The 56,111-nt window shown below is 64.3% G+C and carries 53 protein-coding genes and 3 pseudogenes (1 of these 56 running past the window's edge); 34 read left to right on the top strand and 22 right to left on the bottom strand.

Annotated features, from left to right (window positions below; genetic code table 11):
• The 6 genes from HV744_RS22100 to argS all read right to left on the bottom strand — a co-directional run.
• Positions 1–1,489, bottom strand: the 5' portion of a protein-coding gene (locus HV744_RS22100; protein ID WP_175151534.1) for an ABC transporter substrate-binding protein. It extends 98 nt beyond the left edge of the window; only the first 1,489 of its 1,587 coding nucleotides appear in the window; the start codon lies at positions 1,487–1,489; its stop codon lies off the left edge, out of view.
• A 230-nt stretch (positions 1,490–1,719) separates the two neighbouring features.
• Positions 1,720–2,538, bottom strand: a complete 819-nt coding sequence (locus HV744_RS22095) for a helical backbone metal receptor (RefSeq protein ID WP_175151533.1) — start codon at positions 2,536–2,538, stop codon at positions 1,720–1,722.
• Positions 2,539–2,541: 3 nt separating this feature from the next.
• Positions 2,542–3,315, bottom strand: a complete 774-nt coding sequence (locus HV744_RS22090; protein WP_175151532.1) for an SDR family oxidoreductase — start codon at positions 3,313–3,315, stop codon at positions 2,542–2,544.
• Positions 3,316–3,330: 15 nt separating this feature from the next.
• The gene (locus HV744_RS22085) at positions 3,331–3,969 is read right to left on the bottom strand and encodes a thiol:disulfide interchange protein DsbA/DsbL (RefSeq protein ID WP_175151531.1); all 639 of its coding nucleotides are present in this window, start codon (positions 3,967–3,969) and stop codon (positions 3,331–3,333) included.
• 161 nt (positions 3,970–4,130) lie between these two features.
• On the bottom strand, positions 4,131–4,958 hold the full coding sequence (locus tag HV744_RS22080) for an SPOR domain-containing protein (protein WP_175151530.1): 828 nt from the start codon (positions 4,956–4,958) through the stop codon (positions 4,131–4,133).
• Between the two features lie 61 nt (positions 4,959–5,019).
• Positions 5,020–6,810, bottom strand: coding sequence for an arginine--tRNA ligase (gene argS, locus HV744_RS22075; RefSeq protein ID WP_175151529.1), 1,791 nt, complete (start codon positions 6,808–6,810; stop codon positions 5,020–5,022).
• Positions 6,811–7,246: 436 nt separating this feature from the next.
• Between argS and HV744_RS22070 the strand changes: the two genes are divergently transcribed.
• On the top strand, positions 7,247–7,579 hold the full coding sequence (locus HV744_RS22070) for a DUF1840 domain-containing protein (RefSeq protein ID WP_175151528.1): 333 nt from the start codon (positions 7,247–7,249) through the stop codon (positions 7,577–7,579).
• Positions 7,580–7,722: 143 nt separating this feature from the next.
• On the opposite strand, the gene HV744_RS22065 is transcribed toward HV744_RS22070, so the two are convergent.
• From HV744_RS22065 to HV744_RS22035, 7 genes and pseudogenes are all read right to left on the bottom strand, one after another.
• The gene (locus HV744_RS22065; RefSeq protein WP_175151527.1) at positions 7,723–7,932 is read right to left on the bottom strand and encodes an acid-shock protein; all 210 of its coding nucleotides are present in this window, start codon (positions 7,930–7,932) and stop codon (positions 7,723–7,725) included.
• A gap of 155 nt (positions 7,933–8,087) precedes the next feature.
• Positions 8,088–10,817 (bottom strand): annotated as a pseudogene (gene metH, locus HV744_RS22060) (methionine synthase); the annotation flags it as partial.
• 95 nt (positions 10,818–10,912) lie between these two features.
• Positions 10,913–11,983, bottom strand: a complete 1,071-nt coding sequence (locus tag HV744_RS22055; protein WP_175151525.1) for a homocysteine S-methyltransferase family protein — start codon at positions 11,981–11,983, stop codon at positions 10,913–10,915.
• A gap of 313 nt (positions 11,984–12,296) precedes the next feature.
• Positions 12,297–12,554, bottom strand: a complete 258-nt coding sequence (locus HV744_RS22050; RefSeq protein ID WP_175151524.1) for a BTH_I0359 family protein — start codon at positions 12,552–12,554, stop codon at positions 12,297–12,299.
• Positions 12,555–12,672: 118 nt separating this feature from the next.
• Positions 12,673–13,461 carry an alpha/beta fold hydrolase gene (locus HV744_RS22045; RefSeq protein ID WP_175151523.1) on the bottom strand — a complete coding sequence of 263 codons (789 nt, stop codon included), beginning with the start codon at positions 13,459–13,461 and terminating at the stop codon, positions 12,673–12,675.
• A gap of 178 nt (positions 13,462–13,639) precedes the next feature.
• Positions 13,640–14,941: a DUF3108 domain-containing protein gene (locus HV744_RS22040; protein WP_175151522.1), complete on the bottom strand. Its 1,302-nt coding sequence runs from the start codon at positions 14,939–14,941 to the stop codon at positions 13,640–13,642.
• 260 nt (positions 14,942–15,201) lie between these two features.
• Complete coding sequence (locus HV744_RS22035; protein WP_175151521.1) at positions 15,202–16,104, bottom strand: IclR family transcriptional regulator; 903 nt, start codon at positions 16,102–16,104, stop codon at positions 15,202–15,204.
• Between the two features lie 248 nt (positions 16,105–16,352).
• Between HV744_RS22035 and HV744_RS22030 the strand changes: the two genes are divergently transcribed.
• The 6 genes from HV744_RS22030 (at position 16,353) to rfaE2 (ending at position 22,881) form a co-directional block, all read left to right on the top strand.
• Entirely contained in the window at positions 16,353–17,336 is a 984-nt protein-coding gene (locus tag HV744_RS22030) for a fumarylacetoacetate hydrolase family protein (RefSeq protein ID WP_175151520.1), read from the top strand.
• 326 nt (positions 17,337–17,662) lie between these two features.
• Positions 17,663–18,925, top strand: a complete 1,263-nt coding sequence (locus HV744_RS22025; RefSeq protein WP_175151519.1) for an ABC transporter substrate-binding protein — start codon at positions 17,663–17,665, stop codon at positions 18,923–18,925.
• Positions 18,926–18,998: 73 nt separating this feature from the next.
• Positions 18,999–19,892 carry an enoyl-CoA hydratase/isomerase family protein gene (locus HV744_RS22020; RefSeq protein ID WP_175151518.1) on the top strand — a complete coding sequence of 298 codons (894 nt, stop codon included), beginning with the start codon at positions 18,999–19,001 and terminating at the stop codon, positions 19,890–19,892.
• An 83-nt stretch (positions 19,893–19,975) separates the two neighbouring features.
• Positions 19,976–20,773 carry a PhaM family polyhydroxyalkanoate granule multifunctional regulatory protein gene (locus HV744_RS22015; protein WP_175151517.1) on the top strand — a complete coding sequence of 266 codons (798 nt, stop codon included), beginning with the start codon at positions 19,976–19,978 and terminating at the stop codon, positions 20,771–20,773.
• A 575-nt stretch (positions 20,774–21,348) separates the two neighbouring features.
• On the top strand, positions 21,349–22,221 hold the full coding sequence (locus HV744_RS22010; RefSeq protein WP_175151516.1) for a ferritin family protein: 873 nt from the start codon (positions 21,349–21,351) through the stop codon (positions 22,219–22,221).
• Positions 22,222–22,398: 177 nt separating this feature from the next.
• The gene (gene rfaE2 / locus HV744_RS22005; RefSeq protein WP_175151515.1) at positions 22,399–22,881 is read left to right on the top strand and encodes a D-glycero-beta-D-manno-heptose 1-phosphate adenylyltransferase; all 483 of its coding nucleotides are present in this window, start codon (positions 22,399–22,401) and stop codon (positions 22,879–22,881) included.
• Positions 22,882–22,962: 81 nt separating this feature from the next.
• Here the strand turns inward: rfaE2 and HV744_RS22000 are convergent, their stop codons facing one another.
• Genes HV744_RS22000 through HV744_RS21990 form a run of 3 tightly spaced genes read right to left on the bottom strand, consistent with a single transcriptional unit; the run spans position 22,963 to position 24,988 of the window.
• Complete coding sequence (locus HV744_RS22000; protein WP_175151514.1) at positions 22,963–23,202, bottom strand: hypothetical protein; 240 nt, start codon at positions 23,200–23,202, stop codon at positions 22,963–22,965.
• Between the two features lie 56 nt (positions 23,203–23,258).
• The gene (locus HV744_RS21995; protein WP_175151513.1) at positions 23,259–24,074 is read right to left on the bottom strand and encodes a type III pantothenate kinase; all 816 of its coding nucleotides are present in this window, start codon (positions 24,072–24,074) and stop codon (positions 23,259–23,261) included.
• The gene (locus HV744_RS21990) at positions 24,071–24,988 is read right to left on the bottom strand and encodes a biotin--[acetyl-CoA-carboxylase] ligase (RefSeq protein WP_175151512.1); all 918 of its coding nucleotides are present in this window, start codon (positions 24,986–24,988) and stop codon (positions 24,071–24,073) included. The genes HV744_RS21995 and HV744_RS21990 overlap by 4 nt, the downstream gene beginning before the upstream one ends.
• Before the next feature lie 106 nt (positions 24,989–25,094).
• Here HV744_RS21990 and HV744_RS21985 point away from each other — a divergent pair, with 106 nt between their 5' ends.
• The 10 genes from HV744_RS21985 (at position 25,095) to HV744_RS21940 (ending at position 33,841) form a co-directional block, all read left to right on the top strand.
• Positions 25,095–26,228 (top strand): MlaE family ABC transporter permease, encoded by a 1,134-nt coding sequence (locus tag HV744_RS21985; protein ID WP_175151511.1) that lies wholly within the window; start codon positions 25,095–25,097, stop codon positions 26,226–26,228.
• Complete coding sequence (locus HV744_RS21980; RefSeq protein WP_175151510.1) at positions 26,225–27,103, top strand: ABC transporter ATP-binding protein; 879 nt, start codon at positions 26,225–26,227, stop codon at positions 27,101–27,103. Before HV744_RS21985 ends, HV744_RS21980 begins: the two co-directional genes overlap by 4 nt.
• A gap of 16 nt (positions 27,104–27,119) precedes the next feature.
• Positions 27,120–28,082 carry an MlaD family protein gene (locus HV744_RS21975; protein ID WP_175151509.1) on the top strand — a complete coding sequence of 321 codons (963 nt, stop codon included), beginning with the start codon at positions 27,120–27,122 and terminating at the stop codon, positions 28,080–28,082.
• 30 nt (positions 28,083–28,112) lie between these two features.
• Complete coding sequence (locus HV744_RS21970) at positions 28,113–28,736, top strand: ABC-type transport auxiliary lipoprotein family protein (RefSeq protein WP_175151508.1); 624 nt, start codon at positions 28,113–28,115, stop codon at positions 28,734–28,736.
• 31 nt (positions 28,737–28,767) lie between these two features.
• Entirely contained in the window at positions 28,768–29,925 is a 1,158-nt protein-coding gene (locus tag HV744_RS21965) for a VanZ family protein (protein ID WP_175151507.1), read from the top strand.
• Positions 29,926–30,098: 173 nt separating this feature from the next.
• Positions 30,099–30,422, top strand: coding sequence for a (2Fe-2S) ferredoxin domain-containing protein (locus HV744_RS21960; protein WP_175151506.1), 324 nt, complete (start codon positions 30,099–30,101; stop codon positions 30,420–30,422).
• A gap of 8 nt (positions 30,423–30,430) precedes the next feature.
• Positions 30,431–31,075 carry an alpha/beta hydrolase gene (locus HV744_RS21955; RefSeq protein WP_175151505.1) on the top strand — a complete coding sequence of 215 codons (645 nt, stop codon included), beginning with the start codon at positions 30,431–30,433 and terminating at the stop codon, positions 31,073–31,075.
• A 316-nt stretch (positions 31,076–31,391) separates the two neighbouring features.
• Entirely contained in the window at positions 31,392–32,621 is a 1,230-nt protein-coding gene (locus HV744_RS21950) for a D-alanyl-D-alanine carboxypeptidase family protein (protein ID WP_175151504.1), read from the top strand.
• Positions 32,622–32,634: 13 nt separating this feature from the next.
• A complete protein-coding gene (locus HV744_RS21945; protein ID WP_175151503.1) occupies positions 32,635–33,600 on the top strand; it encodes a D-amino acid aminotransferase in 966 nt (321 codons plus the stop codon).
• Positions 33,572–33,841 (top strand): DUF493 family protein, encoded by a 270-nt coding sequence (locus tag HV744_RS21940; protein ID WP_175151502.1) that lies wholly within the window; start codon positions 33,572–33,574, stop codon positions 33,839–33,841. The genes HV744_RS21945 and HV744_RS21940 overlap by 29 nt, the downstream gene beginning before the upstream one ends.
• A gap of 21 nt (positions 33,842–33,862) precedes the next feature.
• On the opposite strand, the gene HV744_RS21935 is transcribed toward HV744_RS21940, so the two are convergent.
• On the bottom strand, positions 33,863–34,831 hold the full coding sequence (locus HV744_RS21935; protein WP_175151501.1) for a transcriptional regulator GcvA: 969 nt from the start codon (positions 34,829–34,831) through the stop codon (positions 33,863–33,865).
• Positions 34,832–34,929: 98 nt separating this feature from the next.
• Here HV744_RS21935 and HV744_RS21930 point away from each other — a divergent pair, with 98 nt between their 5' ends.
• The 3 genes from HV744_RS21930 (at position 34,930) to lipA (ending at position 37,213) form a co-directional block, all read left to right on the top strand.
• On the top strand, positions 34,930–35,256 hold the full coding sequence (locus HV744_RS21930; RefSeq protein WP_175151500.1) for a DUF2917 domain-containing protein: 327 nt from the start codon (positions 34,930–34,932) through the stop codon (positions 35,254–35,256).
• 210 nt (positions 35,257–35,466) lie between these two features.
• Entirely contained in the window at positions 35,467–36,192 is a 726-nt protein-coding gene (lipB, locus tag HV744_RS21925) for a lipoyl(octanoyl) transferase LipB (RefSeq protein ID WP_175151499.1), read from the top strand.
• A 13-nt stretch (positions 36,193–36,205) separates the two neighbouring features.
• Positions 36,206–37,213 carry a lipoyl synthase gene (lipA, locus tag HV744_RS21920; protein WP_175151498.1) on the top strand — a complete coding sequence of 336 codons (1,008 nt, stop codon included), beginning with the start codon at positions 36,206–36,208 and terminating at the stop codon, positions 37,211–37,213.
• Between the two features lie 58 nt (positions 37,214–37,271).
• Here the strand turns inward: lipA and HV744_RS21915 are convergent, their stop codons facing one another.
• Positions 37,272–37,772: a MarR family winged helix-turn-helix transcriptional regulator gene (locus HV744_RS21915; protein WP_175151497.1), complete on the bottom strand. Its 501-nt coding sequence runs from the start codon at positions 37,770–37,772 to the stop codon at positions 37,272–37,274.
• Between the two features lie 177 nt (positions 37,773–37,949).
• On the opposite strand from HV744_RS21915, the gene HV744_RS21910 reads away from it, so the two are divergent.
• The 3 genes from HV744_RS21910 to HV744_RS21900 are packed head-to-tail and all read left to right on the top strand — an operon-like array spanning position 37,950 to position 39,699.
• Positions 37,950–38,195: a hypothetical protein gene (locus tag HV744_RS21910; RefSeq protein WP_246279143.1), complete on the top strand. Its 246-nt coding sequence runs from the start codon at positions 37,950–37,952 to the stop codon at positions 38,193–38,195.
• Between the two features lie 36 nt (positions 38,196–38,231).
• Positions 38,232–38,594: a phenol hydroxylase subunit P4 gene (locus HV744_RS21905; RefSeq protein ID WP_175151496.1), complete on the top strand. Its 363-nt coding sequence runs from the start codon at positions 38,232–38,234 to the stop codon at positions 38,592–38,594.
• Positions 38,595–38,634: 40 nt separating this feature from the next.
• Positions 38,635–39,699: an NADH:ubiquinone reductase (Na(+)-transporting) subunit F gene (locus tag HV744_RS21900; protein WP_175151495.1), complete on the top strand. Its 1,065-nt coding sequence runs from the start codon at positions 38,635–38,637 to the stop codon at positions 39,697–39,699.
• Positions 39,700–40,073: 374 nt separating this feature from the next.
• On the opposite strand, the gene HV744_RS21895 is transcribed toward HV744_RS21900, so the two are convergent.
• Positions 40,074–40,844: a DeoR/GlpR family DNA-binding transcription regulator gene (locus tag HV744_RS21895; protein ID WP_175151494.1), complete on the bottom strand. Its 771-nt coding sequence runs from the start codon at positions 40,842–40,844 to the stop codon at positions 40,074–40,076.
• Positions 40,845–41,240: 396 nt separating this feature from the next.
• On the opposite strand from HV744_RS21895, the gene ugpQ reads away from it, so the two are divergent.
• From ugpQ to HV744_RS21855, 8 genes and pseudogenes are all read left to right on the top strand, one after another.
• Entirely contained in the window at positions 41,241–42,026 is a 786-nt protein-coding gene (gene ugpQ, locus HV744_RS21890) for a glycerophosphodiester phosphodiesterase (RefSeq protein ID WP_175151493.1), read from the top strand.
• Positions 42,027–42,131: 105 nt separating this feature from the next.
• Positions 42,132–43,244, top strand: a pseudogene (locus tag HV744_RS21885) (ABC transporter substrate-binding protein).
• Positions 43,245–43,383: 139 nt separating this feature from the next.
• Positions 43,384–44,322 (top strand): ABC transporter permease, encoded by a 939-nt coding sequence (locus tag HV744_RS21880; protein WP_175151492.1) that lies wholly within the window; start codon positions 43,384–43,386, stop codon positions 44,320–44,322.
• Positions 44,319–45,110 (top strand): ABC transporter permease, encoded by a 792-nt coding sequence (locus HV744_RS21875; protein ID WP_175151491.1) that lies wholly within the window; start codon positions 44,319–44,321, stop codon positions 45,108–45,110. The genes HV744_RS21880 and HV744_RS21875 overlap by 4 nt, the downstream gene beginning before the upstream one ends.
• A gap of 47 nt (positions 45,111–45,157) precedes the next feature.
• Positions 45,158–46,228 carry an ABC transporter ATP-binding protein gene (locus HV744_RS21870; protein ID WP_175151490.1) on the top strand — a complete coding sequence of 357 codons (1,071 nt, stop codon included), beginning with the start codon at positions 45,158–45,160 and terminating at the stop codon, positions 46,226–46,228.
• 411 nt (positions 46,229–46,639) lie between these two features.
• Positions 46,640–47,920, top strand: coding sequence for a dicarboxylate/amino acid:cation symporter (locus HV744_RS21865; RefSeq protein WP_175151489.1), 1,281 nt, complete (start codon positions 46,640–46,642; stop codon positions 47,918–47,920).
• 49 nt (positions 47,921–47,969) lie between these two features.
• Positions 47,970–49,970: a sensor histidine kinase gene (locus tag HV744_RS21860; RefSeq protein WP_175151488.1), complete on the top strand. Its 2,001-nt coding sequence runs from the start codon at positions 47,970–47,972 to the stop codon at positions 49,968–49,970.
• Positions 49,971–49,988: 18 nt separating this feature from the next.
• Positions 49,989–51,341, top strand: a complete 1,353-nt coding sequence (locus HV744_RS21855) for a sigma-54-dependent transcriptional regulator (protein ID WP_175151487.1) — start codon at positions 49,989–49,991, stop codon at positions 51,339–51,341.
• Positions 51,342–51,411: 70 nt separating this feature from the next.
• Here HV744_RS21855 and HV744_RS21850 read toward each other — a convergent pair whose 3' ends face one another.
• Positions 51,412–51,939: a peroxiredoxin family protein gene (locus HV744_RS21850; protein ID WP_175151486.1), complete on the bottom strand. Its 528-nt coding sequence runs from the start codon at positions 51,937–51,939 to the stop codon at positions 51,412–51,414.
• Positions 51,940–52,111: 172 nt separating this feature from the next.
• Between HV744_RS21850 and HV744_RS21845 the strand changes: the two genes are divergently transcribed.
• Positions 52,112–52,801: a hypothetical protein gene (locus tag HV744_RS21845; protein WP_246279142.1), complete on the top strand. Its 690-nt coding sequence runs from the start codon at positions 52,112–52,114 to the stop codon at positions 52,799–52,801.
• A gap of 332 nt (positions 52,802–53,133) precedes the next feature.
• On the opposite strand, the gene HV744_RS21840 is transcribed toward HV744_RS21845, so the two are convergent.
• A complete protein-coding gene (locus HV744_RS21840) occupies positions 53,134–54,741 on the bottom strand; it encodes a YifB family Mg chelatase-like AAA ATPase (protein WP_175151485.1) in 1,608 nt (535 codons plus the stop codon).
• A 121-nt stretch (positions 54,742–54,862) separates the two neighbouring features.
• On the bottom strand, positions 54,863–55,120 hold the full coding sequence (locus HV744_RS21835) for an accessory factor UbiK family protein (RefSeq protein WP_154564624.1): 258 nt from the start codon (positions 55,118–55,120) through the stop codon (positions 54,863–54,865).
• Between the two features lie 398 nt (positions 55,121–55,518).
• Between HV744_RS21835 and HV744_RS21830 the strand changes: the two genes are divergently transcribed.
• Both HV744_RS21830 and HV744_RS21825 read left to right on the top strand, forming a co-directional pair.
• Entirely contained in the window at positions 55,519–55,857 is a 339-nt protein-coding gene (locus HV744_RS21830) for a P-II family nitrogen regulator (protein ID WP_006048089.1), read from the top strand.
• A gap of 44 nt (positions 55,858–55,901) precedes the next feature.
• A pseudogene (locus HV744_RS21825) lies at positions 55,902–56,111 on the top strand (ammonia channel protein); the annotation flags it as partial.

Raw genomic sequence — 56,111 nt, 5'->3', positions numbered from 1 at the left:
CCAGCGGAATCCACAGCGCCTGATCGTGAATGATCTGCTGCGCCTGTTCATACGCTTTTGTACGCTTGGCCTGTTCCGGCGTGGCCTTGCCGTCGGCAATCAGTTTGTCCAGATCCTGGTCGCAGAAACGCGCGAAGTTGATCCCCGACTTCACCGCGTTGCAGCTGAAGAGCGGTGACAGATAGTTGTCCGGATCGCCGTTGTCGCCGGCCCAGCCCATGAACAGGGAGTCGTGCTGACCTTGCTTTGCCTGCTTGATCAGCTCGCCCCATTCGATCACCTTCACGTCCGCTTTCACGCCGATCTTCGCGAGGTCCGCCTGCAGCAGTTCGGCGCCGGCCTTCGGATTCGGATTCAGCACGCTGCCGTTCGGACGCACCCAGATCGTCGTTTCGAAGCCGTTCGGATAGCCCGCGTCGGCGAGCAGTTTCTTCGCTTTCACCGGATCGTACGGCCAGCCCTTGATCGACCGGTTGTAGCTCCACGTGTTCGGCGGATACGGGTTCGTGGCCGGCGTCGCGGTGTTGTCGAACACGGTCTTCAGGTACGTGGTGCGATCGAACGCCATGTTCATTGCGGCGCGCACCTTCTGATTGTCGAGCGGCTTCTTCTGCGTGTTCAACGCGACGAACGCGGTCATGAACGCCGGAGTCTGCACGATGGCCAGCGACTTGTCGTTCTTCGCGTCGGCGAGATCCTGCGGCTTCGGCGACAGCGCGATCTCGCATTCACCCGCTTTCACTTTCTGCGCGCGCACCGTGGCGTCCGGCGTGATCGCGTAGATCAGGCGGTCGATCTTCGGTTTCGGCCCCCAGAAGGTCGGGTTCACGTCGTAGCGGATCACCGCGTCTTTCGTATAGCTCTTCAAGACGAACGGGCCGGTGCCGACCGGCTTCGCGTTCAGATCCACCTCTTTGCCAGCCTTGAGCAACTGGTCGGCGTATTCCGCCGAATAGATCGACGCGAAACCCATCGTCAGGATCGGCACGAAGGTCGCGTCCGGGGTGTTCAGTTCAAACTTGACGGTATTGTCGTCAACCTTGCTGATCGACCTGATCAGCTTCGGCAAGCCCATCGACTGCGCATGCGGGAAGCCGCTCGCCCCCGCCACCTTGTGCCACGGATTGCTGTCGTTGAGCATGCGGTCGAACGTGAAGACGACGTCGTCGGCGTTCAGCGCGCGGGTGGGCTTGAAGTAGTCGGTGGTCTGGAACTGCACGTTCGGGCGCAGATGGAACGTGTACGTGAGGCCGTCGGCGCTCACGTCCCATTTGTCGGCCAGCGCCGGCACCACTTTCTTCGAGGCCTCGTCGTACGAGACCAGTGAATTGAAGATCACATCGGCCGACGCATTGGTCGTGACGAGCGAATTGAACTGCACCACGTCGAAGCCGTCAGGGCTCGACTCGGTACAGACGGTCAGCGGTTTGGCGAGCACGAGCGCGGGCGCCGTGAACAGTACGGCGGCTGCGAGCAGTTTGAAGCGCATAGGTTCTCCCATAACAAGCGCAGTCAGGCAGTGCGTCTGGTTGTGTGGTTATTCCGGTGACGACGGACGGGCTTGGGCGTCGTCCCGATTGTGATACGTTTCCGGCGCTCGCGCATGACGTGGGTAATCCGGCCCATGCGCGTCGCGCGCGTTCGCGAAAGCTTATCGAAGGGTGATTGCGGCGACAACAACATAATCCGCATATCCATATGGAATCCGGCTGCCGGTGCTCATGCCGCCGACGCGCGCTTCAGCAGATAGGCGACGCCTTCGATCGCGCGCACGCCGTACCACGACACCATTTCCCCATCGATCAACTCGATGCGCCTGGTCGCCAGCCGCGAATCGCGCGCGAGCGCATCGCGATGCGCCTGCGTGAAACGATACGGCTCGCTCGACAGCAGGATGCGATCGACCCCGGCAAGCCACGGCGCGTCGTCGAACTCGAACGTCGGATAACGCGCGGCGCCTGCCGCTCCGCCTCGCACATCGGGCAGTGTGTGCCAGTTCACGAGCCGCAGCATCGCGGCGATATACGTGTCGCGCGCCACGGTCATCCACGGTTCGCGCCAGATCAGATACAGCACGTTTTGCGCGGCAAACGCCTGCGTTGCGGCTTCGCGCAGCCGGTCTTCGAGTCTCTCGCTCAGACGCTGCGCTTGCTGCATGCGGTCGAAGATCGCGCCCAGCAGCGCGTAAAGCGACAAATTGTCTTGCGGTGTCTGCGGATGGGTGACGACGATGTGCGGCACGAACGCGCGCAACTGCTCGACAGTATCGCGCTCGTTTTCGTCGATATTGACGATCAGATGAGTGGGGTGCAACGCACGAATCGCGTCGAGATTGACGGCCTTGGTGCCGCCGACCTTGCGCACCTCACGCACCTTGTCGCGAGGATGCACACAAAAACCGGTGCGTCCGACGATCTGCCTGTCGAGGCCGAGTGCGAAGAGTGTTTCGGTGATGCTCGGCACCAGCGAGACGATGCGCGCGTTGGCGCCTGCGGTTTCGTGCGCGACGCCGGCTGCATCGACCGCACGGGGTTCCATGATTTATTCGGTGGCGACGCGCGGCTTGCGCGGCGCGCGTTCGAACGCGCGGTCGTAGAGCCAGCGCGGCAGCACATGCAGCAGCATCGCGACGATGCGCATCTGCCACGGAAACACCGCGAAAGCCGTCCGCCGCTCGACCGCGTGCGCCACCTTCGCGGCGAAACGGTCGGCGTCCATCAGGAACGGCATCATGTACGGGTTGTGCTCGGTCATCGGCGTGCGGATGTAGCCGGGCGCGATCGTAACGACGCCGACGCGGTGCGGCCGCATCTCGACGCGCAACGCTTCGAGATACTTGAGCGCCGCCGACTTCGACGCGCTGTACGCGCCGGAGCCCGGCAAGCCGCGCACACTGGCGACGCTGGCGATGCCGACCAGCGTGCCGCGTTTCGCGGCGACCATCGCGGCGGCGAACGGCTCGAAGGTGGCGACCATGCCGAAGTAGTTGACGTCCATCACTTCGCGGAAGGTGCGCAGATCGCCCTGTCCGGTGACCGCACCGCGGCTGATGCCGGCGTTGGCGATCACGACGTCCGGCAAACCGTGTTGCGCGATGAATTGCGCGGCAGCATCGGCAAGCGCTTCGGCGTCGCGAACGTCGACGGAATAGATGGAGACGGTGTTGTGCGGATGGGACTGCTGGAACGCGGCGAGGATGTCACCGCGGCGGGCAACGAGGCCGAGAATCGCGCCGCGCCGCGCATAGTCGGCGGCGAGCGCGAGGCCGATGCCACTCGAAGCGCCGGTAATGAAAACCTTTAGCGGTGAACTCATTCCGGCGCCTCGTCTTTACATCTTCTTGGCGCGGACTTGCTGCACCAGATAATCGAGCACCTGAATCGTGCCCGGCAGGCTGTTGGTCGCTGCCGGCCCGGTTTCATACTTGCCTTGCACGGCCATCGTCGGCACGCCGTCGATTTTGTACGAGTCGAGCAGCTTCTTGTCTTTCTGCAGCGCGCTTTGCGTCGAGAACGAGTTGTACGCGTCCATGTACTTCTTCGGATCGACGCCCTGCTTCGCGAGGTATTTGACCTGATCTTCCGGCGTCATCAGGTAGTTCTTGTTGACGTGGATTTCGTTGAAGACCTTCGGCGTCAGTTCCGTGGCGAGGCCGAGCGCGTCGAGCGCGTGGAACATCTTCGAGTGCGGAACGAAGTCGTCGCGGAAGGCGACCGGCACGCGCTTGAACACCACGTCCGGACCCTGCTTCTTGACCCAAGCTTCGAGGTACGGGTCGAATTCGTTGCAGTGCGGGCAGCCGTACCAGAAGAACTCGGTGACTTCGATCTTGCCGGCCGGCACGTCGGTCGGTTGCGGCGAAGCCAGCACAGTGTAGTCCTTGCCGGACACCGGCGCAGCCGGCGACGCATGAGCCGTGGCGGCAACCAGACCCAGCGAGAGGAACAGAATGCTCAGCAGTTTTTTCATGTGGTGTTGACCCAGATAGGCGGTAAGACGGTGGCGCCACGCAAATGCCCGTCACCGTTTTTCAGATTCGGCATTGGACGTTTCAATTGTCCGACGTGCTTGTGACACGCGCTGCGCACCGATAGTTCGGTGACTGCGCGTGCCGACGATTACCGTTCGTTTTATTGTTTGGTGAAGCGGATCACGGCGGTATCCACGCCCGCATCCGACAGACGCTGGCGGCTCGAATTCATGTCTTCGAACTTCGAGAATGGCCCGATGCGCACGCGATAGTACGTCACGCCGCCCGCATCGCGCTGGGTGACCTTCGATTCGAAGCCCTGGAACGCGAGGCGCGCGCGCTGCTGTTCGGCATCGGCCGAGGTTTTGTACGCGCCCACTTGCAGGAAGTAGCCCGTGTTCGCATCACCCGGCGCCGGGGCCGGCGCCGCGGCTGAACCCGGCTTGGTGTTGGCGGCCATGGTGGCTGTGGTGCTCTTCGGCGCCGAGCCCGCCGCGGTGGCGGCCGGTGCGCTGGAGGCTTGCGGTTTCTTCGCCGGAGCCGGCACAGCGGCCGTGCCGGTGCCGTTGCCGTTATCCTGCGAAGGCTTCGGCGCAACCGCCGTACCGTTCGCATTGCCAGCCGACGGCGGCACTTCGACGATCTGCGGTTCTTCGAGCATGCCCGACTGGGTCTGCGAGTTGGTCTGGCCAGGCGCGGTGTTCGGCGGCGCCGGTTGCGCGGCTTGCGGTACCGGCTGGCCCGGCGTCTTGCCTTGCAGCGGACGGTTCGGATCGTATTGCGCCTGGCTCGCGCCGGCTTCGGACGCCGCGGGCGGCGCCACCTTCGACACGAACGGCGTAGGCGCACGGGTGATATACAGCGCCACCACTACCGCGATCGCCAGGCCGACGATCAGGCCCAGCACGATGCCGAGAAAAGTGCCCCCGGTTTGTTTCGATTGCTTTGTTGTGCGGCGTGGTTTTGCCATCGTACGAATCACCTGCAAAAAGAATCCTGGATCGGGCGTCGATTATAACGACGGCCGGTTGCATGTTGCGCCGGAGGACTTACATCTTGACGGGAGCGGAGACGCCGATCGTCGCGAGACCGTTGGCCAACACCTGACGCGTGGCCGCGAGCAGCGCGACACGTGCATTGCGCTCGGCCGCATCGTCGACCAGCACGCGTTCGGCTCTGTCATTGTAGAACGAGTGGAATTCTCCGGCGAGCTCGCGCAAATAGAACGCGACCGCGTGGGGCGCCAGTTCGTCGGCGGCGTGTTGCAGCATGTCCGGGAATTCGGCGAGCTTGTTCAGCAAGGCCATTGCGCGTTCGCTGGTGAGCGGCGCCACGTCCACGCTGGCCAGTGTGGTCTCGTCCATGCTGTAGCGCGCTTTGCATTCGGCGATGACCGAGCAGATCCGGGCGTGCGCGTACTGCACGTAATGCACCGGATTTTCGTCGTTCTGCTTCAGCGCGAGGTCGATGTCGAACACGAATTCCGTGTCCGCCTTGCGCGAGATCAGGAAGAAGCGCACGGCGTCGCGGCCGCGGCGAATCGTTTCTTCATCGATCAGGTCGATGGCCGCTTCAGACCCCGGCGTCGCGCCGCCCGACCATTCGATCAGATCGCGCACCGTCACATAGCTGCCGGCGCGCTTGGAGATCTTCACCTCTTCGCCGTTGCGCATCACCGTGACCATCTTGTGCAGGATGTAGTCGGGATAGCCCTTCGGAATGCCGATGCCGAGACCCTGCAGGCCGGCGCGCACCCGCGCGATCGTGCCGTGGTGGTCCGAGCCCTGGACGTTGATGACCTTGGTGAAGCCGCGCTGCCACTTGGCGACGTGGTAGGCGACGTCCGGCACGAAGTACGTGTAGGTACCGTCGGTCTTGCGCATCACGCGGTCTTTGTCGTCGCCGTCGTCGGTGGTGCGCAGCCACAGCGCGCCTTCCTGTTCGTAGGTCTTGCCGGCGGCGATCAGCGCGTCGACGGTCTTCTCGACCCGGCCTTCCGTGTACAGCGACGACTCCAGGTAGTACTGGTCGAACTTCACGCCGAACGCCTGCAGGTCCATGTCCTGCTCGCGGCGCAGGTACGCGACGGCGAAGCGGCGGATCGCCTCGAGGTCTTCGACGTCGCCCGCGCCGGTGACCGGCTCGCCGTCGCTCGCGGCCACCGTGGCGCCGCTCAGATAATCTTGCGCGATGTCGGCGATGTACTCGCCGTTGTACGCCGACGCCGGCCAGCCCTCATCGCCGGGGGCGAGGCCGCGGGCGCGCGCCTGGGTCGACTGCGCGAGCGTGTGGATCTGCACGCCGGCGTCGTTGTAGTAGAACTCGCGATGCACGTCCCAGCCTTGCGAGGCCAGCACGTTCGACAGCGCGTCGCCGAGCGCGGCCTGGCGGCCGTGGCCGACGTGCAGCGGGCCGGTCGGGTTGGCCGAGACGAACTCAATCAGCACATGCTTGCCGGCGTCGCGTTGCGAGCGGCCGAACGCAGCCTGTTCGGCGAACACGGCGGCGATCACCGCCTGCTTGGCCGACGCCGTCAGGCGCAGGTTGATGAAGCCGGGGCCGGCCACTTCGGCGGCTTCGATCAGACCTTGGGCCTGCGGCTGCGCGAGCAGCGCGTCGACGATCTGTTGGGCCAGCTGGCGCGGATTGGCGCGCAGCGGCTTGGCGAGCTGCATCGCCACATTGCACGCGACGTCGCCGTGCGCGGCAACCTTGGGGCGTTCGAGCGTGATGGTGGGCGACACGAACGCGGCTTCGGTCGCGCCTTGCGAGGCAAGCGCGACCTGCTTCACCGTGTCGGCGAGCAGTGTTTCGAGGGTAAGTTTATGTGCGGGCAGCATGCTTGTTGCGAGTCCAGTGAGGCAATCCGGTGATGCGGAAGAGGCGCCGGCCGCGCGCCAGGCACAACCGATTCGTTAGAAGCGTGGAGAGCGGCGATGCAGCCGACGCGACGCAGCGGGCACATCGGGAGCGCCTTCGGGCCCATTGCCTGCAACGCGGTAAGCGGGGCATGGCCGCTTGCCGAGGCGTTGGCTGCCGCGGCATGCGGGGTTGCGGCCAGCCGGCCCAGCCACGCTACTCGCGCTTCGCCGCGCGCGGCGCATTGCGGCGCGCTTTTCCGTCCAGACGGATTTTAGCAGGTGCTAATATGTTCAATGAGATGCCCAGCAAGGGCCGTGGCCGCCGCGCCTGGTCGGCGAGCTAACGTAACGCGCGCCGGTAGCCGTCTTCGGGCCGCTCGCGCGCCAATCCGACATAACGAAAAAGGGAACAGTCATGCTGATTACTTTTAAGTGCCACGCCTGCCCAGACGTGATGATGCTGGACAATCTGGCTCAGTACCTGGTTGGCATTGTCGGCAAGCGCCTTGGTCAGCGGGGCGTCATCACTCACGACGAACTGGGCCCCGCGATCACGAAACTCGAAGCGGCCATCAGCTCCGACAAGCAGGAGCGCGCCGAACACGAGGGCCGTTTCCACGAAGGCGAAGACGGCCACGGCCACGATCCTCACGAGATTCCGCCGGGTCTCGCGCAGCGCGCGTATCCGTTCCTCGACATGCTGCGCGCGGCGCAGAAGGAAAACGCGGACATCGTCTGGGGCCTCTGACTGACTTCAGGCATTCCAGGCAGGGCGTGCGCGGCAACGGTTGCACCCGGTGACGCAAACCCTGCCGCACCAATGAAAAGAGCCCGCTCGACGCGGGCTCTTTGTCTTTCAACGGTCTGAACCGACCGGCTGGGCCGTGCTGCTTACTGGCTGGCGGCATCCGCCGGGGCGGCCATCGGAGCCGACGCGCCCTGCTTCATTTTCTGCTTCTTCGGCTTCTTGACGTGTTTCACGACCGGCGGCGAATACGAGCTGACCGCGCTGGAGCCGCCCGGCGCAGCGGGCTGGGCCAGCGCCGCCGAGGCGCCCGCGGCAAGCGAAACAGCAGTCAATAACAGCGTCAGCTTTTTCATACGATTTTCTCCGTTGGCGATTGCAATTAGACAAGCCGACGCGTTTTGGCCGCGTCTGGCGGGATAAAACCGATTCAGTCTACAAAGCCGAAAATTACGTTGCCGCAAATATTCAGCCTTTCAGAACCGATATAGTGAGTTTCCCGCCACAAGGCTTACAGCAACGGCGCCAACGCCCGTTCGGCGTCCTTTTTCGACAGCGACATGCGCTGTGCGTAGTCTTCGAGCTGATCCTGGCCGATCTTGCCGACCGAGAAATAGGTGCTGTCCGGGTGCGCCAGATAGAAGCCCGACACGCTGGCCGCCGGCAGCATTGCCAGTGATTCGGTCACGCTCATGCCGATTTCGGTGGCTTGCAGCACGTCGAACATGTCGCGCTTCACCAGGTGATCCGGGCAGGCCGGGTAGCCGGGCGCCGGGCGAATGCCGCGATATTTCTCGGCGATCAGGTCGTCGTTGGAGAGGGTCTCGGCGTTCGCGTATCCCCACAGGTCACGCCGCACGCGTGTGTGCATCGCTTCGGCGAACGCTTCCGCGAAGCGGTCGGCGAGCGCCTTCAGCATGATCGCGCTGTAGTCGTCGTGATCCTTTTCGAACTGCCGTTCCTTCACGTCCACGCCGAGACCCGCCGTCACCGCGAACATGCCGATGTAGTCGGCCACGCCCGATTCCTTCGGCGCGATGAAGTCGGCCAGCGACCGGTTCGGCCGCATCACGCCGTCCACCACCGGCCGCACGCTTTGCTGGCGCAGGTTGCGCCACGTGAGCGCGACTTCCGAGCGCGATTCGTCCGTGTAGATTTCGATGTCGTCGTCGTTCACCGTGTTGGCCGGCAGCAGCGCGATCACGCCGTTGGCCTGCAGCCAGCGGCCCTGGATCAGGCGCGCGAGCATCGACTTGCCGTCCGAGAACACGCGCCGCGCCGATTCGCCGACAATCTCGTCGTTGAGGATCGCCGGATACGGGCCGGCCAGGTCCCACGTCTGGAAGAACGGGCCCCAATCGATGTAGTTTGCGAGGTCGTTCAGGTCGAAGTTCCTGAACACGCGGCGGCCGATGAACTTCGGCTTGACCGGCTGGTAGTTAGCCCAGTCGATCTTGGTCTTGTTCGCGCGGGCTTCGGCGAGCGTGACCATCGGCTGCGCTTTCCTGTTCGCGTGCTGGTCGCGAATGCGGTCGTAGTCGGCCTTGAGTTCGTCGAGGTACTTCGCCGCGCCTTCGTCGGACAGCAGGCTCGACGCCACCGACACCGAGCGCGACGCGTCCGGCACATACACCACCGGTCCTTCGTAATGCGGCGCGATCTTCACCGCGGTGTGCACCCGCGAGGTGGTCGCCCCGCCGATCAGGAGCGGAATCTTCTTGACGCGGAAGTAGTCGTCGCGCTGCATTTCCGACGCGACGTAGGCCATCTCTTCGAGGCTCGGCGTGATCAGCCCCGACAGCCCGATGATGTCCGCGCCTTCGACCTTCGCCTTGGCGAGGATGTCGTTGCACGAGACCATCACGCCCATGTTGACCACTTCAAAGTTATTGCACTGAAGCACCACCGACACGATGTTCTTGCCGATGTCGTGCACGTCGCCCTTGACGGTCGCGATGACGATCTTGCCCTTCGCGCGCACGTCGCCGCCGCCGGCTGCGAGCTGCTTCTTTTCTTCTTCGATGAACGGGATCAGATGCGCGACTGCCTGCTTCATCACGCGCGCCGACTTCACGACTTGCGGCAGGAACATCTTGCCCTGGCCGAACAGGTCGCCGACGATGTTCATGCCGTCCATCAGCGGGCCTTCGATCACGTTGATCGGACGGCCGCCTTGCGCGGCGATCTTCGCGCGCACTTCCTCGGTGTCTTCGACGATGAAGTTGGTGATGCCGTGCACGAGCGCATGCGACAGACGCTTCTCGACCGGCTGGTTGCGCCATTCGAGGTTCTCTTCCTTCTTCGCGGCGCCGGTCTTGAACTTGTCGGCGATTTCGAGCAGCCGGTCGGTGCCGTCTTCACGACGGTTCAACACCACGTCTTCGACGTGCTCGCGCAACTCCGGGTCGAGGTCGGCATACACGCCGAGCTGCCCCGCGTTGACGATGCCCATGTCCATCCCCGCCTGGATCGCGTGATAGAGGAACACGGTGTGGATCGCCTCGCGCACCGGGTCGTTGCCGCGGAACGAGAACGACACGTTCGACACGCCGCCGCTCACCTTCGCGTACGGCAGGTTTTCCTTGATCCAGCGCGTCGCGTTGATGAAGTCGACCGCGTAGTTGTTGTGCTCTTCGATGCCGGTGGCGATCGCGAAGATGTTCGGATCGAAGATGATGTCTTCCGGCGGGAAGCCCACTTCGTTCACGAGGAAGTCATACGAGCGTTTGCAGATTTGCGTCTTGCGCTCGAAGGTGTCGGCCTGGCCTTGCTCGTCGAACGCCATCACGACGGCGGCCGCGCCGTAGCGGCGAATCAGGTTCGCGTGATGGCGGAACGCTTCTTCGCCTTCCTTCAGCGAGATCGAGTTGACGATCGCCTTGCCTTGCACGCATTTCAGGCCCGCTTCGATCACTTCCCACTTCGACGAGTCGATCATGATCGGCACGCGCGCGATGTCCGGCTCCGATGCGATCAGATTCATGAAGCGCACCATCGCCGCTTTCGAATCGAGCATCGCCTCGTCCATGTTGACATCTATGACCTGCGCGCCGTTTTCGACCTGCTGGCGCGCAACCGCGATCGCATCGTCGAACTGGTCGTTCAGGATCATTCGCGCGAACGCTTTCGAGCCGGTCACGTTGGTGCGTTCACCGACGTTGATGAAGAGCGTCCCGGACGTGACGTTGAACGGCTCGAGGCCGGCAAGGCGCATGGTGTGATCGGTCATGGCGTATGTGCGAGTCGATTGCTTGCGTTGAGGTGCGCTGGGTTGCGTCCTGGTGCGTCTGTTTCGATGGCGCTGGAGCGGGGCGGCCGGCGTTCAGGCCGCCGGGCTCAGGCGGCGTCGCGATACTGGGTCGGCCATTGGCGCGGCTTCACTTCGGCGAGCGCCTGCGCGATCGCCGCGATGTGCTCCGGCGTCGTGCCGCAGCAGCCGCCGGCGATATTCACGAGACCGGCCTGCGCGAACTCCTTGAGCAGCCCCGACGTATCCGCCGGCAATTCGTCGAAGCCCGTGTCGCTCATTGGATTCGGCAAACCGGCGTTCGGATAGCACGACACGTAGGTGTCGCACAGCTTCGCCAGTTCGGCGATGTACGGGCGCATCAGCGCCGCGCCCAACGCGCAGTTCAGACCGAACGTGAGCGGCTTTGCGTGACGCAGCGAGTTCCAGAACGCTTCGACGGTCTGGCCCGACAGAATACGGCCCGACGCGTCGGTGACGGTGCCCGAGATCATGATCGGCAGACGCTCGCCGGTGTCTTCGAACAGTTCGTCGAGCGCGAACAGCGCGGCCTTCGCGTTGAGCGTGTCGAAGATGGTTTCGACCAAAAACAGATCCACGCCGCCGTCGAGCAGCGCCTTGGCCTGCTCGTAGTAGGCCGTGCGCAATTCGTCGAAGGTCACGTTGCGCGCGCCCGGATCGTTCACGTCAGGGGAAATGCTCGCGGTCTTCGGCGTCGGTCCGATCGCGCCGGCGACGAAGCGCGGCTTGTCGGGCGTCGAATATTTGTCGCACGCGGCGCGCGCAAGTTTCGCCGACGCGAGATTCATCTCGGCGGCCAGCGCTTCCATGCCGTAGTCCGCCTGCGCAACCGTGGTCGCGCCGAACGTGTTGGTTTCGATGATGTCGGCGCCCGCCGCCAGATACTGCTCGTGAATCTCGGCGATGATCTGCGGCTGCGTGATCGACAGCAACTCGTTGTTGCCCTTGATGTCGCGCCCATAGTCCTTGAAGCGCTCGCCGCGATAGCGGGCTTCGTCGAGCTTGTAACGCTGGATCATCGTGCCCATTGCGCCGTCCAGGATCAGGATGCGCGACTTGAGCAGCGCAGGGAGCGCCGTGCCGCGCGTGTAGGCGGCGTCGGGACGGACTGGCGTGGCGGTTTGAGCAGGCTGGTTCATGGCGGACGAGGGCTTGCGCCGGCGTTTTCGGGAAACCTGTCATTGTAGCCGCTGCCGGGCGGATGCGCCCGGCGCGGGCGAAGCGGCCACCTCGGCTGTCGGGACAGGGCTGTGCGGGAAGATAGCGCGAAACGCAGCAGAACAACAAAGCAGGTAGCCGGGGGCAAGCAGGCTGCAAAGAAAACGGCCCAGCGAGGCAAAAGCCTGCTGGGCCGCTTCATGACTGCTGACCGCCTTATAAGGGCCGCCGGCGGGGCCGGACGGCGCGGTCAATGTATGTATGTCGCCAAAAACGTTGAAGCGAATCCTGGGGTTAGTGAAGGATCACCGGTTGGTGCATCAGGCTGTCGAACTGGCCGAGAAATTCGTCGACCTCGTCCAGTGACGGCTCCTCTTCGATCAGCTTTTGCACGTGCTCGCGAAAACGCGCCGCCATTGCACCGTCAATGTAGATTTCGCGCTGCATGTTTTTATCGACGATCTCGTAGCCACCCGACTTCATGGCCAACTGACCTTCCTGCGGCGGAAACTCGACGACACAATAGTTGGGGCTGTTGTAGATCATTTGCATGGCGACACTCCTTATTTCCGTTGGCTCCTGGCCGTTTCTGCACCATAAGTGGAGCGTATGTTGTGGAATTCAAGGGGTGGGTCCGGATTGACGCTTGTAAAAGTTCCGAACCTACCGGTTAGACCGGCCTTCCAAGAAACGTTTCAAGCAGTGCAGCAAAACGGTGAGATTGCTCGATGGGCGCGAGATGAGCGGCATCGAGAAGTTCGAACTGTGCGCCTTCGATGGCGTCTGCTATTGCCCGCGTCATAGCAGGCGGCGTGCCCGGGTCGTGGCGGCCCGCCACAGTCAAGGTTGGGCACCGGATGCTTCCCAGCTTACTGCGTACATCGAAATCGCGCAGCGCTTCGCATGCCATCGCGTAGCCTTCTGGCAACGTATGCGCGAGCACGTCGCGAATCTGCTCCACGGCTTCGGGGTGCGCTGCCTGAAAGTCGGGCGTCAACCAACGGCTCAAAGTCGTCGGCACCAGCGCCGCGATGCCGCCGCTGCGGGCCGCGTGGGCGCGTTGGTCCCACACGGCGCGGCCTTCCGGCGGCGTGCCGCTGGTGCTGTCGGCAATTGTCAAATGGTCGATGCGTGAAGGGTGATCGAGCGCGAATTGCTGCGCGATCATGCCGCCCATCGACATGCCGACCAGATGCGTAGTGGGCGCATCGAGCGCGTCGAGCAGCGTGGCGAGATCGTCAGACAGATCGCCGACGCTGAACGGCTTACCTGAGACCGCCGTCTTGCCGTGGCCGCGCACGTCGTAGCGCAGCACGGTGTACTCGTCGCGGAAATAACCGGCAAGCTGGTCCCAGACGGACAGGTCGCCGCCGAGTTGATGGATGAACGTCAGCCACGGGCCGCCGCCCTCGTTGCTCAGCACATAGCGCGTTGCGCTTCCGTTGATGTTCACTAGCATGCGGGCTCCTTGAAGGGAACGCAGTGGAAGGATCCGTTTGCGCGCGCCGCGTCCCGCCTCGATGACAAGGCTGATCTGGATACGCAGCAGACGCCCGAACGGTTGCAGCAGATTGTGCGAGTCGGTGTCGTCGCGGAAGTTCGGCAATCTGCTCGAGGCCCTGTTCGGATTCAGGTTCTCAGGGTTTGATGTTGCCGGAATCGGTCGAGTCGACCGGTGAAGCAGGGGCGGCATCGGGCATAGGTGCCGATGTGCCGGAAGGCGAAGGGGTGGGCGAATTGTCAGGCGAAGGCGAAGCAGCGGCGCCTTCTTCATTGCCGTTGCCGCCGGGCAAACCTGCGCTGTCGAGATTGAGCTTGCCGCGCCACACCAGTTCGAATTGGGTGCCGTTCGGTTCCGTTTGAACGATACGCGCAGGTAGCCAGCCGAGCGACGGCGCGAGCCACACGTCGATGCGGCGCAGGTCGCCGTCATGGCGGGGCAGGCGTTTGAAGTGGCGCGTGTCGAGGTAGCCCTCGGCCGTGCGGATGGTCTCGTCGCCGATTGTCTCGACCGGCCAGTTCTCGCCGCTGTCGTTATCGACCACGAAGAACTGCCGTGTCACGCCAGGCTTGTAGGTGGAGGGGTCGCCGCGTACGAGGCTGGCGAGCTGCATCACCATGCTGAAGCGGTCCTGCGCGCCGTCGGGCAGCGGCAGTGAGGCCGGCGTGCGCGTGAAACCAATCTTTTTATCGGTGCGATTGAAGATCGCGATGTCTTCCGCTCGATGCCCGCGTTTTTCGATGTACTGGTCTGGCGCGAGGCCGAACGCATCGATACGGCCATGGCTCGAGTAGACGAATGGGCCGACGAAAGGCAGCGGCACGGAGACGATCATTTCGTAGCTTTGCGCGTTGCTGGTCCAGTGGATCGTGCCGGGCTGGTTGCGCACGCCGTTGTAGAACGTGTCGTACTGCAATTCGGCGGATGGAGGGACCGAAAATTTCACGCCTGGCGACGCTTGCGGCGCGCTGGCGGCAACGGGTGCACTGGCGGTGCCGGCGGCGTTCGCGTTGTTGTCGGTCGTATTGGGGGCGGCCGTGGTGGCCGGCGCGCTCGCCGCCACGTTCGACGCCGCCACGTCCGACGCCGCCACGTCCGGCGGCGCGGCTTGCTTTGCCGGTTGCAGCGCGGTCAACACATGTTCGCGCGGCGGGCGCGCCGCAGCCCTGCGCGCGGGAGCCGGGGCAGGCGCGGGTTGCGCGGCGGCAGTGGGTTTGCGCTCAATGCGCTCGGGCGTCAGCAGTGCGACCTGCACCGGCACACGCTCGTGGTCAGTTGGATTCAGTGTCGCCCGGTTGCGCTCGAACCATTGAGCGGCGATCCAGTGCAGCACGGCCACCGCCGCCAGCACCGCAAGCCACCGCCACGCGCGCGTACCGCCGCGCGGCCCGTTGGACGGCAGGCGATCGGAGCGGCGTGTGGCGGGAGCTGAGGCCATCGGCGATTGAATGTGTGTGGGCAGAAAGTGTCGGGGTGGGCGAGGGTGTTGCTCAGGGGCCGTGCGTCGGTTACCACGCAAAACATGCTCGATCTGCTACGCGAGCGCGTGGCCATCTGCGAACGGATTCGACCGCATAGTCGCGCACGATGTTCCTCGACGGCGAAACCACGCACGAGCCGAACACGCCAGACGACGCACGCAGCGTCATATTGCTGACTTCAAGCTTCGGCGCCGGCGACCGAATCGCGCCCGGCACATCAGTTTTCGTGACGTGGCGCCGCACTATACCCCAGCTCGTATGAGAGCTTTTGCGCGCATTCGCGCAGCGCCGTATCGATCTCGCCACCCCAGCGGATATCGAACGCGCCTTCATGACCGAGCGCGACGAGGCCGAGGGCGAGTTCGCCGGTCGAGTCGAACACCGGCATGCAGAACGCGTGGATGGTCGGCAGCAACATGCCTTCCACGCGCGCCGCTTCGTGCTGCCGTACGTGGGCCAGAACCTTGTCGACTTCTTCCCGTGTACGCGGGCCGCCCAACTGCGACGAGCGGCGTGAGTCGGCCAGTTCGCACTCGAGCATCGCGGCGGTTTTACTCGCCGGCAGGTACGCGGCGAACAGCAGGCCGGTGGCGGAACTGAGCAGCGGCATCACGTCGCCGAGTTTCAGCGACGCTTTCGCCGGGTGGCTCGATTCCATCCAGTGAACCATGGTCGGCCCCTGATTGCCCCACACCGCGATGCCCACCGTGAGATCGAGCCGGTCGCGCAGTTCGGCGAGCGCGATCCGCGCGAGCTTGACGCCGTCGACGCGCGCAAGCCGCGCGAGTCCGAGTTGCAACGCGAAGCCGCCCAGCTCGTAGCGACCCGACAGCGGATCCTGCGCGACGACGCCGAGGCGCAGAAAACTCACCAGATAACGATGCGCTTTTGCCGGGCTCATGCCGGCGCGTTGCGCGAGATCGCGCAGCATCATCGCGCGCGGTTCGCGGGTCAGCACGTCGAGCAATCTGAAGCCGACTTCGATCGACTGTATGCCCGAGCGCAACTTCTCTTCGCCGGCCTCGACGCTTTCGTCGTCGGCTTCGGGCGCGTCGAGCGGTTCAGCGGCAGGGGTGTCGGCGTCGGTACGGATTGCGCCGGAACGGGCAGTTGGAGGCATGAGCGGTACGCATGGAGCGCGTTCAAATGATGATGGGAAGAAATGGGTGGCGGCGCGTGACAGTGGGGTTGGCTTGCGGAGTTGGGTAATGAGGTTCGCGGCCGGGCGCATCAACAGCGCCTGGCAACCAGCAACCACCGCCTCGCGACCTGCCCCTACCGGGGCAACACCCACGTCCACTTGGGCCACGCCGATTCACCATCGTAGAATAGATTCCCTCCATCGTCACTAACACGGTTCACTCCTCTATGAAACTTGCCACGCTGAAGGACGGCACGCGCGACGGCCAACTGATCGTCGTGTCCCGCGACCTGCACACCGCGGCCATCGCCGACGCGATCGCGCCCACCATGCAGCGCGTGCTCGACGACTGGGCCTTCTATGCGCCGCAACTGCACGACCTGTACGACGCGCTCAATCAGGGCCGCGCGCGCAACACCTTCCCGTTCGACGCGAGGGAGTGCATGGCGCCGCTGCCGCGCGCGTTCCAGTGGGCCGACGGCTCGTCGTACGTGAATCATGTCGAACTGGTGCGGCGCGCGCGCGGCGCGGAAATGCCGCCGGAATTCTGGACCGATCCGCTGATGTACCAGGGCGGCAGCGACGACTTCATCGGCCCGAAAGACGATGTGCTGTGCGCATCGGAAGCATTCGGCATCGACTTCGAAGCGGAAGTCGCCGTGATCACCGCCGACGTGCCGATGGGTGCCACGCCCGACCAGGCGCTCCGCAGCGTGCGTCTGATCACGCTCGTCAACGACGTCTCGCTGCGCAACCTGATCCCCGCCGAACTTGCGAAGGGCTTCGGCTTTTTCCAGAGCAAGCCGGCCACGTCGTTCGCGCCGGTCGCGGTCACGCCCGACGAGCTCGGTGAACACTGGCGCGAAGGCCGCGTGCACCGTCCGATGATCGTCCATTGGAACGGCAAGAAAGTCGGCCAGCCGGACGCCGGCACCGACATGGTGTTTCACTTCGGCCAACTGATCGCGCACGCGGCGAAAACCCGCAACCTGCGCGCCGGGGCGATCGTGGGCTCGGGCACGGTGTCGAACAAGGACGCGAAGCGCGGCTACTGCTGTATCGCCGAGAAGCGCTGCCTCGAAACCATCGAGCACGGCGCGCCGCAAACCGAGTTCATGAACTACGGCGATACCGTGAAGATCGAGATGTTCGACGAAGCGGGCAAGTCGATATTCGGTTCGATCGATCAGGGCATCGCGCCGCTGGATTGAAGCCCGGCTGTCGTGCGGAACGCGGCATGAGACCTATGACCGCGTGCGCGCAAACGCTGCACAGACGAAAGGGTTTCGCCCGATGCCGCCGCCACGACGCGCGGCTACACTGACTGGCGCGGCGGCATGGCCGGGGTGGCTGGCTGCCGATTGACTTGAAACCCCGCGGAACACCCGCGGAACACCCGCGGAACACCCGCGGAACACCCGCGGAACACCCGCGGAACACCCGTGGAAAACCCGCGCAAGACAAGACCCGCGCTCGGCAGCGCGTGAGCAGGGCATCGGCAGCACATCAAAACGAAAAACCGACGTAAGGAGACAGCATGCCGCGAGTGGAATCCCTTGAATCTGGAAGCCGGCGCACTCGCGCGCGGAGTGCGAGTGCGAACGTGCGCGCGAGCCCGAGCATCAGCGCGAGCAAGCCGCGCAACCGGCTCGCGCGCCGCGCCGCCGCGCTGTGCGCCGCGCTCGCTTGCGCGTTGCCCGCGATGGCGTTCGCGCAGGTCAAGATCGGCCTCGTGCTGTCGCTGACCGGACCGGCGGCTTCGCTCGGCATTCCCGCACGCGACACGGTCGCGCTGCTGCCCAAACAGATCGGCGGCCAGAGCGTCGAATACATCGTGCTCGACGATGCGTCCGACACCACCCAGGCCGTGCAGGACACCAAGAAGCTGATCTCCGAGAGTCACGTCGACGCGATCATCGGTTCGTCGATCACGCCGAACTCGCTGGCGATGATCGACGTGGTCGCCGCAGGTGAAACGCCGATGATCTCGCTGGCGTCGTCGGCGAAAATCATCGAGCCTGTCGATGCGAAACGCCACTGGGTATTCAAGACGCCGCAGACCGACGCGATGATGGCGTCGGCCATCGCCGAACACGCCAGCACGCACGGCGTCAAAACCATCGCGTTCATCGGCCAGGCCGACGCGCTCGGCGAGACCTTCTACGCCGAAGTCGCGAAGTTCGCGCAACTGCATCACATCAACATGGTGGCGAGCGAGCGCTTCAATCGCACCGATCCGAGCGTGACCGGCCAGATCCTCAAAATCCTCGCGACCCATCCCGATGCGGTGGTGGTCGGCGCCGCCGGCACGCCCGCCGCATTGCCGCCGAAGACGCTGCGCGAACGCGGCTACAAAGGCCTGATCTATCACAATCACGGCGTCGGCAATAACGACTTCCTGCGCGTGTGCGGCGCCGATTGCAACGGCACCTTCCTGCCCGCGAGCCCGGTGCTGGTCGCGGCGCAACTGCCGGCCGACCATCCGGCCAGGCGCCTCGCGCTCGATTACATCGCGCGCTTCGAGGCGCTGCGCGGACCGGGCAGCGTATCGGCGTTCGGCTCGTACACGTCGGACGCGGGCGCCTTGCTCGACCATGCCGTGCCGATCGCGCTGAAGGCGGGCGCGCCGGGCACGCCGGAATTTCGCCGCGCGCTGCGCGATGCGCTCGAAGCGACGCGCGGGCTTGCGGACACCAATGGCGTGGTCAACATGAGCGCCGCCGATCATCTCGGGCTCGATCAACGGGCGCGCGTGATGGTCGAAATCACGAACGCGAAGTGGGTTTATCAGCCGCGTTGAATGTGTAGCCCACGCGCTTCTTTTTTAATGCGGCCCCGGTTCAACATACACAGCGACACACGGATTGCTCACCATGTCTCACGCACCACACAGTAACGACGCGTATTACGCGCACTACCAGTCGCTCCAGCTGCAGCGCCATCCGCATGGCGTGCTCGAAGTCGTGATGAGCGGCGAGGGCGCGAACAAAAGCGGACTCGCCACCGCCAACGCGCGGATGCACTTCGAGCTCGCCGAGATCTGGCGCGACATCGACCGCGATCCCGACACGCGTGTCGCGCTCATTCGCGGCGCGGGCAAGGGCTTTTCGGCCGGCGGCGACCTGCAACTGGTCGAAGACATGGCGACCGATTTCGACGTGCGCGCGCGGGTCTGGCGCGAGGCGCGCGACCTGGTCTATAACGTGATCAATTGCAGCAAGCCGGTGGTGTCGGCGATGCACGGTGCGGCGGTCGGCGCGGGACTTGTGGCAGGCCTGCTCGCTGATATCTCGATCGCGACGAAGACCGCGCGCATCATCGACGGTCATACGCGTCTGGGTGTCGCCGCCGGCGATCACGCGGCGATCGTCTGGCCGCTCCTGTGCGGGATGGCGAAGGCCAAGTACTACCTGATGCTGTGCGAGCCGGTGAGCGGCGAAGAGGCGGAGCGCATCGGCCTGGTGTCGCTTGCCGTCGACGAAAACGACCTGCTGCCCAAAGCATTCGAAGTCGCGCAGAAACTTGCGAACGGCTCGCAAACGGCGATCCGCTGGACCAAGTATGCGTTGAACAACTGGCTGCGCTCGGCGGGGCCCGCGTTCGATACCTCGCTCGCGCTGGAATTCATGGGCTTTGCCGGGCCGGACGTGCGTGAAGGCGTGAGCTCGCTGCGTGAGCGGCGCGCGCCCGATTTCGGCGGGACCGACCCGTGGCGGGCGCAGCAGCAGCCGTCCGGCGGCGCTACGCCGGGCGACGAGCGGTCCTGACTCGCTGCTCCGCACGGTATGATCGAATCCAACGCGCGCGGGACGGCGCTCATTCCTTCCCCTTATGCAGCGAGGCGACAAGCATGACCGACACCACTCACTCCACGCCGCCGTTTCCCGGCTTCCCTGGTTTTCCGCCCGCTGAAATGCTCGATAGCATGTGGGGCATGCTGCGGCTCTCGCCGTTCGGCTCCGCGCTGACCGGTGCGCAAGCTGGCGGCGGCCTCGGGCAGTCACTGTCGATGATGTCCGACATGATGGCGCCGCTCACCAACGTCGAAGAGCTCGACAAGCGCATCACCGACATGCGCGCGGTCGAACAATGGCTCAAGCTGAATCTGGGCATGCTGCAGTCCGCGATTCAGGCGCTCGAAGTGCAGCGCGCGACGCTCGCGACGCTACGTGCGTTCGGCGCGTTTGCGCAGTCGTCGATGGCGCGGCCGGCTGCGGCGTCGGCCGCGCCGAGTCCCGCGCCGACGAGCGGCTGGCCGCATCCGGCGGCGCCGGCTCGGGCTCAGGAGAGCGCCGCGCCATCGGACGCCGCCGCTTCAGCGGACAGCACCGAAGAAGCGGCGCCCGCAATGCCCCCGTTCGACGCGTCCGCGTGGTGGAATCTGCTGCAATCCCAGTTCAACCAGATCGCCCAGTTCGCAATGACGCAGCCGGCGGCGGCGGCCGAGGCGAGCGGGGCGGCAACGGACGCCGCGCAAGGCACGGCGAAGGCATCGGCATCAGGCAGCGCAGCGGCGGACGCACCGCCTGCGTCGCAGCAGGACACGCCGCCCGCGACAAAACGGCCGGCGGCGAAGCGAACGTCCATATCCGCGAAACGCCCGGGCGCCACCACGACCAGCGGTTCAACCACGAAAAAGTCAATTTAAAGGCAGGAACGAAATGCGGCGGGGACAAGCCATGCGCCGGGCACAAAAGCTCATAGGCCGGCATGAGACAAACAGATGAATTCGTCGCCTGTCATGGTTTTGCCCCCGATTGTCCGCCACACTGCGCAGATCGCACGCTTTATTGAGAGAGGTCAATCAGGCAGCGGAATTGCGCCGGTGATGACTCAGGATCCGTAAAGTCCGCGTGCTATCATTGTGTAAGCTTCATTTGGCTTTTGGGCGTGCGCTGAAAAGAACCAATCCAGCCGCCCTCGATTCATTCGCCGCCGGTACCACCGGTGCAGGGCTGGACGGTGCGGTTTTCATCGCAGACTGGCTCGACCTCAGGCACAGGGTATCCCTCACCCACGGTTGGCCGCACAGCGCGTAACTTATATGGGTTTGCGCTGGCGCACATGCCCGGACTTCTTTGCTGCCCGGTGCATCTGGGCAGCCGATTACCGCGTAAAATTGAACGCTTAGCCGACAAACGGTGCGTTTCGTTCGTCGTGAGAAAAAGTGCTACACGTAGTAGTAACAGACACAGACAGTATGCGCAGAACAGGGGTGGGACTATGAACACCATGCTTTATCCGGAACTTTATAAATCGCTCGAATCCGTTCGATGGGACATGGAGAAAGACATTCCCTGGGACAAGTTCGACGCATCGCTACTGACCGACGAGCAGGCCGCGACGATCAAGATGAACGCGATCACCGAATGGTCAGCGTTGCCCGCCACCGAAATGTTTCTGCGTGACAACCATCACGACAGCGATTTCTCCGCGTTCATGAGCGTGTGGTTCTTCGAAGAACAAAAGCATTCGCTGGTGCTGATGGAATATCTGCGCCGTTTCAAGCCGGAAATGTGCCCGACCGAAGAGGAACTGCACGCGGTGCGCTTCGAATTCGATCCGGCGCCGCCGCTCGAAACGCTGATGCTGCATTTCTGCGGCGAAATCCGCCTGAATCACTGGTATCGCCGTGCAGCCGAATGGCACACGGAGCCGGTCATCAAGGCAATCTACGAAACCATTTCCCGCGACGAAGCGCGTCATGGCGGCGCATATCTGCGCTACATGAAGAAAGCGATGGCGCAAACCGGTGACATCGCACGTGCCGCATTTGCGAAGATCGGCGTCCTGATGGCATCGGCGCGCCGCACGGAAAAGCCGCTGCATCCGACGAATCTGCACGTGAATCAGGCGCTGTTCCCGCGCGACACGATTCAATCGCGCCTGCCGGACCCGGAATGGCTCGAGCGCTGGCTCGACGAGCAAATCCGTTTCGACGACGGCTGGGAAAAGAAAGTGGTCGAGCGCATTCTGCACAACCTGTCGATTCTGTTCGAGCGCACGTTCAATACGGCGCAGGAATTGAACCGCTATCGCAAGGAAGTGGTGGCGCGCTTGCAGGCGGATCAGAAGTCGGCTGAACAACCGGCTTGATGCTGTGAGTGTGTGATCCAGGTTCGGGGATTCAGGCGCGCTTCGGCGCCCTCGCCGCGAACAGGTTGTAAGGTTTCAAGAACGGCCCGGCAGGCGTGAGCTTGTCGGGCCGTTTTGCTTCATGGCGTCCACCGTGTATCGTGACGGCACTTTTCTCTCTTTCTCAGCGACTCTGTCATGGCTGCAATTTTCGAACGCAAGATTCTTACGCGCGATGCACTGGTGAAGCTGCGTCCTTCGTTGAGCGCGCCGGTCGTGTTCACCAACGGCGTGTTCGATATCCTGCATCGCGGGCATGTGACCTATCTTGCCGATGCCAAGGCATTGGGCGCCTGCCTGATCGTCGGCGTGAATAGCGATGCGTCAGTGCGCATGCTCGGCAAGGGCGACGACCGGCCGATCAATAACGAGGCCGACCGGATGGCTTTGCTGGCGGCGCTGGAGAGCGTCGACTATGTGGTGTGCTTTGGCGAGAAGACGCCCGTCGAGTTGATTACGGCGCTGCGGCCGGACGTGCTCGTCAAGGGCGGCGACTACGATATGGATGTGTTGCCCGAGTCGGCTGTCGTGCGGGGCTGGGGCGGCAAGGCGCTGGCGATTCCCTTCGAGCACGATCGCTCGACCACCGCGTTGCTGAAGAAGGTTCGCACGCAAAGCTGATTGCTGCTGCGGACGTCGTGTCGCGTGTCGTGCGAAGCCGTGCGTGTTGCGCCGGCGCCCGCCTAAAGCCTCAAAGTCTTGTTACTGCGGCAATGTCGATGCCGCAATCGGCGCCGCCGGCGCCGGGCCGCCGACAACCGGTTGATCGGCGGCTTCGGCAGCCGCGACCGGCCGCACTTTCAACCAGTCCGGATGAACCTGCCGGTTCAGGTGGTTCGGCTCGCGACCGCCGGCCGTGGGCGACGGGCCGAATACGCCGCGCACCGCGACGAATGCCAGTATGTTGGCAAGAAACAAGATGGCGATCGGCCAGCGAAGCATTGTGGGTTGTCCCCGTCCAGAAAAATTTGAGCCGCCGTGATCGGCAGCGCCGCAATTCAGGCGCCGTGTTCCGTTGCGCACTCGGCGGCAATCAGCGCGAGGCCGGACAGCACGAGCGAATCGTGGCGAGTATGCGGCACTTTGAGCGCGCTCGCCACTTCGTCCACGGCGCCGCCGCTCACCACGAGCCGCACCGGCACCTGCCACTCATCCTGCAAGTCGCGCCACATCCGTTCGATCAAACCGGCTTGCGCCAGCGTGCAACCGGCGGACAGCGAGCGCGGCGTATCCGTCGCGAAGAACGGGCCGCGGCGTGTCGTGGCAGGCGGGCTATCGGCATCGAGCAGGCCACGTGCCGCGGCGGCGTCGAGCGTCGGCAGTTGCGCCGTGTGCTCGCCGAGCGAGCGCATCATCAGGGTCCAGCCAGGCGCAATCAGGCCGCCGACAAAACAGCCGTCCGCGCGCAAGGCCTCGAGCGTGGTCGCCGTGCCGAACGTCGCGAGCAGCAGATGTTCGCCGGGAAACGCCGCGTGCGCGCCGATCATGCCGGCCCAGCGGTCGCTGCCGAGCGCATCCGGCGTGGTGTAGCGATTGGTCACGCCGCATTGCTGCGCGCGGGCGCGGATCGTCGTGAGCGGTAGTTTCGGCCAGCGCGCGTCGAGCAGCGCCGTGACCCGCGCGGCGACACTTTCGCCGGCGACATTGGATAACCATGCGCTGCCGGGCGCCGGCAGATTCGACCAGTCGGGTTGATCGGTGCCGCCATGGGTCAGCGCGCCCGCCGCGAACTGCGTGCCGTCCGCTAGCACCAGCACCCACTTGATCCGGCTATTGCCCGCGTCGATCAACAGATAAGGCGCGCCGCTCGTCATGCGGCACCGTCGGCCAGACGCAGCGAGACATCGCCGGTCGCAACAGTCTGGCGGCCGGTGGCGGTGTCGAGCAGCAACTGGCCGCGCTCGTCGACGCCCGCCGCCACGCCGCGCGCGACTTCCTCGCCTTGCTCCAGCAGCACGACTTCGCGGCCCGCGTATGCGTGCACCGCGTTCCAGCGCGCCTGGAACGGCGCGAAGCCTTCGGCGCCGAAGCGCTGCAACGCCGGTTCGAGCGCGTTCAATTCGGCGGCGAGCGTGTCGGTGAGATTGGCGTTGGGCAGCGCGCGTTGCAGCGCGGTCGGCACCGTGCCGCGCGCTTGCGGAGGCACGTCGGCGTTCAGCGCGCCGACCTTGGCCGCGAGTTCGTCCGCGCCCTTCACATTGGTGCCGATGCCGATCACCACGGCGCTGGCGTCGTCGATGCTCCACGCGGTTTCGATCAGGATGCCGGCCAGCTTGTCGCCTTCGAGCAACACGTCGTTCGGCCACTTCAGCGCGATCTGACCGGGACCGGCGACCGGCAGCGAGCGCAGCCCGTCGACCAGCGCGACGCCCACCGCGAGGCTCAGGCCCGCCAGCCCTTCGAGCGGGCGCGGCAGCACGCACGCGACCGAAAACAGCAGCGCATTGCCCGGCTCCGCATACCACGGACGGCCCCGCCGGCCACGCCCGGCGGTTTGCAGATACGCGACCCGCACGATCGGCCGCGGCAGCGCGCCGGCTTGACGCGGCAGCGCTTTGACGCGGGCCATCAGGTCGGCGTTGGTCGAGCCGGTTTCCTCGACGATTTCGATCGGCCAGTCATGCGCGTGCGCGCCAAACAGCGCGACAGCGCGCTCGCGGTCGATGCGCCAGCCGGGTCCGGTCGGAGTCGCGGCTGCGGCTTGAGGTGGAGTCTTGGAAGCGTTCATGCCGCATATTGTAGCGACAGCGAACTCTATGAGGTTTTGAGCACGGCCCATCGGCCGCGCCTTCGATACAATGGCCCTTAATCCGATAACCAGATTCTCGCGATCCTTGAACTACGACACTCCGCCCGGCCTTGAAGTCGCGGCAGGCAGCCAAGGCAAGATCGTCCGGCTCTCGGGCCAGTGGACGGCGCTCGCGCTCGCGCGCGACCGTGCCACCGGGCACGTGATTCCGCAGTTGCGATCGCTGACCGGCGCTGAAGGCATCGGCCAGTGGGATCTGTCGCGCATCGACCGGATGGACCATGTGGGCGGTCAGGCGCTGTGGCGCGTGTGGGGCCACACGATGCCGCCGGACACCACGCTCACCGACACGCAGCGCGATATTTTCGAGCGCATCGCGCTGCTCGACACGGTACGCGAGAAGGCCGAGCCGGTGGTCAAGTTCGATCCGTTCACGCGCCTCGGTCTGGCGATCTTCTCGTTCTTCGAGCACCTGTACGGCGGCGTGGCGATGCTCGGGCGCGTGGTGCTCGATCTGCTGGCGATCGTGCGCAAACCGAAAATCACGCCGTGGACCGAGATTTCGGCGAACGTCTATAACGCCGGCGCCCGCGCGCTGCCGATCACCGCGCTGGTCGCATTCCTGATCGGCATCGTGCTCAGCTATCTGTCCGCGCAGCAGCTCCGGCTGTTTGGCGCCAATCAGTTCATCGTCAATATTCTCGGGTTGGCGGTGATCCGCGAACTGGGCCCGGTGCTTTCGGCGATCCTGGTGGCGGGCCGCTCGGGTTCGGCGATCACCGCGCAGATCGGCGTGATGCGCGTGACCGAGGAACTCGACGCGATGCGCGTGATGGGCATCCCGCACGGCCTGCGCCTGATCCTGCCGCGCGTGGTCGCACTCGGCGTGGCGATGCCGCTGCTCGTGATGTGGACCAACATCATCGCGCTGACCGGCGGCGCGCTGGCCGCCAAGCTGGTGCTCGGCATCGACATGAGCTTCTTCGCGCGCTCGCTGCCCGGCGTGGTGCCGATCGCAAACCTGTGGATCGGCCTCGGCAAGGGCGTCGCGTTCGGCATGCTGGTCGCGATTGTCGGCTGTCACTTCGGTTTCCGTATCAAGGCCAATTCGCAGAGTCTCGGCGAAGGCACGACGACCTCGGTGGTGACGTCGATCACCATCGTGATTCTCGCGGACGCGGTGTTCGCGATCCTCTTCCAGAACGTGGGGCTAGGATGATCGCACCACTCACCCAGGCCGTGCGCGGCCAGCCCGTGCCGTCGATCGCCGAGCCGGTGATCGAAGTGATCGACATCACCAAGCGCTACGGCCGCAACATCGTGCATCAGCATCTGAACCTGGACGTGCGGCGCGGCGAGATCGTGTCGATCGTCGGCGGCTCGGGCTCCGGCAAGACCACGCTGGTGCGGCAGATTCTCGGCCTGGAGCATCCGTCTTCCGGCACCATCAAGCTGTTCGGCGAGAACCTCGCCACCATCTCGCCGGAAACCGCGCTGCTGATGCGCAGCCGCTCCGGCATGCTGTTTCAGCGTGGCGCGCTGTTCTCGTCGCTGTCGGTGTTCGACAACATCGCGCAGCCGTTGCGCGAACTCGGCAAGGTGCCCAACGAGCTGCTGCGCGACATCGTGATGCTCAAGCTCGAGATGGTCGGCCTGCCGTGCAAACATGCGTCGAAGATGCCATCGGCGCTGTCGGGCGGCATGATCAAGCGGGTCGGCATTGCCCGCGCGATCGCGCTCGAGCCCGAGCTGCTGTTCCTCGACGAACCGACCGCCGGGCTCGATCCGCAGGCGTCCGATGAATTCGTCGAGCTGATCTCCGCGCTGCATCGCGCGCTGGGTTTGACTGTGGTGATGGTCACGCACGACCTCGACACGATGATCGCGTTGTCCACCCGGGTCGCCGTGCTGGCGGACCGCAAGGTGCTGGTCGCCGCGCCGGTCGAAGAGGCGGCGGGCGTCGATCATCCGTTCATCCGCGAATATTTCCTCGGGCTGCGCGGGCGCCGCGCGTTGCAGGCGCTGCCGCCGGAGCGCCGCGCGAAGCTGCCGCGCGCGGCGCTCGCGCCGGCGTCGTCCGAACTGCCGCTGTGAACCTGGGAACCTGACCATGGAAAACAAATCGCACGCCTTCTGGGCCGGGCTCTTCACGATCGTCCTGCTACTGGCTATCGCGGCGGTGGCGTTCCTGTTCAACGTCGACCGTTCCGTGCGGGTGCCCTACGATCTGATCGCGCGCACCAGTGTGTCCGGCCTCACGGCCGACGCGGCAGTGCGTTATCGCGGACTCGACGTCGGCAAGGTGCAGTCGATCAAATTCGATCAGAGCCATCCTGGGCAGATCCTGATCCGCATCCTCGTCGATACGCGCGCGCCGATTACCCATTCGACTTTCGGCAGCCTGGGGTTCCAGGGGGTGACCGGGATTGCCTTCATTCAACTGGATGACACCGGGCGCGATCTGCGGCCGCTGCCGTCGTCGCTGCACCAGGTGGCGCAGTTGCCGATGCACCCCGGCCTGCTCGATCAACTGCAGCAACGCGGCGACGTGCTGCTGCGCAAGCTCGAAAGAGTCGCGGACGACGTGAACAATATCTTGTCGCCGGAAATGGTCGACCAGCTGCATGGCACGGCGGCCAGCCTGCAGAAAGCCGCCGACGGCGTCGCCACGCTGACCCGGCAGATGGGGCCGGCCGCCGGCAAGCTGCCCGCCACGATCGACCAGCTGAATCGCACACTGGCGTCGACCGATAAGATGATCACCAATCTGAACCGCCCGAACGGTCCGTTCGAAACCAACCTGAACAAGGTCGGCACGGCGGCGCAGCAGGCGGGCGACTCGCTGGCGTCGATGAACGGCACGTTGCAGGAGTTGTCGGCACGAGTCGGCTACGACACCCTGCCGCGCGTCAACTCGCTCGCTGACGACGTGCGTTCGGCGGCGCGCTCGGTGGACCGCGCGGCGGACACGTTCAGCACCAGTCCGCGCAGCGTGCTGTTCGGCGCGCCGGCTGCGGCGCCCGGTCCTGGCGAGTCGGGCTTTACTTGGCCCGCTGCCCGCGCTGCACACTGAATCCGCAGGTTTGAAGAAAGGAAGAATCTCATGTCACGCTCGATTCACCGGTTGTTGTCCTCGGGCGCCGCGGCGGCGGTGCTGCTCGCGTTCGGCGTGCTGGCTGTGGGCTGCGCGGGCACGTCCGCGCTCCCGGAGATTCGCTACGACTTCGGGCCGCCGAGTCCGGCGGCATCGGCGGGCTCGCTGCCCGCAGTGAAGGTGCTCGATGTGACCGCGCCCGCGGTGCTCGAGTCCGACCGGCTGATGTACCGGCTCAGCTATGCCGACGCGCAGCAGACGGCGTCGTACGCGAACAGCCACTGGACCATGATGCCTTCGCAGTTGCTGACCCAGCGTCTGCGCGGTGCGCTCAGTTCGCATGGCACCGTGCTGACAGGCTCCGACGGCGTGGCCGCGCCGGTGCTGAAAGTCGATCTGACCGGGTTCGAGCAGGTTTTCGACAGCCAGACGGAAAGCCACGCGGCCATCACCGCGCGCGCCACGCTCACCAAGAGCGGCAAACTGATCGGCCAGCGCACGTTCATTGCGGGTGCGCCTGCCAGTTCGGCGGACGCCGCCGGCGGCGCGCGGGCGCTCGCCACAGCCAGCGACGATCTGGTCGCGCAGATCGCCGCGTGGCTCGGCGCGCAGGCGCTGGTCGCCGCGCAATGACGGGGCCGCAGCGCACGCAACGGAGCGCTGCATGAGCGAAAAACCTTGGCTGCGCCGTCCGTCGGCGCTGGCCCGGCAGGCGCTGGTGCTGTATGCCGCGCTGATCGTCTACGGTTCGTGGTATCCGTTTTCGGGCTGGCGTTCGCTTGGCCTCGCGCCGTTTGCCTATCTGTTCGATCCCATGCCGCAATACCTGACGGCGTTCGACGTCGTCACCAACGTGCTCGGCTATATGCCGTTCGGCGCGCTGGTGGTGCTCGCGGTCTATCCGCGCTGGCGCGGCCCGCTGGCGGTCGCGTTGGCCTTCGTGCTCGGCGGGCTGCTGTCGGGCGTGATGGAAGCGGTGCAAACCTATCTGCCGACGCGCGTCGCGTCCAACCTCGATCTGGCCGCCAACGCGCTCGGCGCTTTGCTCGGCGCGGCGATCATGTCGCCCGCGACCGGCGCGCTGCTCGATCGTGGCTTGTTGAGGCGGTTGCGGCTGCTGTGGTTCGAGCGCGATCGCGCGGCGCTCGCGTGCCTGGTCGCCGCATGGCCGTTTGCGACGATGTACCCGGCGCCGCGCCTGTTCGGCCTGGGCAACTGGCCGCGCGCGCTGTGGCTGCGTTTCGATTCGACGATGCAGGACGCGCTGCTCGCGTGGACGCCGCCGGGCTGGCACGTCGGCGCATGGCCGGCGCTGGCCGCCGCGTGGCTGCCCGATGACATGTGGGAAGCCGTGATCACCACGCTCAACCTGTTTGCCGCGCTCGCGCTGGCGTCGCTGCCGGTGCGTCGACATGCGCCGCGCGTGCGTTTGTTGCTCGTGTTCCTCGTCACGACCTTGTGCGTGAAAGTGGGCGCCACGTTCCTGCAGTCGCAGTCGGGCCTCGCTTTCGACTGGGCGACGCCCGGCGCGCTTGCGGGGCTCGTGTGCGGCACCGCGGCCGCGCTGTTCGCGCTGCCTCTGCGGCGCGGGGCGCGCGCGGCGCTGGCGAGCGTTGCGCTGGTGGTCGCGCTGGTGTTCGTCAATCTGCTGCCGGTGAATCCGTATTTCGATGCGGTGCTGGCCGACTGGCGGCAAGGGCGTTATCTGCACTTCAACGGGCTTGCGCATTGGCTCGCGTGGATCTGGCCGTATGCTGCGCTGGTGTGGCTGGCGTTTGCTGTCGAACAGGCGTGGCTCAAGCGGCGCATGAAGCACGTGTGAAGCGTGCACGAAGAGTGCATGAAGCCTGCTTGAAGCACACGTGACCCAGGCGTGCAGCGCGCCTCGGCCATGACCGGCGTCGGCGGCCACCAGCCCCGCTCGCTATAATCGTCCGCACAACAGGCGCGCTGACAGCGCCATTGCCCTCCCTTACAGTCTCGCCTTCGGACATCATGGACTCCTTCTACAAGTACCACGTCTTCTTCTGCCTCAATCAGCGCGAGCCCGGCGCCGGGCGCCCGAGCTGCGCGAACTGCAATGCGCAGGAGATGCAGGAGTACGCGAAAAAACGCGTGAAGCAACTCGGCCTCGCCGGCCCCGGCCAGGTGCGCATCAACAAGGCCGGCTGCCTCGATCGCTGCGAGCTCGGCCCGACAATCGTCGTGTATCCCGAAGGCGTCTGGTACACGTATGTCGACGAGAGCGACATCGACGAGATCGTCGACTCGCACCTCGTGAACGGCAAGATCGTCGAGCGTCTGAAAATCGATCAATAAGCGTCGCCATGAACATCCACACGAAGAAATATCTGATCGACGGCCCGGTCGGCAAGATCGAGGTCGCGCTGGATCTGCCCGACGAGATGCGCGAGAACGGCGCCGCGCCGCGCGGTATTGCGCTGGTCGCGCATCCGCATCCGCTGTTCGGCGGCACGATGGACAACAAGGTCGCGCAGACGCTCGCCCGCACGCTGGTGCAGTTGAACTACGTGACCTATCGCTCGAATTTTCGCGGCGTCGGCCAGACGCAAGGCGAACATGACGCGGGCATCGGCGAGCGCGACGATCTGCGCGCCGTGCTGGATCACATGCGGGCCGAAGCCGGGCAGGGCGATCTGCCCCTCGTGCTCGCGGGCTTTTCGTTCGGCACTTTCGTGCTGTCGCATGTGGCCGCGAAGCTGCGCGAAGAAGGTCAGGAGATCGAGCGAATGGTGCTGGTCGGCACCGCGGCAAGCCGTTGGGACGTCGCGCCCGTGCCGGACAACACGCTCGTGATTCACGGCGAGACCGACGAGACGGTGCCCATTCAATCCGTTTACGACTGGGCGCGTCCGCAGGAATTGCCGGTCGTCGTGATTCCGGGGGCGGAACACTTTCTGCATCGCAAGCTGCACGTTCTGAAGCGGATCATCGTCGACGCGTGGCGGTGAGTTGCACGCGGCGCGCGTTTTCCGGGGTACAGGTACGCGAAAACGCAAATTAATCGCCGTCTCCTGCGCAAAGTTACCTGGTTAGCGCGCGTATAATGAGCGCTCTTTTTTGGGCGCAGCTCAGCCCATCCGGCAGTTCGCGCGACGCGGAGCTTCAGTTCGCGCGCAGCGGTGCCGGTGCGGGCGTGCTGCGCGAACCGATCGCGTCGCCGGAAGTCCAATGGGCGCCGCGCCGTTTTACGGCCAGACGCCCGCTGACCGGCTCCCCAAACTATGCGCCTTGCGCGCGATGTATTTTTCCGCACGAATCGACCCTATGCGTTTCTCCACCACCGGCCGCACGTCATTCCCGTCAGTTGCTTCCTTCGTTCCCGTCAAGCTTAGCCGCGCCGTCACCCTCGGCATCGTGTTGCCGGCGACCCTCGCCGCCAGCACCGCGTTCGCGCAAGTGCCGCCGCCGGCGGTCAACGCGCGCTCGTGGGTACTCGTGGACGCCACCAGCAACCAGGTGCTCGCGTCCGGTAATCCCGACGAGCGCGTGGAACCGGCGTCGCTGACCAAGCTGATGACCGCGTACCTCGTCTTCGAAGCACTGCAGACGAAGAAGATCACGATGGATCAGACGGTGATGCCGAGCGAAGCAGTGCGCCGCGTGCGCACCGACGAATCGCGCATGTTCATCGAAGCGAACAAGCCGGTGACCGTGCACGATCTGGTGTACGGCATGATCGTCCAGTCGGGTAACGACGCGGCGATCGCGCTGGCCGAACTGGTCGGCGGCAGCGAAGCGCAGTTCGTCAACATGATGAACACCGAAGCGCAGCGCCTCGGCATGAAGAACACGCATTTCGCCGACGTGAACGGCATGCCCGATCCGCAGCACTACACGACCGCGGGCGACCTCGCGGTGCTGTCGGCGCGTCTGATCCGCGACTTCCCGGACTACTACAACATCTTCTCGGTCAAGGACTTCACGTACAACAAGATCAAGCAGCCGAACCGCAATCGTCTGCTTTGGATCGACCCGACGGTGGACGGCCTGAAGACCGGTCACACGCAAGCGGCGGGCTACTGCCTGATCGCGAGCGCGAAGCGTTCGCTGCCGGGCGCGACCGACGCGTCGCGCCGTCTCGTCTCGGTGATGATGGGCGAGACCAAGGAGCACGACCGCGTGCAGGACAGCCTGAAGATGCTGAACTACGGCTACACCGCGTATGACACGGTGCGTCTGTACAAGGCGAACCAGGTGGTCGGCGCGCCGCGCGTCTACAAGGGTGCGCAGGACAGCGTGCAGATCGGCGTGAAGGGCGACCAGTACATCACCGTGCCGAAGGGCCTGGGCGACAAGGTGAAGCCGCAGATCGAGCAGATCGATCCGCTGGTCGCGCCGATCGCGAACGGTCAGCAGGTCGGCACCGCGAAGCTGGTGGCCGACGGCAAGGTGCTCGCGCAATTTCCGGTGGTCGCGTTGCACGCCGTGCCGCAAGCCGGCGTGGTGGGTCGCGTGTGGGATTCGCTGATGCTGATGTTCAACAAGAAGAAGTAAGAGCCCGACCGCAATGACCGCTGTTTCCGATGTTTCGCTCGACCCGATCGTTTATCTGAATGGCGAGCTGGTGCCGTTGTCCGAAGCGCGCGTGCCGGTTCTCGACCGCGGCTTTATTTTCGGCGACGGCATTTACGAAGTCGCGCCGCTGTACGCGCATGCGGGCGGCCGGAGCGCGTTTCGCTTCCCGCAGCATCTGGCGCGCCTCGCGCGTTCGGTCGGCAAGATCGGCATCGCCAATCCGTTCAACGACGCCGGCTGGCGCGAACTGATCGAGCGCGTGGTCGCGGCCAACGAGGCGGACGGCGGTTTGCCTGCCGATCAGGACGCGATTGCCTATATTCAGGTGACGCGAGGTGTCGCGAAGCGTGGCCACGCGTTTCCGGCCGGCATCCAGCCGACCGTGTTCGTGATGGTCACGCCGCTCAATCTGCCGGACGCCGCGCAGCGCGCGCAAGGCGTGCGTTGCGTGAGCGCCGAGGATCGCCGCTGGCTCAATTGCGACATCAAGTCGGTGTCGTTGCTCGGCAACGTGCTGATGGCGCAATACGCGGCTGAGAACGACGCGTTCGAGACGATCCAGTTTCGCGACGGCATGCTGACCGAAGGGTCGTCGTCGAATGTGTGGATGGTGAAGGACGGCGTGTTGTTGGCGCCGCCGCGCAGCCACAAAATTCTCGAAGGGATTCGCTACGGTCTGATCGAAGAGCTGACGGGCGAATGCGGCATCCGCTTCGAAGCGCGCGAGATTGCCGAAGCCGAGTTGCGCGCGGCCGACGAGATCATCGTCAGTTCAGCCACCAAGGAAGTGCTGCCGGTCACGCGGCTCGACGGTCAGCCGGTCGGCGCAGGCAAGCCGGGTGGGGTCTTTGTGGCGCTGTACGCGGCGTATCAGCGAGCCAAGGCCAAGGAAGCGCAAGAGGCGCAACAAGCGCAGCAAGGAGTAGAAAATGAATCCCGCGAACGACTCACTGTTTGATTTTCCCTGCGATTTCCCGATCAAGATCATGGGCAAATCGCACCCGGAGTTCGCCGAGACGATCGTCACGGTGGTCCGCCAGTTCGACCGCGAAGTCGACGCGTCGCGCGTCGAAACGCGGCCGTCCAGCGGCGGCAACTACACGGGCCTGACGGTCACGGTGCGCGCCACGAGCCGCGCGCATCTCGACGATATCTATCGTGCGCTGACCGGCCATCCGATGGTCAAAGTGGTGCTCTAACGGATCGCGCGATGCTTCGTGTCACGGCGCGACGTGCAATGCGTTCGCCGTCCGACCGGCGCCCGCGGCGGGTCGCGCCTCGCAAGCCCGGTCGAACAGCTGCTTGAACCGCCCCACCTCGTCGAACACCCAGTCGTGAAACGCCTTGACCCGGGCGGTTTCGCGCATCTGCGGCGGGCAGATGAAGTAGTACTGCCACGGGCTCGGCCCATCCACATCGAATAACCTCACCAGCCGCCCCGCGGCGATCTCGTGCATCGCCAGCGAGCGGCGCGTGAGCGCGACCCCCTGACCGTCGATGGCCGCCTGCAGCAGATTCGACGAATCCTGGTACAGCACGCCGCGCTTCGGCTCAGGCCAGTCGGTAAGGCCGGCGGCGTCGAACCACGGGCGCCACAACTCGTCGTCGGAACGCAGCAGCGGGACTTTGGCCAGATCGGCCGGAGTTTGCGGCAGCTTGCCGCCGTTGAAATTCGGCGCGCAGGCCGGAAAGAAAATCTCCTCCAGCAACAGTTCCGAGTGCAGCCCCGAATATTTGCCGAAGCCGAAACGGATCGCCGCGTCGACGTCGTCGCGCGCGAAGTCCGTCAGCGCATTGGTGGACAGCAGTTCGAGATCCCACTGCGGATGCGCCTCGATAAAGCTGCCGATGCGCGGCGTCACCCAGCGCGCCGCAAACGACGACAGCATCGACACAACGAGGCGCCGCTCACGGTCGCCGGCGCGGATTTCGCGGGTGGCGTCAGCGAGCGCCATCAGCGCGGTGCGCACATGCGTCGCGTAGCGCCGGCCGGTTTCGGTGAGCCGCACGCGTTTGCCGTCGCGCGCGAACAGCGAGACGCCCAGTTCGGCCTCGAGCGCGCGAATCTGGTGGCTGACGGCGCCGTGGGTGACGAACAGCTCGTCGGCCGCGCGCGAGAAGCTCTCGTGGCGGGCGGCGGCTTCGAACGCCTTGATCGCGTTCAGCGCGGGTAATTGACGGAGGTCCATCGCAATATTTCTCACATAGGGGTGAAAATAGTTCGTTTTGCGTAAACCCTTGCTACGCCTACGATTGTAGCCATGAAACGATTTTTGGCGAGGGCATCATGCGAGAAATTTCCTCTAGCATCGCGTTTGAAATTCGTAACGGCGAAACGCTGCCGATGAAGGTCGTTCGCAGCACCAAGCTGGTCGTGCATGGCGGCGCAATCTGGGTCACGCGCAGCGACGACACCGAAGACTACTGGCTGCAGCCCGGCCACACGCTGCGGCTGCGGCGCGGCGAACGGCTCTGGCTGAGCGCCGAGGGCACCACGCACGCGAAGGTCGCGTTCTCCGTGCCGACGCGTTGCGACGAGCGCGCGCTGAACTGGCTTGCGCGGATCGGCGAACGGTTGATTATGCGCATGCGCGGCGGTTGGCGCACGGTTTGACGACAGGGCGGCGGCGCGCGGATTCGCAGTGCGCTGCCGCGCCGATGGCGGCCAAAAACGCCGCTGTGGCCACAACCGCCGCTGGCGGTCATAACCGCCGCCCGTCCAGGCGCAAACCGCGCCGCGCCGCGACCGCACGTTCGCAACCTGGCATTGCCGATGCAGTCACGCCCGGCGCGGATTCCCAGATTTCGGTAAACTGCCGGGATCATGTCTGACACGCCGGTTTCCCCGTCTCCGTTGCCCGCCCCGGTGCCGCTCACGCTGCGCTGGCGGGGCAGCGAACCTTATGAAGTCAGTTTCGAAGCGATGCGCGCGTTCACCGACGCGCGCACGGCCGACACATCCGACGAAATCTGGCTGGTCGAACACCCACCCGTCTTCACGCTAGGCCAGGCCGGCGATCCGGCACATCTGCTGGCCGCCGACAGCGGCATCCCGCTGGTCAAGGTCGACCGGGGCGGTCAGATCACGTATCACGGGCCCGGCCAGGTGGTGGCCTACCTGCTGCTCGATCTACGCCGTCGCAAGCTGATGGTGCGCGAGATGGTCACGCGGATCGAGCAGGCCGTGATCGACACCCTGGCGGCGTATAATCTCGCCGGAGAACGCAAGGCAGGCGCTCCCGGCATCTACGTGGCGCCTCACCCGGACGCCGGTCCGCACGCCGGCGCCAAGATTGCGGCGCTGGGTTTGAAAATCCGCAACGGCTGCAGCTATCACGGCGTCAGCCTGAACGTGAAAATGGACCTGCGGCCGTTTCTGGCCATCAATCCATGCGGCTACGCGGGGCTCGAAACGGTCGACATGGCAACGCTTGGCGTTGCCGCCGGCTGGGACGACGTGGCCCGTACCTTGGCAGCACGCCTCACCGCAAACCTCGACGGCAGTCCGGCGGCCGTCGCCCAACCGCAGGCCGGTGCGCTCACCGCCTGACTGGATCGAACGAATGACTGACGTTACCGCGAACCTCGCAGCTTCTCCCGCGCCCGAAGGCGTGCCGGCTTCCGCCGCTGCCTACGACGCCACCGCGAAGCAGAAGGCGCAAGCCAAAACTGCCCGTATTCCGATCAAGATCGTCCCGATTGAAAAGCTGAAGAAGCCGGACTGGATCCGCGTCAAGGCGGCAACCGGCAATTCGCGCTTCTACGAAATCAAGCAGATTCTGCGCGAACACAATCTGCACACGGTGTGTGAAGAGGCGAGCTGCCCGAACATCGGCGAATGCTTCGGCAAGGGCACCGCCACGTTCATGATCATGGGCGACAAGTGCACGCGCCGCTGCCCGTTCTGCGATGTCGGTCACGGCCGTCCGGATCCGCTCGATGCGGACGAACCGGGCAACCTCGCACGCACCATCGCCGCGCTGAAGCTGAAGTACGTGGTGATCACCAGCGTCGACCGTGACGATCTGCGTGACGGCGGCGCCGCGCACTTCGTCGAATGTATTCGTCAGACGCGTGAGCTGTCGCCGGAAACGCGCATTGAAATTCTGACGCCGGATTTCCGTGGCCGTCTGGACCGCGCGATCGGCATTCTGAACGCCGCGCCGCCCGATGTGATGAACCACAACCTCGAAACGGTGCCGCGGCTGTACAAGGAAGCGCGTCCGGGTTCGGACTATGCGCATTCGCTGAAGCTGCTGAAGGACTTCAAGGCGCTGCATCCGGATGTCGCCACCAAGTCCGGCCTGATGGTCGGCCTCGGCGAAACCGAAGAAGAGATTCTGCAAGTCATGCGCGACCTGCGCGAGCACGATGTGGACATGCTGACGATCGGCCAGTATCTGCAGCCGTCGGAACATCATCTGCCGGTGCGCTCATACGTGCATCCGGACACGTTCAAGATGTACGAGGAAGAAGCGTACAAGATGGGCTTCACGCACGCAGCGGTGGGCGCGATGGTTCGGTCGAGCTATCACGCCGATCTGCAGGCGCATGGAGCTGGTGTGGTCTGAAGGTTTTAGCTCGTAGGTATCGGTGTAAAAAAGCCCGCACGTGTTGCGGGCTTTTTTTTCAATCAGCGGATTTCGCGCCCTCGCGCTGTGCCGAAGCGCGAAATGCGTCGACAAGTTTGTCGACGATACGATCGAGCGCCGCGTGCTCGTCGTCGCTGAGCACCGATAACAACTCCGCTTCCAGCGCCTGCCCCAGTTCGTCGCTGGCCGCGCGGGTGCGCTTGCCGGCTGGGGTCGGCCAGAGCTGGAAGTGACGCGCATCGTCCGGATGAATGGTCCGGCGCACCTGCTTACGCTCGATCAGGTCCGCCATCAGCTTGGACAGCAGCGTCTTCTCAATCAAGGTTTGCTCCCTCACCGCTGTCGCCGTGATACCCGGCGCATCGCAGATGATCCGCAGCACGCGCAGCGAGCGCACGTCGAAGCCGCACGCGGGTTTGTACAGCGCATTGGCGCGGCTGATCATCTCGGTCTTGATCAGATCCAGTTTGAACGTGAGGAAATGCGCGAACTTCATGTCTTCGGCAGCAACGCGGGTTTTCGGCTTGGCAGGTGACATACCGCTTCGGGTTTTCCGGATCAGGATTGATAAGTGGAGGCGCCTGGGCGCCGCGCGGATTGGCGCTCGGGTCAAGCTGGATGATAGACGAACCGGACGAACCGTCGGTGCCGGACGAATCAGTCCGTAAAAGAACTAGTTGAAAAGTGCAACTATTAAGGTATCTTCCTGAATTGATTGCCTGTCCACCAGATCTATCAGGGCAATTGCTTCGAGCAGGATGCCGACTCCACCGCAGCCGACTTCGATCCGCTGGCCGAAGTGCTGCGCTATTACCACATCAGTGCAGGCGAAGACGGTCACGAATTCGAGGATTCGCCGGACAGGAAGAACTGGCTGCGCTGGACCGGCAAACCCAGTCACGGCGGAGAAGAGACGCGGGAAATCGCACCCGCCGATACACACGCGAATAAGACCGCCTGAACGCGCACGTCGATCGAATCCCACAGGAGACAAGTCATGCCAGTTATCGCACTCAATGAAGGCTATCAGGGCGAAGTGAAAGACCGTGAAGAGAATTTTCACGGCAACCGGTTGCTGTTTATCGGCTGGGAAGACCATCTGATGTTCTGCGCGCCTCACTGCATCCCAGTCCCGGCGGAGATGACCTTCGCCACGCTCGCCAACGAAGTCATTGCGGGTATCTATGCGTCGCATCCGGACTGGAGCAAGGTCGCAATCGGGGAGATCGAATGGTTGCGGTCCAACGAACGCTTTGCACCCAAGTTCGACCGAACGCTCGCAGAAAACGGATTGCAGCACAAGGCGGTGCTTCGCTTTCGCACGCCCGGTCTGTCCGGCATCAATGGGTCATGCAGCTAGACCAGCGGCTCATGCAATCACGAACCAGGGAGAAGCTGAAATGAGCTATCAGGTAACCATCGAGCCGATTGGCCACACCATTGAAATCGATGATGACCAGACCATCCTCGACGCGTGCCTGCGGGCCGGCGTCTGGCTGCCGCATGCGTGCTGTCACGGCCTGTGTGCGACCTGCAAGGTTCAGGTCACTGACGGCGAGGTCGAGCACGGCAACGCGTCGCCGTTCGCGCTGATGGACTTCGAGCGCGACGAACGCAAGTGCCTTGCGTGCTGCGCGACGGCGCAATCCGATATCACCTTCGAGGCGGACATCGATGAAGACCTCGATGCGCGTCACTTCCCGGTGAAGGACCATACGGGCCGCGTGAAAGAGACCGTCGACCTGACGCCGACGATCAAGGGCATCTTCATCGAACTGGATGGCGAGGGCATCGAGTTTCAGGCCGGTCAGTACGTGAACGTCCAGATTCCCGGTGAAGACATGCCGCGAGCGTTTTCGCTCGCCGGCACACCAGGCTCTTCCAGGCTGATCGAACTGAACGTCAGGCGGGTGCCGGGCGGAAAAGGCACCGGCTATCTGCACGACGGTTTGAAGCCTGGCGACGCAATTCGCGTTAGCGGTCCGTTCGGCCGAATCTTCGTGCGGGCCTCGGACCCGCAGCCCGTGATCCTGATTGCGGGCGGGTCGGGCCTTTCAAGTCCCCGATCGATGCTGCTGGATCTGCTCGAACACGGAGATGAGCGGCCGATCACCTTGGTGTACGGCGCTCGCGATCGGACAGAACTCTACTATCACGAGCTTTTTCTTGAACTGACGGAGCGGCATGCGAACTTCACGTATGTCCCCGCGCTGTCCAGCGAGGCCGAGGAGTCCGCGTGGGACGGCTTTCGCGGCTTTGTTCATGAAGCCGCGAAAGCGCACTTCGGCAATGATTCTCGTGGTCACAAGGCGTATCTCTGCGGGCCGCCGGTGATGATCGAAGCGTCCATCAGAGCGCTGATGCGAGGGCAACTGTTCGAGCGCGATCTCTATACGGAGAAGTTCCTGACCAGTGCGGACGGCGCCGAAGCCCTCGCGAAAAGCCCGCTGTTCAGGTCGATATGAGATCCGGACAAGCCTCGCGGCGCACGCGTAGTGCTGTTAACAACGGGATGGAGACAGCCCCATGGAAAAGCAGTCAATCGACACCTTGCTGGAAGCTGCCCATCTTGCACCGAGCGCATCGCGATGCCTTTCGACGAGGGCCGATAAAAGCGCGAGAAATTCACTAGAGGCAGCAGTGCGATCGGCGCGAAGACCGGCACGCCGACGTTAAAGAACAACCAGCTCAAGCGGCTAAGAAGGGCGACCATAGGAACGCGAAGCGTGGGCAACGCCAGGATCATCCTGCTACTGACAAGCCGCGGTCAATCCTCCGAATGGCCAGCTTGCGCAAGCGCGCGCTCGATACGATGCACGTGAAGAAACAGGCGCCGCGCCTAAGCCAGAACGATCTCTTCCAGCTTCTTTTTCAGCGCAGCAAAGCCGCTGGCTTCGGCCGCCTTTTTATTGGTGACGAGCACGTCGATCCGCTCGACCGGACAGTACGAAATGCGGCTGCGCTGGCCGATCTTGCTGTAGTCGGCGAGGATCGCCACGCGGTCCGCATTGGCGACCATCGCGCGCGCCACTTCGGTTTCCGCGTGATCGTAATTGGTCGCGCCATGCCGGTGATCGACGCCGACCGGCGACAGCAGCGCCAGGTCCGCGCGATAGCGCTGGATGTCGAGCACGGTGGTGGCGCCGGTGGTCGCCATCGTGCGGTCGCTGATCGAACCGCCCAGCAGGATGACTTCGTTCGCTGCCTCGGCTTGCTCCACCGCGCCGCGCATTTTCAGCGCGACGTCGATCGAATTGGTGACGATCGTCAGATTCGCCAGTTTTGCCAGCTCTTCGGCGAGCGCCGCGGTAGTCGTGCCCGCGTCGATGAAAAGCGTCTGGCCGCTCGCGATCAAACCGACGGCCGCCTTCGCGATCGCCGTCTTGGATTTGACGCGCAGGTGGGCACGCTCGGCAATCGGCGCTTCGTCGGCGGGCTTGATCGCGCCGCCATGCACGCGCCGAAGTTCACCCAGCGCTTCGAGGTCGAGCAGATCGCGCCGCACGGTTTCGCGCGACACCCCGAGCTCCGCCATGATCCGTTCGGTCGACACGCGTTGCAGCGTGGACAGCAGTGCGCGGATTCTCTGATGACGGTCTTCCTGCCACATGCCTTTTTCCTGGATGAGTGCGCGCGTTGATTGCCGGTATTTTCGGTGACATCGTGGGCACGGATGTGTGTCCAAACGATGTCAAGCCTACTACTTTAGCCGGTTTGTGTTGTATTTTTTTGGCAGCTTGCAACTTTGTGTATTTCAACTTAGCCTTTGCAGATCAATAATATTGCACGCTTCGTCATCCTGACCATGATCTTGCAACCTGAAGCCGTCGACGCATGCGCGATTCGTCGGACTATCGCCGCGTTTGCCTAAGCGCGATACTACGCGCGGGACTCGCGTGTGAAGCCGGCACGCCGCGCAGCGTGCATCGAGGCCGCGCTGGAGGCAGCGGCGGCCCGCAACGTGTCGGGAGCAAACTCAACCGCTCTATCTGGAAGGTGACGAGACGTGGCAAACGGGATTGATCGCGGTTCATCCGCAGAATGGCCTTATCCGCGGCTGGTCGCGCATCGCTGCGGCGGCACGCTGGCGCCGGAGAACACGCTGGCCGGTTTTGACGCGTGCGTGCGCTATGGCTACCGCATGGTCGAATTCGACGCCAAGCTGTCCGCCGACAACCAGCTCTTTCTGCTGCACGACGACACCCTCGATCGCACCACCAACGGCCACGGCGCCGCCGCCGCGCACACGTGGCAGCAACTGGCCGCGCTCGACGCCGGCGCGTGGCACGGGCCGCAATTCGCCGGCACACGCCTGCCGACCGTCGCCGACGCGGCGCAGCGGTGCGCGCGCGACGGCATTGCCGCCAACATCGAAATCAAACCGTGCCCAGGTCGCGAAGCGCTCACCGGGACGCTGGTGGCAAACGGCGCGCTGACGTTATGGCAAGGGCAGACGCCGCCGCTGTTGTCGTCGTTTTCGTTCGACGCGCTTGCCGCCGCGCGCGACGCCGCGTCGTCGCTGCCACGCGGCATGCTGTTCGAAGAGGTGCCGGCGGACTGGCTGCGCATCGTTCGCGAACTGGACTGCGTGTCGCTGCATGCGAGCCACCGGTATCTGAGCGAGCCGCTGGTCGCGCAGATCCGCGCGGCCGGGTTGCGCGTGCTGGCCTACACGGTGAACAACCCGGCGCGTGCGCGACTGCTCGCGCAATGGGGCGTCGACATGATTTGCACGGATCGCCTCGACAGACTGCAACACGACATGCTGTCGATGCCGGCGGACCCGGCCTGAACATGACGCAGGCGCGCGAGCGCGGCTCGGCTGCCGGCGCGCGCGCTGGAGCCCGAATCAGAAAGTTTCCAAACGTAGCAATTTCGGCAGAGGATGGGGAAGACTATGAACCGCACCGCGTTAGCTCGTTTACTTTCGATGTCGGCCGTTGCGGGTGTCGCCGCCGCCGGCGTCGGCAGCGCTTCGGCCGCGCCACTCGACGCACTGATCGCCGCCGCGAAGCAGGAAGGCCAGCTCACCGTGATCGCGTTGCCGCACGACTGGTGCAACTACGGGCAACTGGTCGCTGGCTTTCAGAAGAAGTATGGCATCAAGATCAACGAACTGAATCCCGATGCGGGTTCGGGCGACGAAATCGAAGCCATCAAGGCGAACAAGGGCAACAAGGGTCCGCAGGCGCCGGACGTGATCGACGTGGGCCTGTCGTTCGGTCCGTCGGCGAAGGCTGCGGGCTTGCTGCAGCCATAAAAGGTCGCAACGTGGAACGCGATCCCCGCGGACTCGAAAGATGCCGACGGCTACTGGTATGGCGATTACTACGGCGTGCTGTCGTTTGAAGTGAACGCCGACATGATCGACAAGGCGCCGTCCGACTGGAGCGATCTGCTCAAGTCCGACTACAAGAACGCCGTCTCGCTGGCCGGCGACCCGCGCTCGGCGAATCAGGCGATCCAGGCCGTGTACGCGGCCGGTCTGTCGAACAGCAAGGGCGACGCGAGCAAGGCCGACCAGGCCGGCCTCAAATACTTCGCCGACCTGAACAAGAGCGGCAACTTCGTGCCGGTGATCGGCAAGGCCGCGTCGCTTGCGCAAGGCACCACGCCCATCATCGTGCGTTGGGACTACAACGCGCTCGCCGATCGCGACACGCTGAAAGGCAATCCGAAGGTGCAGGTGGTGATTCCGAAAACGGGCGTGCTCGCCGGCGTGTATGTGCAGGCAATCAGCGCGTACGCACCGCATCCGAACGCAGCCAAGCTGTGGATGGAATATCTGTACTCGGATGAAGGTCAGATCGGCTGGCTGACGGGCTACTGTCACCCGATGCGCTACAACGAACTGGTGGCCGCGAAGAAGGTGCCGCAAGCGCTGCTCGACAAGCTGCCGCCGCCGTCATCGTACAAGAATGTGGTGTTCCCGACGCTGTCCCAACAGGACGCGTACAAGGAAACCATCACGAAGCACTGGGACGAAGCGGTCGGCGCGAACGTCAAGTAAGCGGCGTGGCTGAAGTCGTCGCGGCGGCGCAGCACATGCGCCGCGACGTCGAACCGTAACGAGAAGTTTTGCCGTCGCGCGCGCCACTCTTCGTGAACGGCGGCGCGCCGCGTTAGCCAGAAAGCCCCAAGGGTGAGCAATGAGCGCTTCATCGGATGCCGGGTCGGTGCAGGCGGAATTGCTGGTTCCGCCTGTGCCCACACCCACGCCTCGCATCGACGGTCCGGGCCGCGCGTCGCAATGGCTCGCGTGGATCGGCGTGGTGCCGTTCTTCATGTTCGCGCTGATGTTCCTGATTCTGCCGACCGGCTTCCTGATGGTCGGCGCGTTCCAGGATTCGCAAGGCCACTTCACGCTCGCCAATTTCCGCGATCTGCTGCAGCCGACCGTGATCGACGCGTACTGGATCAGCTTCAAGGTGAGCGCCGCGTCCGCGCTCGGCGGCGCGCTGATCGGTTCGCTGCTCGCGTGGGCGGCGGTGCAGGGCAAACTGCCGGGCTGGATTCGTCCGACCTTGATGACGTTTTCCGGTGTCGCGTCGAACTTTGCCGGCGTGCCGCTCGCGTTCGCGTTCATCTGCACGCTGGGGCGCGTCGGGCTCGTCACCGTGCTGCTGAAGAAGTATCTCGGCTTCAATCTGTACGCGACGGGATTCAGCATCCTGAGTTTCTCCGGTTTGACGCTGACTTATCTGTACTTCCAGATTCCGTTGATGGTGCTGATCGTCACGCCCGCGCTCGACGGCCTGAAGCGCGAATGGCGCGAAGCCTGCGATTGCCTTGGCGGCACCGCCTATCAATACTGGCGCTACGTCGCGCTGCCGGTGTTGTGGCCGAGCGTGCTCGGCGCGACGCTGCTGCTGTTCGCCAATGCGTTCGGCGCGGTCGCCACGGCCTACGCGCTGACCGGCAGTTCGCTGAACATCGTGCCGATCCTGCTGTTCGCGCAGATTCGCGGCGACGTGATGCACAACCCGAACCTCGGCTACGCGCTCGCGCTGGGGATGGTGCTCGTGACCGGCCTGTCGAACGGCGGCTACATCTGGCTGCGTTCGCGCGCCGAACGGGGGCGTCGATGAAAAGCCAGTCGCGGGTGGGGGCGTGGACCGCGGTGATCGTCGGCTCGCTGTACTTTCTGATTCCGTTGATCGCGACGTTCGAGTTCAGTCTGCGGATGAAGCGCGGCACGTACAGCTTCGAGGCGTATCGCGTCGTGCTGGCCGATCCGCATTTTCAGGCCTCGTTCGGCTATTCGATTCTGATGGCAATCCTGACGATCGTCGTCGGCGTGTTGCTGGTGGTGCCGACCGCCTACTGGGTGCAGCTGCGTTTGCCGAAGCTGCGGCCGATCGTCGAGTTCATCACGTTGTTGCCGCTGGTGGTGCCGGCCATCGTGATTGTGTTCGGCTATCTGCGCATCTATAACAGCAGTTCGATTCTGCCGCTCACCGGTCACGAGCGCACCACCGATCTGCTGCTGGTGTTCGGCTACGTGACGCTGTCGCTGCCGTACATGTACCGCGCGGTCGATGCCGGCCTGCGCGCGGTCGACGTGCGCTCGCTCACCGAAGCGGCCGAGTGCCTCGGCGCGAACTGGCCGACGATTCTGTTCAAGGTGATCTTCCCGAATATTCGCTCGGGCATCCTGTCCGGCGCGTTTCTGACCTTTGCGGTGGTGATCGGCGAGTTCACACTGGCGAGCCTGCTTGACCGGCCCGCGTTCGGCCCGTATCTGCAATTGATCGGTGCGAACCGCGCCTATGAGCCATCGGCGCTCGCGATCATTGCGTTTGCGATCACGTGGGCGTCGATGGGTTTGATCCAGGTATTCGGCTCGGCCCGCGCGTTGAGCGGCCAGAGAGTTTGACGCACTGAGTTTGACGGACTGGGTTTGACGCACTGAGGCAGCGAATCATGGCATTTCTTGAGATCGAAAATCTGCACAAGTCGTTCGGGGCGAACACGGCGCTGCATCACTTTGACATGCAGATCGAACGCGGCGAGTTCGTCACGTTCCTCGGGCCGTCCGGCTGCGGCAAGACCACCGTGCTGCGGATGATCGCCGGCTTCGAAGCGCCGACGCGCGGCATCATCCGGATGGACGACCGGGACGTCACGCACCTGCGTACGCGGCAGCGCAAGGTCGGCATGGTGTTTCAGTCGTATGCGCTGTTTCCGAACATGACGGTTGCCGACAACATCGGCTTCGGGCTGAAGATTGCGCATCAGCCGCAGGCGGAGATCAGCAAGCGCGTCCACGAGATGCTGGAACTGATCAAATTGCCGAAGCTCGGCGAGCGTTATCCGTGGCAGCTGTCGGGCGGCCAGCAGCAGCGCGTGGCGCTGGCGCGCGCGCTGGCCGGCAGGCCGCAGGTGTTGCTGCTCGACGAACCGCTGTCGGCGCTCGACGCGAAGATCCGCATTTCGTTGCGGCAGGACATTCGCGCGTTGCAGCGCGAGCTCGGCATCACGTCGATTTTCGTCACGCACGATCAGGAAGAGGCGCTGTCGATTTCCGATCGCATCGTCGTGATGAACGAGGGCCGCGTCGAACAGATCGGCTCGCCGTCGGAGATCTACAACTATCCGCGCACGCGTTTCGTCGCGTCGTTCGTCGGCACGCTGAACATTCTGGCCGGTCACGTGGTCGATCCGGCGGCCGGCAGGATGGCGGTGGACGGTCAGGAACTGACCACCACCCGGACGCTGCCGCCGGACGACGCGGGCAAGCAGCGTCTGCTTGCGCTGCGCCCCGAGGCGATCGTGCTGGAGCCCGCCGCGCCGGGCCGCAACACGCTGAACGCGACCGTCGAAGAGGTGAATTTCCTCGGCGCGGTGGTGCGCATCAGAACGCGCGTGAAAGACGCGGTGATTTCGCTCGACGTGTTCAACGACCCGAATCGCGGTTTGCCCGAACGGGGGCAGCCGGTGTCGCTGGGTTTTTCGCACGAGAATCTGCTGGTGCTGGAAGAGGGCAGCGTCTAAGAACCGGCTGGTTGACTCATTGGCCCGCAGACGCGAACGCGCGGATCGGGCATCCGCAAATCCCTTGGGGTTTTCCCGAGGATGTCGCCTCGACGAATTCCGGATTCCCCGACAGATCTTGTCCGGATTTCCGGAATCCCGGACGGCATGCGTATTAATGAGATAATAAATCCATAAAAATCAAGGAGATCGCCCGGGCATCAAGCTGGCATTGACCTTGCGAAACAGATCGCGCGGCCGCAACGGACCGACAACTAAAGCAAGGAGACAACGATGTCTGATTTCCCTTCCCGGTATTTCTGAATTCGTCGTCTTGTCGCGGCCTAATGCCGCGCACAGGCGTGACGACTATTCGCTCGCATGATGCGCAGTGTGGCAGGCCTTGTGCTCATCCCCCTAGCAGGAACCATCGTGAAGAAACCTTTCTATAAAGTGCTGTACGTCCAGGTGATCGTGGCGATCATCATCGGTATCGCACTCGGGCATTTCTACCCGAACCTCGCCGTCGATATGAAGCCGCTCGGCGACGGCTTCATCAAGCTGATCAAGATGGTGATCGGGCCGATCATCTTCTGCACGGTGGTGACGGGCATCGCCGGCATGGAAGACATGAAGAAGGTCGGGCGCGTCGGCGGCAAGGCACTGCTGTACTTCGAAATCGTTTCGACCTTCGCGCTGGTGCTCGGCCTCGCCGCCACGCACCTGCTGCGACCCGGCGCCGGCTTCAACATCGACCCGGCCACGCTCGACGGCAAAGCGGTCGCGTCGTATGCCGCGAAAGCGCACGGCCAGACGACCGTCGACTTCCTGATGCACCTGATCCCGGACACGCTCGCGTCGGCTTTCGCGCAAGGCGAAATCCTGCAGATCCTGCTGATCGCGCTGCTGTTCGGCGCGGTACTCGCGACGGCCGGTGAGAAGGGCAAGGTCGTGACGAACTTCATCGAGGGGCTCTCGCATATCCTGTTCGGCATCGTGCGCATCATCACGAAGCTGGCGCCGATCGGCGCGTTCGGCGCGATGGCGTTCACGATCGGCAAGTACGGCATCGGCTCGCTGCTGCCGATGCTCAAGCTGATCGGCACGTTCTATCTGACCTCGATCGTGTTCGTAGTGGTCGTGCTCGGCATCATTGCGCGCATGGTGGGCTTCAACATCCTGCGCTTCGTTGCGTACATCAAGGAAGAGATGCTGATCGTGCTCGGCACGAGCTCGTCCGAAGCCGCGCTGCCGCAGCTGATGCTGAAGCTCGAAAAGCTCGGCTGCTCGCGCTCGGTGGTGGGCCTCGTGGTGCCGACCGGCTATTCGTTCAACCTCGACGGCACCAACATCTACATGACGATGGCCGTGTTGTTCATCGCCCAGGCGACCAACACCGAGCTCACGTGGATGCAGCAGCTCACGCTGCTGGCGGTGACGATGCTGACCTCGAAGGGCGCGAGCGGCGTGACGGGTGCGGGCTTCATCACGCTGGCCGCGACGCTGGCCGTGGTGCCGACCATTCCGCTGTCGGGCATGGTGCTGATTCTCGGCATCGACCGCTTCATGAGCGAATGCCGTGCACTGACCAACATCGTCGGCAACGGCGTGGCGACCGTGGTGGTGTCGGCATGGGAAAAGGAACTGGACCGCAAAAAGCTGAATGCCGCGTTGCGTGGCGACGTGGCGGTCAAAGAACCGGCCGCCGTTTAAGCCGCGCATCGGCTTACACGCCTACCGTGACGGCTGCGGATACCCGCGTATGAAACCGGGGACCGCGCGCCAACGCTCAGCGCCGCCGGCCAGCGAAGCTCGCGCCGGCGCCGCGCCGCGTTATGCCACAATGTCCGATCCTTACCGATCGGACATTCCCAACGTGACGCGCCGCCTGTTGATCCTCTTCGCGCTCGTTGCCGGGCTCGTGGCGGCGTGCTGGCTGACCTACAGCATCGCGTGGCAAAGCGGGATCGACAACTTGCGGCGCAATGCCGCCGTGCGTGTCGAGCGCACCGCCGGCGCGCTGAAAAGCACGCTCGAGCGCTACGAATCGCTGCCGTATCTGCTCGCCGAGCATCCCATCGTGCAAGACGTGCTGGTCGATCCGAGTCCGGAGAACGTCAAGCGCGCCAATCTCTATCTCGAAGACCTCAACCGCCACGCGCGGGCGACCGTTACCTACATCATTCCGCTCGACGGCTATTGCGTCGCCGCGAGCAACTGGCGCGGGCCGGGTAGCTTCATCGGCGGGGGCTACCAATTCCGGCCGTATTTTCTCGATGCGATCAAGGGCGGCGTGGGCCGCTTCTTCGGCATCGGCACAATTTCGCAGGCGCCAGGCTACTACATCTCGCAGCCGGTGCGGCGCGATGGCAAGATTGTCGGCGTGGCGGTCGTCAAACTCGATCTCGAATGGTTTCAGGGCGCGGATGCGTCCGAGCCGCTGGTCGTCACCGACGATCACGGCGTGATCTTTCTGTCCTCGGTGCCGGCGTGGAAATACCACACGATACGGCCGCTCTCGGGTCAGGTCGCCGATTCGATCTACCAGGCGCGTCAATACGCACAGCAGCCGATCGCGCCGCTGCCGCTGACGATCGAGCGCATGCTCGAAGACAATGCGCAGATCGTGCGCATCGGCGGCGGCCGCTATGCGCCGCGCTATCTCGCGTCGCGGCGCAGCATGGGCGAACCGGACTGGCATCTGATCACGATGTCCCCCGTCGATCCGGTCGACGCCGACGCGCGCAAGGCGACCATCGTCACCGGCTTCGGCTACATCTCGATCGTGTTGCTCGCGTTCTACTGGCGCATGCGCCGCGCGCGCGTGCGTGAAATGATGCGCAGCCGCGCGCTGCTGCAAACGGCCTACGCGGAACTGAACCAGCGGGTCGCCGAGCGCACCGTGGATCTTTCTCAGGCGAACGAACAGTTGCAGAAGGAAGTGGCCGAACGCACGCGCGCCGAGCAGGAATTGCGCGCCGCGCACGATGAGCTGATCCAGGCGAGCAAGCTTGCCGCACTCGGTCAGATGGCGGCCGGCATCACGCATGAATTGAATCAGCCGCTCGCCGCGTTGCGCGGTTTTTCCGACAACACCCGCGTGCTGCTCGAACGCGGCGATCAGGCGTCGGCGCGCGAGAATCTCGAAGCGATCGCGGCGCTCACCGAGCGTATGGGCAAGATCACCAATCAGTTGAAGCTGTTCGTCGGACGGGCGCGGCCGCGCAATGCGCGCGCGCCGATCGTGCGGGCGTTGCGCAACGTCGTCGCGTTGCTGCAGAAGCGCTTGCAGGGCGTCGAACTCGAGTTCACCTTGTTCGATGCGGACAGCGGCGCGCGCACGCCGCTCAATCTCGCTGCTGACCATCCCGAACTGATCGCGCATTGCGACGATCTGCGGCTCGAACAGGTGCTGATCAACCTGCTCGGCAATGCGCTCGACGCGACTGCCGGCATGAGCCCGCCGCGCATTACGATCGAGATCGAAGTCGCCGAGGCGAACCTGTCGTTCGCGGTGAGCGACAACGGGCCCGGCATTCCCGACGACGTGCTGCCGCGTCTGTTCGAGCCGTTCTTCACGACGAAGGAGATGGGCCAGGGACTTGGCCTCGGGCTGGCGATTTCGTCGTCGATCGCGCGCGATTGCGGCGGCACGCTGGTGGCGCGCAATGCGCCGGAGGGCGGTGCATTATTCGTATTGACGCTGCGCCGCGCGCGCGTGCAGACGAGCCACCCGGCGGACCCGCTGACCACGGGTTCCTGAATCAAGACGGAAAACGCCATGCTGAACCACGGCCTGCAGGTGCTGTATATCGAAGACGACGAACTGGTGCGGCGCGCCAGCGTGCAGAGTTTGCAACTGGCGGGCTTCGACGTGATCGGCCATGCATCGGTGGAGTCCGCGGCGAAGGTGATCAGCGCGGATTTCTCCGGCGTGATCGTCAGCGATATTCGCTTGCCCGGCGCGAGCGGCCTCGATCTGCTCGCGCAGTGCCACGAACGCGCGCCCGACGTGCCGGTGATCCTGGTCACGGGCCACGGCGATATTTCGATGGCCGTGCAGGCGATGCGCGACGGAGCGTATGACTTCATCGAAAAGCCGTTCGCGTCCGAACGGCTGATCGAAACCGTGCGGCGCGCGTTGGAGCGCCGCAAGCTGGTGCTGGAGAACCTTGCGTTGCGCCGCGAGCTGGCGGAGCAGAACTCGGTGGCGCCGCGGATTATCGGCCGCAGTCCGGCGATCGAACAGGTGCGGCGGCTGATCGCGAATATCGCGCCGACCGATGCGTCCGTGCTGATCAATGGCGATACCGGTGCGGGCAAGGAGTTGATCGCGCGCAGTCTGCACGAGTTGTCGCCGCGGCGTGACAAGCCGTTTATCGCGGTGAACTGCGGCGCGTTGCCGGAGCCGATGTTCGAGTCGGAGATGTTCGGCTACGAACCGGGTGCCTTCACCGGCGCGGCGAAACGCCGGATCGGCAAGCTCGAATATGCGTCGGGCGGCACGCTGTTTCTCGACGAGATCGAGAGCATGCCGCTCGCGTTGCAGGTCAAGCTGCTGCGCGTGTTGCAGGACGGCGTGCTGGAGCGGCTCGGCTCGAATCAGCCGATTCGCGTGAATTGCCGCGTGGTCGCCGCGGCGAAAGGCGATATGGCCGAGCATGTCGCAGACGGTTCGTTCCGGCGCGATCTGCTGTATCGGCTGAATGTGGTGACGATCGCGTTGCCGCCGTTGGGCGAGCGCCGCGAGGATATCGTGCCGCTCTTCGAACACTTTCTGCTCGATGCGGCGGTCCGCTATCAACGTTCGGCGCCGATCCTCACCGATCGCCAGCGCGCGAGCCTGATGCAGCGAGACTGGCCAGGCAACGTGCGGGAACTGCGCAACGCCGCCGACCGCGTCGTGCTCGGCGTCGCCGACGATCCGGTCGTGTCTTTCGCCGACGACGCCGCGGCCACGCAGCCGCTGAAGGAGCGCGTCGAGCAATTCGAACGGGCGATGATCGCGGAGGCGCTGGCGCAGGCCGGCGGCGTGGTCGCGGTCGCGGCGGACAAGCTGCAGCTCGGCAAGGCCACGCTCTACGAGAAGATCAAGCGGTATGGCCTGGCGGCCAAAGGGGAAGGGGAGCGGTGAGGATTGACTGCGCCGGCGGCACGATGCGATGCCGGCGCGTTTGAATCAGTCTGAATCGGACTGGCGGACGTTACGCTTTCAGTGCCTTTTCCAGCAACTGGTCGAGTTCCGCGAACTGCGGTTCGCCGACATAGCGCTTCAGAATCTTGCCGTCCTTGTCGATCAGGAACGTGGTCGGCGTGAGCTGGACGTTGCCGAACTGCTTGGCGGCCGAGCCGTCGTCCATCGCAACCTTGAACGGCAACTGGCGCGTTTGCGTGTAGTTGGTCACGTACATCGGCGCGTCGTAGTTCATTGCCACGGCGACGAATTCAAGGCCCTGGCCCTTGAAGCGGTTATAGGTCTCGACCATCTGCGGCATTTCCTTCATGCAGGTGTCGCAGTTCGTCGCCCAGAAGTTGACGAGGTAGACCTTGCCCTTCAGGTCGGCGGTCGTGATTTTCTGGCCGGACAGCAGCGTAAAGGTCGCATCGGGCACGCGCTGCTGGCCTGCAAACGCAAAGTAACCGGCGATGGCCAGCACGATGGCCACGGCGGCCACGATGATATAGCGAAGCGGGTTCGTGCGCCGGGCGGCGGTGGATGGGTTGGAGCTCATGAACGGAACCTCGAGAGTCGCGCGAACGCGCGGGACAGTGCGTCGGTTAGGGGCGTTAGGCCCGGTGCTGAACCGCGTCGCTATTGTAGCCCCATTCCGCTGGCGCGGCAGGACGGGAGTCGGGAGCGGATAATAGGGTTTTACGTTCTGGTCAGTCCGATCTTCTGTCCCCATGTTCCGAACCGCTTTTCGCGTTAGCCGTTTGCTCGCCCGAATTACATTTTGCTTTTCCTTTGGTGGCCGTTTCCGGGGTGGTCGGTTGGCCGCTAACGCCTCTAGCCGGCCGGTTGGCTCCCCGGACGCTGCTTCGCGCCCGTCGCGGGCGCGTGCCGTGCTCGGCACGGCGGCTTGCACGCTGGCGCTCGGCGTCGCGCTGAGCGCCTGCTCGCCGACTTACGACTGGCGGACCATCATGAACAACGACAAAGGCTACACCGTCGACTTTCCGGCCAAGCCGGGCAACGATCAGCGGCCGGTGCAGATCGGCGGCACGCCGATGCAGATGGCCATGCAAACGGCCGAAGCCGGCAACGCGGTGTTCGCGGTCGGCACCGTGATGCTGCCGGACGACCACGAAGCCACGCAGCGCGCCACGCTCGATTTTTTGCGCGATGGCCTCGCCCGCAACGTGGGCGCGGCGCCCGACGCACATGCGGTGCAAATTCCGCTCGCTGCGGGCGGGCGGGTGCTGGGCCTGGAAATGAAGCTAAGCGGCGAGGCGGGCTCGCAGCATGAAATGCGCACCGTCTACGCCCGGCTGGTGGCGCGCGGGCCGCACGTCTATCAGGCGGCGATCATCGCTTCCAAACCGCTGCCGCAGGAACAGGTCGACCAATTTTTTTCGTCGTTCCAACTCTATTAATGGCGGTATTTTTGGCCGATTCGGTGCGTCAGTGGCTGCCGTAGACAGTGAAAGTTCCTTCGCAGGATCGCACGCTAATTATCGGTTTACGTTGAAGTTTTTCTGTTACTCACAGGTCCTGTGGATAACTCTGTTGAGAACTTGGCGCGATTTGCCGCAGATGCCCGTCCCTTGGGTATTCTGTCAGTTTTCGCTTGCTTGGCACGTTTTAAAAAATTCAATTAAATCAATGGCTTTCTGAGTTGTCCGTCAGCGCGCCTTTCAGATGTATCAAAATCTATCGGAGGCGCGCGCATGTGCATAAGTCAAGTCTTGACAGCATATTTTTATCTTCATAGCGAGCCAAAAGCCCGGCGATATTGGATAGCTTCGGCGATCTGCGCGGCGCTCGGCATTGCTGCGCCGGCGAGGTCGGCGATGGTCCGCGCGACCTTCAGCACGCGGTAGTAAGCGCGCGCTGACCAGCCGAAGCGCTCGCCGGCTTCGCGCAGCAGCGCTTCACCCGCTGCGTCGGGACGGCAGACTTCGTCTACTTCCCGGCCATCCAGTTCGCGATTGGTCTTGCCCTGCCGGATCAATTGCCGTTCACGAGCGGCGCAGACCCGCCGCGCGATTGCCGCGCTCGCTTCACCTGTCGTTGTCGCACGGGCCGACAGTTCCGCTGGTGTCAGCGCCGGAATCTCGAGCTGGATATCGATCCGATCCAGCAAGGGACCGGACAGCTTGCGAAGATAACGCGCCGCGATCTCCCGCGTGCAGCGGCAGCGGCCGCCCGGGTCGCCGCGCCAGCCGCAGGGGCAGGGGTTCATGGCGGCGATCAGTTGGCAGGCCGCCGGGAAATCCGCTTGCAAGGCGGCGCGCGAGATCGTGATGCGGCCGGCTTCGAGTGGCTCGCGCAGCGTTTCGAGGACCGCGCGATCGAATTCGGGCAATTCGTCCAGGAACAGCACACCCAGATGCGCCAGCGTGATCTCGCCGGGTTGCGGCGGATTGCGGCCACCCACCAGCGCCGCCGCGCTCGACGAATGATGCGGCGCGCGAAACGGCCGTTGCCGCCACTGCGCCGGCGTGAACCCGACGCGGCTGGCGGACAGCAGGGCGGCGGAGCTGAGCGCCTCGTCGTCGGTCATCGGCGGCAGCAGGCCCGGCAGGCGGGCGGCGAGCATCGATTTGCCCGCGCCGGGCGGCCCGATCAGCAGCACGTGATGCCCGCCGGCCGCGGCGACTTCAAGTGCGCGGCGCGCGCCGCGCTGGCCGATCACGTCGGCCATGTCGGGAACGACGGCGGGTGCGGTATCCGCGAGGTTCGGTGCGGCGACCGGGGCGAGCCGCGCGTCGGGTGCTCCCGCCAGGTGAGCGCATAGCGTCGGTAGATCGACGGCGCCATAAACGTCGACGCCGGGCACGAGCGCCGCTTCCGCCGCGCTTGCGGCGGGAAGATAGAGTTGCGGAGTCCGCTCCGGCGGCATCTGGCCCGCCGCCGGCTCGCCGGCAATCGCGCCAGGCGAGGCGCTGGCGCTATCGCCGCCGCTCTGGGCAGCACCGCTGCGCGCCGTCCCGCAAGCCATTGCGAAAGCACCGCGCATCGGCCGCAGCGCACCGGTCAACGACAACTCGCCGGCAAACTCCCGATACAGCAAGGATTCAGCGGGAATCTGCCCGCTCGCCGCGAGTATGCCCAGTGCGATCGGCAGATCGAAGCGGCCGGATTCCTTCGGCAAGTCAGCGGGAGCGAGATTGACGGTGATACGCCGGACTGGGAAATCGAAGCCGCAGTTTTGCAGCGCCGCGCGCACGCGCTCGCGACTTTCGCGCACTTCCAGATCAGGAAGGCCGACGATCGAAAAAGAGGGTAATCCGTTCGCGAGGTGAACCTCGACGGTTACTTCGGGCGCGCGGCCAGAGGCCGGCGCGCGACTGCGCACCACGGCAAGCGACATGTTTTCTCCCGTCGGACGACGCGCCGGGGGCGCGCGCAAGTCCCCTAAAACGCTGATGACGTCACGGCTCGCTTGCCTGTGATGTGCAGCACTGCGCAGCTAGTGCGCTGCGAGCAACCCGTTACGGCGTTTGCGTCGTGACCGGCAATTTCTGCTCGAGCTCGGCGACGCGGCGCTCCAGCTCTTCGAGGCGCGCGCGGGTGCGCACCAGCACCTGGGTCTGCGTATCGAATTCCTCACGCGTGACCAGGTCGAGTTTCGAAAAGCCTTGCGACAGCATGGCTTTGACGTTGCGTTCGACATCTTTGGCCGGCGAGTTCTTGAACAGCTCGCTCATGCGAGCCTGAAAGTCGTTAAAAACATCGTTCGGTTGTTTCATGGTGTTCCCCTTTGCGCACAAAAAATGTGCATATTCCGATACGTCTGTGCTTTGTCGTGGTGCATGGGCTGTCTTGGTGCGTGCCACGTTGCGCACCGCTGCCGCATGAGCGCCTTTGGTGCGTGGCCTTGCGTTCAAAACCTTCGAACACTCTAGCAACGATCCATACGCCGCGCCACCGTGTCCGGCCATCGTTAGCCATCCGGCCAGGGCCGCCTGCGCGCCTTTCGTAGCGCGCGCGGTGCGCAGTCTGACACAACATGGCATGCGAGTTGCTGTTACTGCCCCGCGCGCACTGTCGGAAGCTTTTTGCCGGCAGCGCAACGAGACCACGCGAACGGGTTACGGGTACGCAAAACGGGTTACGCAACGGGATACGCAACTTAGCGAGGGATTTCATGAAACTCATCACCGCAATCATCAAGCCGTTCAAGCTCGATGAGGCGCGCGAAGCCTTGTCGGCCATCGGCGTCTCAGGCATCACGGTGACCGAAGTCAAAGGCTTCGGCCGGCAGAAGGGCCACACGGAGCTGTATCGGGGTGCTGAATATGTCGTCGATTTCCTGCCGAAGGTAAAGATCGAGGCGGCCGTCTCCGACGACATCGTCGACCAGGCGATCGAGGCGCTCGAGCGCGCGGCACGCACCGGCAAGATCGGCGACGGCAAGATTTTCGTCACGCCGATCGAACAGGTGATTCGGATTCGCACCGGGGAGACCGGCGCGGACGCTCTGTAATACGAAAAGATAGCAACACAGATAGCGACAAGAGGAAACGAAAGATGCGCAAATTATTGATGTCCCTGCTGATGGCCGGTTCGCTGCTCGCGGGCGGTATCGGCGCCGCCCTCGCGGACGACGCTTCCGCTCCCGCAGCCGCCTCGGCCGCTGCTCCCGACACGACGGCCAGCGCGCCGGCGCCGGACGCGTCGGCAGCGCCTGCTGCCGCCGCAGCTTCGGCACCGGCCGCCGACGCATCCGCACCGGCTGCC

Source organism: Paraburkholderia ultramafica (assembly GCF_902859915.1).
Lineage (GTDB): Bacteria > Pseudomonadota > Gammaproteobacteria > Burkholderiales > Burkholderiaceae > Paraburkholderia > Paraburkholderia ultramafica.
This window is presented reverse-complemented; position numbering and strand designations above follow the sequence as displayed.

Bases quoted from the DNA above. Each gene is read 5' to 3' on its own strand.
- HV744_RS21950 (WP_175151504.1), top strand. From the start codon at position 31,392: ATGCGTTTCTCCACCACCGGCCGCACGTCATTCCCGTCAGTTGCTTCC.
- HV744_RS22035 (WP_175151521.1), bottom strand. From the start codon at position 16,104: ATGCCTCCAACTGCCCGTTCCGGCGCAATCCGTACCGACGCCGACACC.
- HV744_RS22070 (WP_175151528.1), top strand. From the start codon at position 7,247: ATGCTGATTACTTTTAAGTGCCACGCCTGCCCAGACGTGATGATGCTG.
- HV744_RS21990 (WP_175151512.1), bottom strand. From the start codon at position 24,988: ATGAACGCTTCCAAGACTCCACCTCAAGCCGCAGCCGCGACTCCGACC.
- HV744_RS22010 (WP_175151516.1), top strand. From the start codon at position 21,349: ATGAACACCATGCTTTATCCGGAACTTTATAAATCGCTCGAATCCGTT.
- HV744_RS22030 (WP_175151520.1), top strand. From the start codon at position 16,353: ATGAAACTTGCCACGCTGAAGGACGGCACGCGCGACGGCCAACTGATC.
- HV744_RS22065 (WP_175151527.1), bottom strand. From the start codon at position 7,932: ATGAAAAAGCTGACGCTGTTATTGACTGCTGTTTCGCTTGCCGCGGGC.
- HV744_RS21840 (WP_175151485.1), bottom strand. From the start codon at position 54,741: ATGTCGCTTGCCGTGGTGCGCAGTCGCGCGCCGGCCTCTGGCCGCGCG.
- HV744_RS22050 (WP_175151524.1), bottom strand. From the start codon at position 12,554: ATGCAAATGATCTACAACAGCCCCAACTATTGTGTCGTCGAGTTTCCG.
- rfaE2 (WP_175151515.1), top strand. From the start codon at position 22,399: ATGGCTGCAATTTTCGAACGCAAGATTCTTACGCGCGATGCACTGGTG.
- lipB (WP_175151499.1), top strand. From the start codon at position 35,467: ATGTCTGACACGCCGGTTTCCCCGTCTCCGTTGCCCGCCCCGGTGCCG.
- HV744_RS22025 (WP_175151519.1), top strand. From the start codon at position 17,663: ATGCCGCGAGTGGAATCCCTTGAATCTGGAAGCCGGCGCACTCGCGCG.
- HV744_RS22085 (WP_175151531.1), bottom strand. From the start codon at position 3,969: ATGAAAAAACTGCTGAGCATTCTGTTCCTCTCGCTGGGTCTGGTTGCC.
- HV744_RS22020 (WP_175151518.1), top strand. From the start codon at position 18,999: ATGTCTCACGCACCACACAGTAACGACGCGTATTACGCGCACTACCAG.
- HV744_RS21870 (WP_175151490.1), top strand. From the start codon at position 45,158: ATGGCATTTCTTGAGATCGAAAATCTGCACAAGTCGTTCGGGGCGAAC.
- HV744_RS22095 (WP_175151533.1), bottom strand. From the start codon at position 2,538: ATGGAACCCCGTGCGGTCGATGCAGCCGGCGTCGCGCACGAAACCGCA.
- HV744_RS21965 (WP_175151507.1), top strand. From the start codon at position 28,768: ATGAGCGAAAAACCTTGGCTGCGCCGTCCGTCGGCGCTGGCCCGGCAG.
- argS (WP_175151529.1), bottom strand. From the start codon at position 6,810: ATGCTGCCCGCACATAAACTTACCCTCGAAACACTGCTCGCCGACACG.
- HV744_RS21900 (WP_175151495.1), top strand. From the start codon at position 38,635: ATGAGCTATCAGGTAACCATCGAGCCGATTGGCCACACCATTGAAATC.
- HV744_RS21850 (WP_175151486.1), bottom strand. From the start codon at position 51,939: ATGAGCTCCAACCCATCCACCGCCGCCCGGCGCACGAACCCGCTTCGC.
- HV744_RS21955 (WP_175151505.1), top strand. From the start codon at position 30,431: ATGAACATCCACACGAAGAAATATCTGATCGACGGCCCGGTCGGCAAG.
- HV744_RS21960 (WP_175151506.1), top strand. From the start codon at position 30,099: ATGGACTCCTTCTACAAGTACCACGTCTTCTTCTGCCTCAATCAGCGC.
- HV744_RS21835 (WP_154564624.1), bottom strand. From the start codon at position 55,120: ATGAAACAACCGAACGATGTTTTTAACGACTTTCAGGCTCGCATGAGC.
- HV744_RS21895 (WP_175151494.1), bottom strand. From the start codon at position 40,844: ATGTGGCAGGAAGACCGTCATCAGAGAATCCGCGCACTGCTGTCCACG.
- HV744_RS21935 (WP_175151501.1), bottom strand. From the start codon at position 34,831: ATGGACCTCCGTCAATTACCCGCGCTGAACGCGATCAAGGCGTTCGAA.
- HV744_RS21860 (WP_175151488.1), top strand. From the start codon at position 47,970: ATGAAACCGGGGACCGCGCGCCAACGCTCAGCGCCGCCGGCCAGCGAA.
- HV744_RS22040 (WP_175151522.1), bottom strand. From the start codon at position 14,941: ATGGCCTCAGCTCCCGCCACACGCCGCTCCGATCGCCTGCCGTCCAAC.
- HV744_RS22015 (WP_175151517.1), top strand. From the start codon at position 19,976: ATGACCGACACCACTCACTCCACGCCGCCGTTTCCCGGCTTCCCTGGT.
- HV744_RS22045 (WP_175151523.1), bottom strand. From the start codon at position 13,461: ATGCTAGTGAACATCAACGGAAGCGCAACGCGCTATGTGCTGAGCAAC.
- HV744_RS21880 (WP_175151492.1), top strand. From the start codon at position 43,384: ATGAGCGCTTCATCGGATGCCGGGTCGGTGCAGGCGGAATTGCTGGTT.
- HV744_RS21875 (WP_175151491.1), top strand. From the start codon at position 44,319: ATGAAAAGCCAGTCGCGGGTGGGGGCGTGGACCGCGGTGATCGTCGGC.
- HV744_RS21945 (WP_175151503.1), top strand. From the start codon at position 32,635: ATGACCGCTGTTTCCGATGTTTCGCTCGACCCGATCGTTTATCTGAAT.
- lipA (WP_175151498.1), top strand. From the start codon at position 36,206: ATGACTGACGTTACCGCGAACCTCGCAGCTTCTCCCGCGCCCGAAGGC.
- HV744_RS22090 (WP_175151532.1), bottom strand. From the start codon at position 3,315: ATGAGTTCACCGCTAAAGGTTTTCATTACCGGCGCTTCGAGTGGCATC.
- HV744_RS21855 (WP_175151487.1), top strand. From the start codon at position 49,989: ATGCTGAACCACGGCCTGCAGGTGCTGTATATCGAAGACGACGAACTG.
- HV744_RS21930 (WP_175151500.1), top strand. From the start codon at position 34,930: ATGCGAGAAATTTCCTCTAGCATCGCGTTTGAAATTCGTAACGGCGAA.
- HV744_RS21975 (WP_175151509.1), top strand. From the start codon at position 27,120: ATGGAAAACAAATCGCACGCCTTCTGGGCCGGGCTCTTCACGATCGTC.
- HV744_RS21970 (WP_175151508.1), top strand. From the start codon at position 28,113: ATGTCACGCTCGATTCACCGGTTGTTGTCCTCGGGCGCCGCGGCGGCG.
- HV744_RS22055 (WP_175151525.1), bottom strand. From the start codon at position 11,983: ATGAACCAGCCTGCTCAAACCGCCACGCCAGTCCGTCCCGACGCCGCC.
- HV744_RS22000 (WP_175151514.1), bottom strand. From the start codon at position 23,202: ATGCTTCGCTGGCCGATCGCCATCTTGTTTCTTGCCAACATACTGGCA.
- HV744_RS21940 (WP_175151502.1), top strand. From the start codon at position 33,572: ATGAATCCCGCGAACGACTCACTGTTTGATTTTCCCTGCGATTTCCCG.
- HV744_RS21915 (WP_175151497.1), bottom strand. From the start codon at position 37,772: ATGTCACCTGCCAAGCCGAAAACCCGCGTTGCTGCCGAAGACATGAAG.
- HV744_RS21905 (WP_175151496.1), top strand. From the start codon at position 38,232: ATGCCAGTTATCGCACTCAATGAAGGCTATCAGGGCGAAGTGAAAGAC.
- HV744_RS21995 (WP_175151513.1), bottom strand. From the start codon at position 24,074: ATGACGAGCGGCGCGCCTTATCTGTTGATCGACGCGGGCAATAGCCGG.
- HV744_RS21830 (WP_006048089.1), top strand. From the start codon at position 55,519: ATGAAACTCATCACCGCAATCATCAAGCCGTTCAAGCTCGATGAGGCG.
- HV744_RS21980 (WP_175151510.1), top strand. From the start codon at position 26,225: ATGATCGCACCACTCACCCAGGCCGTGCGCGGCCAGCCCGTGCCGTCG.
- HV744_RS21845 (WP_246279142.1), top strand. From the start codon at position 52,112: ATGTTCCGAACCGCTTTTCGCGTTAGCCGTTTGCTCGCCCGAATTACA.